Origin of the sequence: Nocardia elegans NBRC 108235 (genome assembly GCF_001612845.1) — a bacterium.
Classification (GTDB): domain Bacteria; phylum Actinomycetota; class Actinomycetes; order Mycobacteriales; family Mycobacteriaceae; genus Nocardia; species Nocardia nova.
Map to the genome: position 1 here is coordinate 112,507 of NZ_BDBF01000017.1, position 49,551 is coordinate 162,057.

Here is a 49,551-nt window from a genome sequence, read left to right on the forward strand (position 1 = left end):
TCCACGCAGTGTTCGGCGTAGTCCTTCAATTCCCGGCCGGGTGCGTAGACGCGCGACCACCGGGTGCTCTGCTCGAACGAATACTGATAGCTGAACGAGGGGATGTCCACGGCGATGCCGGGGTAGGTGTTCCAATGCCAGGTGCCGCCCACGCCGTCGGCGTCGTCGACGATGAGGAAGTCCCGGAAGCCGGCCTTCCGTAACGCGATGGCCACCCCGATACCGGAAAATCCGGCGCCGACGATGATCACTTCGTGGTCGATGGCCATGACTGCTCCCGTGCCGTCCTCGGCCAGGGCACCTGACTGGCCGCACCTGCCACCAATTAACCGCGCGGTGGCCGGGATGTCAATGGTCCGGCCTCAGGCCAGCAGTTCCGCGTCGATGCCGTAGGTTCGCTGGGCGTTGGTGCGGAAGACCTGCTCGAGCTCCTCGGCGCTGCCGCCGCGGTCGGCCAGTACGTCGATCACCGCCTGCGCGCCGTTGGCGATACTCGTAATCGGTTTGTCCACAGGGTAATTCGAACCCCAGATCAGCCGCTGCGCACCGAAGACGTCGAAGGCGTGGTGCAACAGCGGCGCGGTGCGGTCCAGTAGTTCGGAGACCGGGGTCGGTAGGCCGCGCATCGGCACCGGATGGCCGAGGATCGGCATGGCCAGCCCGCTGACCTTCGCCATCACATTCGGATGGGTTGCGAGCGTGGCGATATCGTCGCGCCACTGTACGAACAGTTCGCGGCGCCGGCCCGGTTGGGTGCCGGTGCTCTTGCCGACCGGGCCGAATATCCCCGCGGGTGTGCCGAGATGGTTGAGCACGATGGTGACCTCGGGATAGCGCCGGGCCAGGGCGGTGACCTGCGGGATCTGATGCGAGTAGACCCAGGCCTCGAACGACAGCCCGCGTTCGGCCAGAACCGCGAAGCCGTCGAGGAAGGCCGAATCGGTCAGTGCGCCCTCGGCCCGGCAGAACGACCGCACCCCGGGGTCCGGATGGTGAGCGACCATGGTGCGGATACCGCGGAACAGCGGTGACGCGGACTGATGCTTGTCGATGAGTTCGGCGAATCCGGGCGCGGCCGGATCGCCGCTGCCGATGATCGCGCCCAGGGCCGGGGTGTCGACCCCGAACGGCAGGCTGGCCACCCACCGCGTTTCGTCGGCCTTGGCGTCCGGCGCGCGTCCGGCCCACTCCACCTCGATGTGCACCAGCGCCTCCACCGGCACCGTGCCCAGATCCTCCCGGTAATCCGCGGGCAGATACGGCCGCAGGTACGCATCGGGAATGCCGACGAAATCGCGGTCCCGCTTGGGAGCGAGCCGAGCGGCCTTGTCGACCGGCACGGGCACGAACCGGAACAGTTTCGCCAGCATGCTGAAATCCCGCGGGGTGTTCAGCGGATCCCACTGATGGATGTGCGCATCCACAACGCTGATACCGGCGAGGTCCATGGCGCCCTTCCGTCGCGTTCGACTGTCCGCTCTCCGGCATTGTCACACGCCCGCACACACCGGCGGGCCACATCCGAACCCTTGTCACACATTGCGGCGGTATTGCCCGCCGACGGTGAAGAAACAGTCGGTGATCTGCTGCAAAGTGCAGACCCGCGCGGCGTCCATCAGCACGTCGAAGACATTGTCGTCGCCGCGTGCGGCGGCCTCGAGCCGGGCCAGGGCCGCCTGCGCCGGCTCGCGATGCGCGGTGACGAATTCCTCGGTGCGACGCAGCTGCGATTGTTTCTCGGCCTCGGTACCGCGGGCCAGTTCCAGCACCTGATGGGTTTCCCCGTTCGGATTGCGGAACGTGTTCACTCCGATGATGGGCAGCGTGCCGTCGTGCTTGCGGTGTTCGTAGCGCATCGATTCGTCCTGGATGCGCCCGCGCTGATATCCGGTCTCCATCGCGCCCAGCACCCCGCCGCGTTCGCTGATCCGCTCGAATTCGGCGAGCACCGCCTCCTCCACCAGATCGGTCAGTTCGTCGATGACGAAACTGCCCTGCAGCGGATTCTCGTTCATCGCCAGACCCCATTCCTTGTTGATGATCAACTGGATGGCCAGGGCGCGCCGCACCGATTCCTCGGTGGGTGTGGTCACCGCCTCGTCGTAGGCATTGGTGTGCAGGCTGTTGCAGTTGTCGTAGATGGCGATCAAGGCCTGCAGTGTGGTGCGGATATCGTTGAAGTTCATTTCCTGGGCGTGCAGCGAACGCCCGGAGGTCTGAATGTGGTACTTCAACTTCTGCGAGCGGTCGTTGGCGCCGTATTTGTCGCGCATCGTGATCGCCCAGATCCGCCGGGCCACCCGCCCGATCACCGAATACTCCGGATCCATGCCGTTGGAGAAGAAGAACGACAGATTCGGTGCGAAATCGTCGATGGCCATGCCACGCGCCAGATAGGCCTCGACATAGGTGAATCCGTTGGCCAGGGTGAACGCCAGCTGACTGATCGGATTCGCGCCGGCCTCGGCGATGTGATACCCGGAAATCGATACCGAGTAGAAGTTGCGCACGCCGTTGCGGACGAACCATTCCTGGATATCGGCCATCATGCGCAGGCTGAATTCAGTGGAGAAGATGCAGGTGTTCTGGCCCTGATCCTCCTTGAGAATATCGGCCTGGACGGTGCCGCGTACCGTGGCGAGGGTGCGAGCTCGGAGGCCGGCGGCCTCGTCGCTGTTCGGCTCGCGTCCGTTGTCTTCCCGAAAACGTTGCAGCGCTTGGTCTATCGCGGTGTTGAGGAAGAAGGCGAGAATCGTCGGCGCCGGTCCGTTGATGGTCATCGAGACCGAGGTGCTGGGCGCGCTCAGGTCGAAACCGTCGTAGAGGGCCTTCATATCGTCGACGGTGGCGATGGAAACCCCCGAGGTGCCGACCTTTCCGTAGATGTCGGGCCGCGGGGCCGGATCGTGACCGTAGAGGGTCACCGAGTCGAAGGCGGTCGACAGGCGTTTGGCCTCGGCGTGTTCCGAGAGCACCTTGAACCGCCGGTTCGTGCGGAACGGATCGCCCTCGCCGGCGAACATGCGGGCCGGATCCTCGTTGTCGCGCTTGAACGCGAACACGCCGCCGGTGAACGGGAAGCGCCCCGGCAGATTCTCCGAGCGCAGGAAGCGCAGCAGCTCGCCGTGATCGGTGAAGCGCGGCAGCGCCACGCGCGGAATCGAGTTGTCCGACAACGTGGTCCGTCGCAGCGGCGTGCGAATCTCGCGATCGCGGACCCGGACCACCTGTTCCTCGCCGCGATACGATTCCACGGTGGCGGGCCAATCCCGCAGCAGTGCGGCGGATTCCGGGGTGAGATCCTCGGTCGCGCGCGCGAGCAATCCGGACATCGTCCGTTTCGCGGCCGAGAGATCTTCCGCCGTCGCGTCTTCCGTGCCGGCCGGATCGTCGGTGGCCCCCGCCGGCAGTTCCGCCAGCACCTGTTCGAAGCGCTGCACCCGCTGGGCCGCGACCACCTGCCGCCGGGTCTCGGCGTGGTAATCGCGGACGGTCTCGGCGATCTCGGCCAGGTAGCGCACCCGCCCCGGCGGAATGATCTGCGCGAATCGGGTGGAGGCGCGGGTGTCGACCCGCGGCAGCACCCCGGTCTCCAGCGGCAGGCCGCGCGCACCGAGCAGCCCGGCCAGATGCTGATAGAGCGCGGTCACCCCGTCGTCGTTGAATGTCGCTGCGCTGGTGCCGAATACCGGCATATCCTCCGGCGCCGACCCGAACGCCTCGCGGTTGCGCACGAGCTGGCGCGAGACGTCCCGCAGCGCATCCTCGGCGCCGCGACGCTCGAACTTGTTGATCGCCACCACATCGGCGAAATCGAGCATGTCGATCTTCTCGAGCTGGGAGGCCGCGCCGAACTCCGGCGTCATCACATACATCGATATGTCGACGTGGTCGATGATCGCCGCATCACCCTGGCCGATACCCGGCGTCTCGAGAATCACCAGATCGAATCCGGCCGCCTTGCAGGCCAGGATCATCGCGTCGATATTGGTCGGCAATTCGTGTGCGCCACGTGTGGCCAGCGAGCGGAAGTAGACGTGTTCGCTGTCGAGCGAGTTCATCCGGATACGGTCACCCAGCAGTGCGCCGCCGCCGCGGCGCCGGGTCGGGTCGACGGCGAGGATCGCCACCCGAAGTTTGTCCTGCTGATCGGTGCGCAACCGCCGCACGAGTTCGTCTGTGAGCGAGGACTTTCCGGATCCGCCGGTGCCGGTGATGCCGAGTACCGGCACGGTCCGGCCGGCGGCCGCGGCCCGGAGTTCGTCCAGATCCGCCGCGGGCAGCGCATCGGCCTGCAGGCAGGTCATGGTGCGCGCCAGCGCATATCGCTCACCCGCCAGCACCGCCTCGATGGCGGCCGGTTCGGTCGACAGATCCACATCGCAGGCCCGGACGAGTTCGTTGATCATGCCGGGTAGACCGAGTCGCTGGCCGTCCTCGGGGGAGAAGATGCGCACCCCCGCCGCCGCCAGCCGTTCGATCTCCTCCGCGACGATCACGCCGCCGCCCCCGCCGAAGATCTTGACGTGCCCCGCCCCGGCCTCGCGCAGCGCGGTCGCCAGGTATTCGAAGTATTCGACGTGCCCGCCCTGATACGAACTGACGGCCACCCCCTGGACGTCCTCGGTCAGCACCGCGTCGACCACCTCGTGGACCGCCCGATTGTGGCCCAGATGGATCACCTCGGCCCCCTGCGACTGCAGGATGCGCCGCATGATGTTGATCGCCGCATCGTGGCCGTCGAACAGGGCCGCGGACGTGACGAAACGGACGGGATGGACCGGAACGTGCAGGTCGGCCATGTAATCCTCCACCAGAGGCCGGCGTGGGACCGCCGGGTGCCTACGCTTGGCGTCCCGATAGTAGGACGTCAAATCAACTGTACTGTGATGCGGACCACGGCGCCATCGGTGTCATAAATCACATGGCTTCCAATACTTGGACATCCAACTATAGGATGGCCGCGTACTGCGTCGGCTCCGGCGTGGCAGGCATCGACCGCATCGAGAACAGGACTGGCATGGTTCGCGAACTCACTCATTTCATCGGCGGGCAGCGGGTGGCCGGGACCTCCGGCAACTTCGGCGACGTCTACGACCCCAGCACCGGGCAGGTCCAGGCGCGGGTGCCGCTGGCCAGTGTGTCCGAGGTCGAGGCGGCCATCGCGAATGCGGCCGAGGCGCAGCGCACGTGGGCCGCGTTCAACCCGCAGAAGCGGGCCCGGGTGCTGATGAAGTTCGTCGCCCTGGTCCAGGACGAGATGGATTCGCTGGCCGCGCTGCTGTCGAGCGAACACGGCAAGACCATTCCCGATGCCAAGGGCGATATCCAGCGCGGGCTCGAGGTGATCGAATTCGCGATCGGCATTCCGCATCTGCTCAAGGGGGAGTACACCGAGAGCGCGGGCACCGGGATCGACGTCTATTCGATGCGGCAGCCGCTCGGTGTGGTCGCCGGCATCACCCCCTTCAACTTCCCGGCCATGATCCCGCTGTGGAAGGCCGGACCGGCGCTGGCCTGCGGTAACGCCTTCGTGCTCAAGCCGTCCGAGCGCGACCCCTCGGTGCCGCTGCGGCTGGCCGAACTGTTTCTCGAGGCCGGGCTGCCGGCCGGTGTGTTCAACGTCGTCAACGGCGACAAGCAGGCGGTCGACACGCTGCTGAACGACGAGCGGATCAAGGCCGTCGGCTTCGTCGGCTCCACCCCGATCGCGCAGTACATCTACGAGACCGCCACCGCGAACGGTAAGCGCGCCCAGTGCTTCGGCGGCGCCAAGAACCACGCGATCGTCATGCCGGACGCCGACCTCGACGATGTCGCCGACCAGCTGATCGGCGCCGGTTACGGCTCGGCGGGCGAACGCTGCATGGCCATCTCGGTGGCGGTGCCGGTCGGCGAGGAGACCGCGGATCGCTTGCGCGCCAAGCTCGTCGAGCGCATCGGCAAGCTGAACGTCGGCCGCTCCGACGATCCGGGCGCGGACTTCGGCCCGCTGGTCGGCCGCGACGGTGTGGACCGCGTGAACAACTACGTGCAGATCGGTGTCGACGAGGGCGCCGAGCTGGTGGTCGACGGCCGGGGACTGAAGGTCGCGGGCGCCGAGGACGGATTCTTCGTCGGCGCAACGCTGTTCGACCGCGTCACCCCCGAGATGCGGATCTACAAGGAGGAGATCTTCGGCCCGGTGGTCGCGATCGTGCGCGCCGCCGACTACGAGGAGGCGCTGCGCCTGCCGAGCGAGCACGAATTCGGCAACGGCGTCGCGATCTTCACCCGCGACGGTGACACCGCCCGCGACTTCGCCGCGCGCGTGCAGGTCGGCATGGTCGGCGTCAACGTCCCGATTCCGGTGCCGATCGCGTATCACACCTTCGGCGGCTGGAAGGCGTCCGGCTTCGGCGATCTGAACCAGCACGGTCCCGACTCGATCCGCTTCTACACCAAGACCAAGACGGTCACCCAGCGCTGGCCGCAGGGCCTGCGGACCGAACCGGCCGCGGGGGCGGGTGCCGATCACTTCGTCATCCCGACGATGGACTGAGGCGATGTTCGTACTCGACGAGGACGAACAGGCGATCGTGGACACCGCGCGCGGTTTCGCCGACGAACTGCTCGCCCCGAACGCGCTGGAATGGGACGAGCACAAGCACTTCCCGATCGATGTGCTGCGCAAGGCCGGCTCGCTCGGCATGGGCGGCATCTACGTCGGTGAGGACGTCGGCGGTTCCGGATTGCGCCGCGTGGACGCGGTGCGGATCTTCGAACAGCTCGCCACCGGCTGCCCGGCGATCGCGGCCTACATCTCCATTCACAACATGGCCGCGTGGATGATCGACAGCTACGGCACCGAAGCCCAGCGAAACCGCTGGTTACCGGGGCTTACCTCGATGGATCTGCTGGCCAGCTACGCGCTCACCGAACCGGGCGTCGGCTCGGACGCGGCGGCGCTGAGCACCAGGGCCGTTCGCGACGGCGACGACTATCTGCTCACCGGGGTCAAGCAGTTCATCTCCGGTGCGGGCAGCACCGATGTGTATGTCCTGATGGCGCGGACCGACGACGCCGGTGCCCGCGGCATCTCGGCGTTCATCGTGCCCGCGGATACGCCCGGACTCTCCTTCGGCGCCAACGAGAAGAAGATGGGCTGGAACGCTCAGCCGACCCGACAGGTCATCCTCGACGAGGCCCGGGTGCCGGCCGCGAATCTGCTCGGCGGTGAGGGCAACGGCTTCCGGATCGCGATGAACGGCCTCAACGGCGGCCGGCTCAACATCGCGGCCTGCTCCCTCGGCGGCGGCCAGACCGCGCTGGACCGGACCGTGGCATATATGGCCCAGCGCAAGGCATTCGGGGCCCGGTTGCTCGACAACGCCGCGCTGCAGTTCGACCTCGCCGATATGCGCACCTCGCTGGAGGCGGCGCGGACCCTGCTGTGGCGGGCGGCGGCCGCCCTCGACGCCGACGCCGCCGACAAGGTGGAGTTGTGCGCGATGGCCAAGCGCTTCGCCACCGATGCCGGATTCGAGGTGGCCAACAAGGCCCTGCAATTGCACGGTGGCTACGGCTATCTGGCCGAGTACGGAATCGAGAAGATCGTGCGCGACCTGCGCGTGCACCAGATTCTCGAGGGAACCAACGAGATCATGCGGGTCGTGGTGGCCCGCTCGGTAGTCGGCGCGGCATGAGGAAGAAAATGACCGAAGCAGAAGTACTGTTCGACAAGCGCGACGGCGTGGGCCTGATCACGCTCAACCGGCCCAAGGCCATCAACGCGCTCAATCACCCTATGGCGCAGGCGATTCTGTCGACCCTGCGCGAGTGGGCCGTCGACGACGAGGTCCGCACGGTGGTGCTGACCGGCGCCGGGGAACGCGGGCTGTGCGCGGGCGGCGATATCGTCGCCATCCACACCGACGCGAAGAACGCGGTGGCGCACGGCATTTCGCGCCACGACAGCGCAGATTCGCCGAGCGGCCGGTTCTGGCGCGACGAGTACATTCTCAACGCCTTGATCGGCAACTACCCGAAACCGTATGTGGCCGTAATGGACGGCATCGTGATGGGTGGCGGCGTGGGGCTGTCCGCCCACGGCAATCGCCGCATCGTGACCGAGCGGTCGATGGTCGGGATGCCCGAGACCGGTATCGGCTTCATCCCCGATGTGGGCGGTACGTATCTGCTGGCGCGCACACCGGGTGAACTGGGTACCCATGTCGCGCTGACCACGGCGCGCATGGGCGCCGGAGATGCGATCGCGGCCGGGTTCGCCGACTATTTCGTTCCCGCCGAACGCATTCCGGATCTGCTGGCCGAACTGCGCCGCACCGATGCCGACGCCGCGATCGCGGCCGTCGCGCAGCCCGCACCGGTGTCGGACCTTGCCGCGCAGCGGTCGTGGATCGACGCCTGCTACAGCGCCGACACGGTCGAGGAGATCGTCGCGCGGCTGCAGCGCCACGACGCCCCCGAGGCAGCCAAGGCGGCCGGCGACGTGTTGTCGAAATCGCCGGTGGCACTGAAAGTGACGTTGCGTTCCCTGCGCAACGCCCGCGCGGCGGCGAACCTGGAACAGGCGCTGGACGAGGAGTACCGGGTCTCGGTGGCCGCGCTGACCACGCACGATCTGGTCGAGGGCATCCGTGCCCAGGTGGTCGACAAGGACCGCAACCCGCAGTGGTCGCCCGCCACCCTCGCGGAGGTGTCGGAGGCGCTGGTGGACAGCTATTTCGCCGGTCTGGGCGACCGGGAACTCGGACTGAGCGGAGCACAGGAGTGACGAACGTGACGAAGGTAGCCTTCCTGGGCCTCGGGCATATGGGCGGCCCGATGGCGGCGAATCTGGTGCGTGCCGGATATCGGGTACTGGCCTACGACCCGGTGCCGGCCGCGCAGGAACAGGCCCGCGCCGACGGAGCGGAGGTCTTCGACACCGCCGCGGCGGCCGTGACCGAGGCCGAGATCGTGATCACCATGCTGCCCAACGGCCGCGTCGTGCTCGACGTCTACGACAACGTACTGCCGTCCGCCAAGCCCGGCACCCTGTTCATCGACTGTTCCACCATCGACGTCGCCGACGCCAAGCGTGCCGCGGAAGTCGCTGTGGCAGCGGGACATCGGGCCCTGGACGCGCCGGTGTCGGGTGGCGTCGGCGGTGCCACCGCCGGCACCTTGACCTTCATGGTCGGCGGCGAGGCCGACGATTTCGCCGCGGCGCAGCCGGTGCTGGACGTGATGGGCGGCAAGGTCGTGCACTGCGGCGGCGCGGGCGTGGGCCAGGCCGCCAAGATCTGCAACAACATGATCCTGGGCATCTCGATGATCGGGCTGTCCGAGGCGATCGTGCTGGGCGAGAAACTCGGCCTCACCCACGACAAGTTCTACGACGTGGTCTCCACCGCCTCGGGCCAGTGCTGGTCGTTGACCACCTATTGCCCGGTGCCCGGCCCGGTGCCGACCAGCCCGGCCAACAACGAGTACCGGCCCGGATTTGCCACCGCGTTGATGAACAAGGACCTGGGCCTGGCCGCGAATGCCCTGCGCGACAACGATGTCGAGGGGCGGTTCGGTCTGCTGGCGGCCGAGATCTACGAGCAGTTCAACCGGTCGGCGGGGGACCTGGACTTCTCCGCTATCGTCACCGATATTCGCCGCCGTTCCGGCGCGAAGCCGGGCCAGGATTCCGGCGAGTAGCCGAGAAAGGGAAACAGTGACCGACTTCGAAACCATTCTGCTGGAGCGCACCGGACGCGTCGCGGTGATCACCCTGAATCGGCCGAAGGCACTCAACGCGTTGAATACGCAGGTGCTCACCGATATCACCGCCGCACTCGACGAGGTGGAGGCCGATGCCGGCATCGGCGCGGTGGTGCTGACCGGTTCGGAGAAGGCGTTCGCCGCCGGCGCCGATATCAAGGAGATGCAGTCCAAGTCCTATATGGACATGTTCCTCGCCGATTTCTTCCAGGGCTGGGACCGGGTCGGCGCATTCCGCAAGCCGATCATCGCGGCGGTGGCCGGATACGCCCTCGGTGGCGGCTGCGAGCTGGCGATGATGTGCGACATCCTGATCGCCGCCGACACCGCGAAGTTCGGCCAGCCGGAAATCAAGCTGGGTGTGATTCCCGGTATGGGCGGCTCCCAGCGCCTGACCCGCGCGGTCGGCAAGGCCAAGGCCATGGATCTGATTCTCACCGGCCGCAATATGGACGCCGAGGAGGCCGAACGCGCCGGACTCGTGGCCCGCGTCGTCCCGGCGTCGGAACTGCTGTCCACCGCGCGCGAGGTCGCCGAAACCATCGCCGGCATGTCGCTGCCGTCGGTGATGATCGCCAAGGAGGCCGTGAACCGCTCGTACGAGACCACGCTCACCGAGGGCCTGCGTTTCGAGCGCCGGGTGTTCCACTCGCTGTTCGCCACCGAGGATCAGACCGAGGGCATGACCGCCTTCGTGGAGAAGCGCGCGGCGAACTTCGAACACCGCTGAGCAGTCTCGTCACGAGCGGTCGCGTGCCCGGGAATTCCCGTACGCTCATCGGCGTGAGATGGGTAGTCGCCGCGGTCACGGTGGCCACCGCTGGGGTGGTGGCGGGATGTGGCGCGTCCGGGCCCACACCGGCCGCGACGAGTCCGGCGCCGGCGCCGGTCTCCGCGCAGGCATTGGCGGTCGCCGAGTGCGGGTCCGCCACCGATGCGGATGTCGTTGCCGCAACAGGCATTTCCGGGTTACAGCAGGTATCGGCCAACCCGCTACGCTGCCGCTGGGAGGCCGCCGCCGGCACCTCGGTGACCTTCGAATGGTTCCGCGCCAGTCCGATCGCCGCGCATACCGCCACCGACCCCGCGGCCCAGGCGGCGCCGCTGCGGATCGGCGACCACACCGGCCGGATCTTCTCCACACCGCAGTGGTGTGAGGCCGCCGTCGATTCCGGTGCCGCGGATTTCGTCGACTGGCGTGCCGACGAGCCGCAACCGGCTGCGGCACAAGCTTGTTCGGCCGTGCGGCAGCTGGCCGCGGCGACCCTGGCGAAGGCGGGGTGACGACGATGCGCCGAGCGCGCCGGCTCCTCGTCGCGGTGGCCTTGATCGCCGCCGCGGCCGGATGTTCCTCGGGGCCGGCGCCCGCGCACCGGCCGGTGCAGGCCGAGGACGAACTCCTGCAGGGGTGCGGCCCGGAAACCGATGCCGAGATCGCGAATCTGGTGCACGCCACCGCCGTTCACCGCGAGGGCGAGCCGACCGTCTGTGCCTGGGAGGGCAACTACCCGGACGGCGGCGTCGTCGATATCACCTACGCCTGGTTCGCGCAGGACTCGCTGTTGCGCGACGGCCAGGTCGCCGCGGCGCTCGGCTACCGCACCGAGCATCTGGTGATCGGCAGTTTCGGTGGGCTCATCTGGCACGATCCCCGAGATCCTGGCAGTTGCGGGGTTTCGGCCGCCGATTCCGGGACCGTCACCTACTGGGTGCAGAACCGCTCCCGCCTCGCCACCCCGGACCCGTGCGCCGCGGCGACGGACGCGGAGAAGGCGACCGTCAAACTGGACGGATGATCCGCCGTCACTTCCCGGGTGGGGGTTCGGCACTGCTGCCCGCGACCTCCACGGGACGCGCCGGTGTGCCGTCGTGCGCGGGCCGTGCCGCATCGTGCCCGGTGACCAGCAAGCCGGTGACCGTCGCGCCGAGCGCCGCGGTCACCGCCAGCGCCGCGACCACTTTGCGCCGTGATACCGCCGCTCGCGGCGTCGAGGCCGCCGATCCGCACTGCGGCGGGGTGAATCGGATACCGCGCACCCGGCGCGCCGACGGTTGTTCGGTGGCCATCAGTACCGCGCCGCGAGCGGAGACGAAATCGGGCTCCGGATCGTAGATCACCGGCAGATCCAGCAGCTGCTCGAGCGACTCGCGGATACTCGGGCTGCGCGTGCAGCCGCCGAGCAGCGCGACCGCCCGCGGTGGGACCCCGGTCTCCTCGATCAACTGCCGCACATACGACACCGAATGGTGGATTCCGGCCACGACCAGATCGTGGAAGTCGCTGCGGGTCACCACGATTCGCATGCCCGAGCGGGGATCGCCGGCGGTCACCACCCGGGTGCCGCTGAGCTGTTCCTTGTATTCGCGCCCGGTGGCATTGTCGATCTCGACACCGCCGTGCGCGAGATGCCAGCGCAGCAGGGCGTCGTGGCCGTCGCCGCCCAGCAGGGTGCTGCGCTTACCGGCCAGAATGGCCTGGGTGCGGCAATCGGCCTCGGTGAGGGTGAGCCCGGAGCTGCCGAGGTCGTAGAGCAGCACCGCACCCTCGTGGGGCAGCTGTCCGCTGAACCGCAGATAGCGCAACTGGGCCGGTGGTTCGTCGATGATGGTGAGCCGGCTGCGTCCGGCCGCGGCCCGGATGGCCTCGGCGTGCAGGGCGCAGCGTGAGGTGACGGCGATGCCGGTGACGAATTCGTCGCGGTCGGCCGCGGAGGCCCGCATCGCGTCGATGGCCTGGAAGACCGGCTCCTCGACCCCGGCTCCCGCGCGACGAGCGACCACGCAGCGATCGATCGGCGGCAGATGGGGCTGATCGGAGTGGGTGAGCATGGCGCGCGCGCCACCAGCGCCCGCCGACACGCCCAAGACCAGCACCATGGCGTCCATGGTGAACCTTTCGAGCGCCGATGGGAAGGCAGCGCCCCGGGATGTCGCTGCCGGAATACCGGCAATCCGGCCGTCAGGCCCAGCGAGTCGGTGTGTCGCCGCTGTCGAAGTCCCCCGCCTCGCGCCGGAATTCCGCCAGCAACTGCAGCAGCAGGTGGAGACGCTCCGGAGGCAGTCCCGGCCGGGCGAAGACCGTCTCGTTCAACTCCCGGGTGGCCGCCGCCGCCAGATCGCGCCCGGCGGCCGTGATCTCGATCAGGGTTGCCCGGCGGTCGCTGGGGTGTGGTACTCGTTTGACCAGTTGGGCGGCTTCTAGCCGATCGACGGTATTGGTGACACTCGTCGGGTGGACCTGCAGCCGGGCGCTGGCCGTCGCCATCGGCAGGGCCCCGGTCTTGCTGAAGCTGAGCAGCGTCAGCAGTTCGTAGCGGGAGAAAGTCAGTCCCGACGGGCGCAGTGCCTCGTCGACCCGGGCCATCACGATCTGCTGGGCACGCACCAGGGAGGTCACCGCCGCCATCCCGTCGGCGACATCGCCCCAGCCGTGCGAGGTCCACTGGCGGTGGGCCTCTTCGATGGGGTCCAGCGGAAGCGGGCGAGGTGCGGCCATACCGCCGAGTGTATTTGCCCGTCCGCTCCCACGCTGCGGTCCGGAGTCGCCGAATCGGTGATTCAGGACAGTCCCGAAAGATCACCGAGGACAACATGGTTGCGATCGGCGGTGCTGCCCAGCGTGTATTCGGGCATCAATCCGAGATATTCCGCCCGGCTGCGGGTGCTCCACCGCCGCGCGTCCGGGGTGCGGGTTTTGTAGAAATTGACCATGTAGCCGCCCTCGTAGAGGCGCAGCAGGGTGTAGCCGCCCGGATACTCCTTCACCGCGCCCACTTCAAGGAATTCCACCCGGAGCGGGATGTCGGGCCGGGTGCGGCGATTGCGGTGGGTATGGCCCGCATGGTGGAAGAACACCCCCGGCGTCGCTCGATACAGCTGTTGCAGGGTGAGCGCGTCCGATCGATTCAGCACGAAATTCGGCCCGGCGAGATTGCTCAGGCCCGATTCCGCGGTGACCGGATGATGTCCGAAGACGACCGTCGGCCGATCGGGGTCGCGGTTCAGCGATTCCCGCAGGCGATCGAATTGCCCGGGACCGATACTGCCGCCGGATCCGTCGAGTTCGGTGGTGTCGAGCCCGATCAGCCGCAGTCCGCCGAGCCGGTGCTCGCTGAATTGTTCCGGGGGAAGGAAGGATTCGCCCCAGCAGTCGTGGTGGTCGGCGGTCACCGCCGGGCAGGCGGCATAGTCGGCGCCGGTATGCGGCCGGTCGTGATTGCCGCGCGCGGCGAACCAGTCGCGCCCCTCGATTCCCCAGGCGTCCAGCCGGTTTCGTACCGTCCGGGTCTGCTCGGGAGTAGCTTCCGCGGTCAGATCACCGGCCAGGATCAGATGGTCGGCGCCGCGATCCGGCAGGCATAGATCGTCGAGCAACGCCCCCAGCATCACCTCGGGATAGGGCGGCAGTCCCGATTCCTGCCGCACACCCGGCGGCAGGCCGACGGCGATGATGCCGCTGGTCTCCTCACCGACGTGCACGTCGTTGCAGAGAGCGAGGGTGCGCAGCAGCCGGCCCGGGGGAGCGACCAGAGTGGTGAATTCGCCGGTGCATTCGGGTGCGCCCGGTAGATGGGTGACCAGCTCCGGCGCCGGTACCGCACGCACGCCGTCCGACCATGCCTCGAATCGATACCGCCGCCCCGGTTCCAGACCGTCGATCTGCGCGTAGTGATACGGCGTCCGATCGGTGTCCGCCACGGCAGCCGTCCGGGCGGGGCCGGTGGAATCCGCAGGAGCCAACCGGATTTCGGTGCCCGCATCGACCGGTACCGGTGCTCCCGACGCATCGGCGGCGAGGGTCGTCCAGGTGATGATCGCCGACGTGTCGGTGATCGTGACCACCTCGAGATCGGTCGCGCGCAGTGAATTCGCCTGGGCCCGAGCCGAACCCGGGAGGACGAGCGGTGCGGCGGCCGCCGCGGCCAGAGCCGTGAGCAGCCGGCGGCGATTCGGCCCGCAGCAGGTCATCGTCGCTCCCTCGGAGTTGGTCGGTTCCGATCCGAAGCCGACCCTACCCAGACCGGCGCCATACCGCGTTTCGTGTCGCGAACCCACCCGGTAGGTTGGCTAGCCGGTCGCCTCGGCGCAATTTCCGATCGGAAGGACGGTCCATGGCAACGGCGCAGCAGCACGAACGCACCCGGTGGAAACTCGTGCTCGGCGTGGTGGCGCTGGCCGCCTCGGCGCTGGTCACCGCCTGTTCGGCGTCGTCGAACGCGCCGGAGATCGTGGTCTACAACGCGCACGATCAACGCCTGACCCGGCAGTGGGCCGACCTTTTCACCGAGCAGACCGGGATCCGGGTGACGCTGCGCGACGGCGCTGATGCCGAAGTCGCCGACCAGGTGCTGGCCGAGGGGGATCGATCGCCCGCCGATGTGGTTCTCACCGAGAATTCACCGGCCATGGCCCGGATCGAACGCGCCGGACTGTTCGCCGACCTCGACCCCGCCACCCTCGCGCAGGTGCCGGAACGGTTCCGCCCGAGTTCCGGTCACTGGACCGGAATCGCCGCGCGCGCAACCACTTTCGTTGTCCATCCGGCCGAGATTCCGCCCGCCCAGCTGCCCGCCGGATTGCTGGACCTGCAACAGCCGCAGTGGCACGGTCGCTGGACCACGGATCCGCACGGTGCGGATTTCCAGGCGATCGTCGCGGCGCTGCTGGAACTGGACGGCGAGAACACGACGCGCGCGTGGCTGCACGGGGTGAAGGACAACGCGTCCGTCGCGCCGAACGGTTTCGCCGCACTGAAATCCGTCGGCGCGGGCGGGGTCGGCGGCGCGCTGGTCTTCGCCACCGACTGGTACCGCGCGCAGCTCGCGCCCGAGCGAATCACCGGTCCCTCGGTTCCGCATTATTTCCGCGGCGGCGACCCGGGTGGATACCTCTCGCTGTCCGGTGCGGGCGTGCTGAAGTCGAGCCGGCATGCCGCCGACGCGCAGCGGTTCGTGCGATTCGTGACGGCTGCGGCCGGTCAGGGTCTGCTCAGCGGCGGTGCGGCCATGGAGTATCCGGTGGCCCCCGGCGTACCCGCCGACCCGGCGCTGCCGCCGCTGGATTCACTGGACCCGCCGCGCGTGAATCCGAGCGACCTCGACCCGGTCAGGGTCGAGGCGCTGATGCGCGAGGCGGGGCTGCTCTGATCCGCTACGAGGCGGTCAGGTCGTAGCGGTACCTGCTGGTCGGGATGACGTCGAGGTCGCGATCGGCGCCGAAGGTCGCGACGCTGGCCATCATGCGGCCGGCGCGGCGCTGCAACTCCGCCTCGTCACCACCGCTGCCCCAGAACGCGTGCTGGTCGGTCATCGCATCCATCGGGAACAATTCCTCGACCAGCGCGTCCACCCGCGGCCCCGGAGTCACCGCGGCGACCACGGCGTTCTGCACATAACCGAAGGTGGCCTGGGTTTCGATCGCCACGGTCGTATGCCGATCCTGCCAGTTGTGCAGCCATTCGGCGCGGCTCAGTTCCTTCGGAATCCGCAGCAGCGCGATATTGGCCAGTGCGTCGTAGCGGGTTCCGTCCGGGGGCCGCGCGGTGGTGAGCGGTTCGCGTTCCTCCACGATCCAGCCGTTGATCCGCTCGGCGACGCCGCTGAGCACATCGGTGATCGGCCCGTTCTGCCCTTCGCTCCAGACGGCGACGATCGCGGCGACCGGTTCGTCGTAGGTGCTCACCCGCAGTTGTGCTGCGGCGACGTCGGCATCGCCGATGTTGACCTGCAGTTCGGTCGCCCCCGCGGCGGCCAGCCGACGGTGGAAATCCGGTGCGTGGAGGATATCCGCGAGATCCGGCCCCCAGAGGGCGTACATCAATTTCATGCCGGATCCTTTCGGGGAACTGCGTTCGGCTGCGACGACGGTAATTCCGTCTACCGCGCGACACTCGCGATTCGCCGAACCCGGTCCCGCTCACCGGGACCGAATCGGATGCCGGATCGCCGCGAATGTGCGACGGTCCGGACGAGTCGGTCGCCTACAGTGAGAGCGACATCCATCCGGTGAGAGGAGACCAGGTGCGCCGCATACTGTTCGCGATGACGCTGTGTGCCGCTGTACTGCCCGCGCTCGCCTGCTCCGCCGAGGCCGACCGCGCACCGGCGGGTACATCGGCGCCCGCGTCCGCGCCCGCGGCTGCCGACCACGGCACCAACGGCACGATCGAGGTGGTGGCCACCCACGGTCCCGAGAAGTACGCCGCCGCCGGCCTCGCCGCGGGCATCACCACCTGTCAGGCCGGTTCGGTGCTGGCGACCCTGACCACCGGACGCGACGGTAAGGCCCACCAGGATGTCGCCGCCGACTGCTATCAGGTGCAGGTGACGTCGGTGCCGATGGGATGCCGGTTGGCCACCGACACCGCCAAGAAGGTCGATGTGGTGGCCGGCCGGACCGCGACGGCGGAGTTCGGATTGGCCTGCGCCTGAGCGCATGTCACCGGTTGGCGAGTTCGGCGAGCCGGTAGGCCAGCGTCGTGCGCACCGCCGGAACGCGGGTGACGAGGCGGATCGCGGTATTGCGCAGCACGCGGGCCGGTCGCGGGCGCAGGGTCGCCATCCGGGTCATGCGATCGGTGAAGGCGACCACGTCCAGCGCGACCGGGCGGCGAGTGCGCTCGTACTCGTCGAGCACCGTGTCGGGTTCACCTCGCAGGACCCGGGCCAGCAGCGTGCCCAGTAGGGCGGCGTCCTGAATGCCGGTGTTCATTCCCTGCCCACCGGCGGGGCTGTGCACATGTGCGGCGTCTCCGGCCAGCAGAATCCGCCCGGCGCGGTACCGGTCGGCCACGCGGTGATGTACGCGGAAACGTGAGCTCCACACCACCTCTCGCACCGTGGCGCCGGGGCAGCGGGCATCGAGCAGTGCTTGCACTTGCGCGCGGGTGGGCTGTTCGGGTGCTTCGGCGACGGTGGCGACGATGCGGAAACGATCGTGCTCGGGGTCCGGCAGCGGCGCGACGACGGTGATGCCCTCCGGTGAGACGTGCAGCGATACTTCGTCGCGTGGCGCGGGCCAGTCCATCCGCACATCCGCCAGGACGAACGATTCCGGATAGGTGGCGCCCGTGAATCCGATTCCCGCCGCCTCGCGGACCCGGCTGTGCATCCCGTCCGCCCCGATGACGTAGCCGGCCCGGATCGACCCGGATTCCCCTGCGGCATCGGTGAATTCGACGGTGACCGCCTCCTCGCCCGGTATGACCGCGGTAACCTCGACGGGCCGCAGAACCATTCCGCCCGCCCGCTGCAGCCGGTCGAGCAGGACCGCCTCGGTCGTCTCCTGGCCGATCATCAGCGTGTAGGGGAACGGTGTCGGCAGCCCGGAGAAATCGATGGTGGTCAGCCGATCGGTGCCTTCGTACATGACGAAGCGCGGTACCTCCAGGCCGCGATCGTGCAGGTCCGCGGCGATGCCGAATCCGTCGAGGACCTCCAAGGTCCGGGCATGGACCACCGCGGCGCGGGATGTGTTCGCCCCGGCGGCCAGCCGATCCAGCAGAACCACGTCGGCGCCGGCATCGGCGAGCGCGATCGCGGCGGTCAGCCCGGCGGGCCCGGCGCCGACGATGACGACCGCGGCGGTGGCAGGAACGGTGCTGTTCATGGCTACTCCCTCAGTTTGCCAACTTGTGTTGGCCAACGGCTGTTGACTCAAGAATAAGACCGCGGCCACTGGAAAGTCAACAGTTGTTGGCCTACGGTTGTAGGCATGAGTGAGGAAACTGCGCCGCGCCGCTCGGACGCCACCCGCGCGGCGATTCTGGAGGCGGCTCGCCGGCATTTCGCCCGTGAGGGATTCGCCAAGGCGACCATTCGGGCCATCGCCGCCGACGCCGGCATCGATCCGTCGATGGTGATGCGGTACTACGGCAACAAGGACGGCCTGTTCGACGCGGCGCTCGACGTCGATCTCGGCCTCCCGGATCTGGCGGCGGTGGCCGAGGACGAGTTGGGTGAGACGGTCGCGCGACGGTTCCTGGAACTCTGGGAGACGCCACCGAGTAACGAACTCCTGCTGACCCTGCTGCGTTCGTCGGTGTCGGACGAGACTGTGGCGCAACGGTTTCAACGCGTCTTCGCCGAACAGCTGATGCCGATGGTGACCCGGGTCGGCGATCCCGCGGACGCGCCGCGGCGAGCCGGATTGGTGGTCTCGCAGATTCTGGGGCTGGCGGTGTGCCGCTATGTGCTGCGTCTGCCGCCCGTGGTGGCGTTGACGGCCGAGGAGATCGTCGCGGAGATCGGTGCGACGGTGCAGCGGTATCTGGTGTCGGTGCCGAAGTGAGGGTCCGAGTGGTCCGGAGGCGGACATGAAAATGCCCCGAGTCCGGCGGGCTCGGGGCATCAGGGCTGCGGCGCGGTCCTCGAGTGTCGGCGCACGGCATCTACCTCCGTTCGATCGGGTGGGCGCTGTCCTGGTCGGTCAGCTGTGGAGACGCTCGACGAATGCGCGCAGGTTCGTGCGCACCCGCTCGGCCTTCTCCTCGTCGGTCAGATCCTCGCGGTAGCGGTTGCCCAGCGTCGGACGCTTCTTGTTGCGGGCGTACAGCGAACAGGCGAGATCGGTGCACATGTAGATGCCGATCGAATTACCGCGCCGCCCGGAGTCGCCGACCTTGTGCGCGGTGAGCAGCGACACGCCGCTACCGGTATGCGTGGTCAGGCAGATCGAGCACAGCTGGGCCCGGCCGGATACGCCCGTCTCGTAGCGCAGGGCCACGCCGACCAGTCGATCGTCCTGCGGGGTCACCAGATAGGCGCGGCCCGGCATCGACCGATCGTTCCAGCCGAAGAAGTCCAGGTCGTCCCACGGTTGCGCCTCGAGATCCCGGGGGACCGGCATGCGTTTGGCATCGCCCTTGGAACAGTTCACGAACGACGAGCGGATCTCGCGTTCGGTCAGTGGTTGCACGTGTTCACTCCCTTCCGAATGGATGAATGGAAAACGGAGCGAGGCTACGGCCACCGATCGCGGCGGGCAATCGAATATCGGCTCAGCCGGTGGTCCGCAGGCCGGCCAGGGTGACCGTGATCAGCCGTTCGGCCGCATCGGGTGATGTCTCGCACGCGACGCCGATCCCGTGGCCCAGGCGCAACAGGTCGCGTGGTTCGATCTCCGGGCGGATCAACCCGGCTTCCTGGGCCGGTTGCAGGATCGAGGTCGCGGCGTCGGTGATCAGATTCGAGCACAGCGTGAAGGTCTGCGATCCGCGGTCGATGGCGGCCTTGAGGGTCACCGCCAGGCTGCGTTTGTCCATCACGAACCGCACCTGGGCGCGGAACCACTGCTCCAGAGCGTCGAGCGGGGGGAGGGTTTCGGTCAGCTCGGCGGCGAGTTCGGCCAACGCCTCGATGCTCGACCGATAGACGGCCTCGATGAGTGCGTCCCGGTTGGGAAAGTGCCGGTAGAGGGTGCCCGGCCCCACCGCGGCGCGGCGCGCGACCTCGTCGAGGGGCGCCTCGGGGCCGTGCTCGGCGAACGCCTCGCGCGCGCATTCGAGTATGCGCTCGTAGTTGCGCCGCGCATCCGCGCGCATCGGACGCGGCGGCGCCGCGCGCCCGGACCCCTGTGTCGACGGTGCGCTCACGATTCCTCCAGTGGAAACGGACGAACTCTCCGCTTAGTCTTGCGTAACCGGAGAACTTCTCCATATGCTATCTCCATTGGAAACGGAGACAATCTCCGTTTAGTTCCGCATCCGATGGAGCCTCCTTGTCTACCTCCACGCCCTCTGCCTCTCTGCTTTCCTCGTCTGCGCAGGCCGGCGCGCCGCCCGGGCGCCTGCGCTCCGGAATCGTGCTAGTCACGCTGCTGACCTGCCAGTTGATGATCGTGCTCGACATCACCGTCATGAATGTGGCGCTGCCGCGCATTCAGCACGATCTGCACTTCAGTGCCACCGGCCTGTCCTGGGTGATGAACGCCTACACGCTGGTCTTCGGTGGGCTGCTGCTGCTCGGCGGACGGGCCGGCGACCTGTTCGGACGCCGGCGCCTGTTCATCCTCGGGACCGTGCTCTTCACCCTCGCCTCCCTCGGCGGTGGTCTGGCGCCGTCGGCCGCCTGGCTGATCGTCGCGCGCATCGTGCAGGGCCTGGGCGGCGCGATGGCCGGACCGAATACTCTCGCCCTGCTCACCACCACATTCGCCGATCCGAAGATGCGGGTCCGGGTGCTCGCCCTGTTCTCCGGAATGTCGAGTGCGGGATTCGCGATCGGGCTGATCCTGGGCGGGCTGCTGACCCAATGGCTGAGCTGGCGCTCGGTGCTGTTCATCAACGTGCCGTTCGGACTGGTGGTGGCACTGCTGGCGGTGCGGTATCTGCCCGACGCGCCGCGCCGTCGCGCGCACCTCGACCTCCCCGGCGCGGTGACCGCGACGGGTGCGGTGGCCGCGTTGGTCTACGGCTTCATCAGCGCGGCGGCGCACGGCTGGGACGATGTGACGACCGATGTGTCGCTCACGGTCGGCGTCGTCGCACTGGTGGCGTTCCTGCTCATCGAACGCCGCGCTGTCCAGCCGCTGCTGCCCCTGCACCTGTTCGCCGACCGCAATCGCGCCGCCGCGTACGCGAATATGTTCCTCGGCCCGATGGCGGGAACCTCGATGTTCTTCTTCCTCACCCAGTATCTGCAGGAAGTGCGGGGGATGAGCGCGCTGGCAACGGGTTTCGCCTTCCTGCCGACCGCGGTGACGATGTTCACCATGATCCGGCTGATTCCCCGCCTGCTGCCCCGTTTCGGACCCAAGCCGGTGACGCTGGTGGGGACGGCCGCGATGATCGCCGGACTGGTCCTGCTCACCTTGCTCGATACCGATACCGGTTACTTCCCGCTGCTCGCGGTGGCGACGGTCTTGATGGGATGCGGTATCGGCCTCGCGTTTTCGCCGCTGAACGTGATCATCATGGCGAATGTGGCGCCCGAGGAGGCCGGTGCGGCGGGCGGTGCGCTGCAGACGCTGCAGCAGACCGGTGCGGCGCTGGGGCTGGCGGTGCTGGTCACGGTTTTCGGCACCGCTGTCCGGGCCGCGTCCGGCTCGGCCGTGCATGTGCTGGTCTCCGGCATCACGACCGCCTTCGCCGCGGCGGCGGGGATCGCGGTACTGACATTGCTTGTGGCGTCGACATTTCGGAGCGTGCGGGCGCAGCGGTGAGCGCCGGGACGGCGGCCCTCGGAGATGCCCGGGGGCCGCCGTCCTCGATATCCAAGATCAACTTCGAGGCATATCGGACGATTCGAAACTCTTTGTCGCGCAGTGACTTATCCGAGATTCGACTCACAGGAACCTTTATGATTGCCGTGCGAAACTCGTCGCGATGCTCACCTATTTCGAAGCGATGGTCATCGGCGCGGTGCAGGGTTTCACCGAGCTGTTCCCGATCTCCAGTCTCGGACATTCGGTTCTCGTGGCGGCCTGGCTGGGTGGACGCTGGGGAGCGCTGGCCGACCGGGGCGGAACCGAATCCGCCGCAACCTATTTGGCGTTCGTCGTCGCCCTGCACGTGGCGACGGCGGTCGCGCTGGTGATCTACTACCGGCGCGACTGGTGCGCGATCATCGTCGGATTCGTCGAGATGGTGCGGACACGGCGCCTCGATACCGTTCCGCAGCGGCTGGCCTGGTTGATCATCGTCGCGACCGCGCCGGTCGCGGTGCTCGGCCCGCTGCTCGAACATCCTCTGCACGATGTCTTCGCGGCTCCGTTGTGCGCCGCGGCCTTTCTGACCGTCAACGGCGTGGTGCTGGTCGTCGGGGAGGGGCTGCGTCGCCGCAACGAGCCCACCCTCGCCGAATACGGCCGCCGCTTCGCCCTGAACCAGGCGAACGGCCGAACTCGCACGGCGACAACGCTTTCCCTCCCGCAATCGGACCGCCGCTTGGCGGCCCTCGACTCCCGGGATGCGGTCGGCATCGGCCTGGCTCAAGCCGGCGCCCTCCTCACCGGCTTCAGCCGGGCCGGCCTCACCATGGTCGGCGGTCTCTGGCGCGGTCTGGAGCACGAACACGCCGCCAAATTCGCCTTCCTCCTCGCCACCCCCGCGATCTTCGGCGCCGGGATAGTCGACCTCCCGGACCTGATATCCCCACGCGCCGAGGTGATCTGGGGGCCGATCCTCGTCGGCGCGGTGGTGTCCGGTGTCACGTCCTGGTTCGCCGTCCGCTATCTCGAACGCTACTTCCAGACCCGAACCCTGTTGCCGTTCGCGGCGTACTGCGTGATCGTGGGGGTGGTGTCGATCGTTCGATTCGGGTGAGCAGCGTAGCGGGCCGCTAGCGCGCCGCGGCGGGGCTGTTGTGGTACGCGGCAACCGTCCACTTGCCGTCGCGCCGGTGCAGGACCCAGGTCGCGTTGACGTACCGGTCGGCGGGGACGTCGATTTCGCCGGCGAACAGAATCGCGGCCCTGCTGACGACCACGGCATGGTCCGCGCCGAGGTATCGGATATCTCCGATGTCGTCGGTGACGGTCGAGTTCGCGAGAACGGTCTCGAAACTGTCCGCCATACCCTGCCGGATCTCCGCCCGGCTGCGCCGATAGGTCCCCGGCATGATCACCGTGGCGTCCTCGGCGTAGTCCGCGACGAAAGCGTCGGCGTCCCCGGCCGCCCAGGCCTTGTACTGATCGGCCAAGATCTGCGCGATGGCGGCCGAGTCGTCGGTTCGAGTCGTGGTCATGGCATGTCCTTCGTTCGTCGGCGTGGCCCTCGTTCGGGCCGTACACCCCTCCGACGCGCGAGCATCCCCCGAATCGACAACCCGAACGGGACTGCGTCACGTACCCGTGTCACGTACCTGCGCGCCTATCGGCCCGACGGACCGTCCTCGATGGGGTGTGGGAGCCGCCCGCGGTAACCGCGACCTACCGAATTCTCCAGCGGTCCGGAGCACAACTGCTCACACAGAAGGTGTGGACGAAAAAAAATCCCCTGACCAGTGCATCACTGATCAGGGGATTTTGTTCTGTGCCCTCGGCAGGATTCGAACCTGCGGCCTTCTGCTCCGGAGGCAGACGCTCTATCCCCTGAGCTACGAGGGCGGGGATTGGACCCGGTCGACACCAGTGGATACGTCGTCCGATCGGGCGGGGAAAGCGTATCGCATCACACGGCGTGCGCCAAAAGACAGGTCCGAGCAGGGATTCAGCGGCGGCGCGGCACTAACGCGTCGGCATCGGCGCACCCGGCATGCCGGGAATGGCGGGGATGCCGGGGATGCCGGCGGGGAGTTCGTCCATCTGACCGGTGGGTGGGACGGCCTTCTCCTTGTCGGCGTGGTGGCGCGATTTGGGGACGAAATAGACGACCAGCGCGACGACCAAGGCGGCGATCACCACGACCGCGCCGACCAGCGCCCAGGGAACACGCCGGTGCTTCGGCGGGTTGGAATTGCCGTTGTACGCCCCGCCGGGGGCGGATTTCGCGGCGGCACGAATCGCCTTGGCTGATTTCGCGCTGGTGTTCGGCATCGGCGTAGCGCTCTCTTCGGGTGTGTCGGAGGGGTACGGGCGCGGCGGGCCGGGGCCGCCGGTGCCGGATGCCGGGTGCGCCGAGCAGGTGCCCGCTGGCGGCGCACACCCGCTCGGACCATAGGATAGAGACTCGTGACTCCAGCTGACCTTGCAGAACTCCTTCGTGCGACCGCGGCGAAGGTGCTCGTCGAACGTGGATCCGACCCTGCGGTCCTGCCCGACGAGGTCAAGGTGGAGCGTCCCCGTAATCCGGAACACGGAGACTATGCCACGAATGTGGCCATGCAGGTGGGCAAGAAGGCCGGAATGAATCCGCGCGAACTGGCCGCTCTGCTGGCCGCCGCGCTGGCCGCCACCGACGGCATCGAATCGGCCGATGTGGCCGGTCCGGGCTTCCTCAACATCCGTCTCGCCGCGGCCGCCCAGGGCGCCATCGTGGAGCAGATCCGCGCCGCGGGCGCCGCCTACGGCACCGCGCAGACGCTCGCCGGCACCAAGATCAACCTGGAATTCGTCTCCGCCAATCCGACCGGCCCGGTCCATCTGGGCGGCACCCGCTGGGCCTCGGTCGGCGATGCGCTGGGCCGCATCCTGGCCGCTCAGGGCGCCGACGTGACCCGCGAGTACTACTTCAACGACCACGGTGCGCAGATCGACCGCTTCGCCGAATCGCTGGTCGCCGCCGCCACCGGCGCGCCCACCCCGGAGAACGGCTACGCCGGCGCCTACATCTCCGATATCGCCGGCCAGATCACCGCCGCGCATCCGGATGCGGTCACGCTGCCGGAGGACGAGCGGCACGAACTGTTCCGCCGCGAAGGTGTCGAGCTGATGTTCGCCCACATCAAGCAGACGCTGCACGATTTCGGCACCGATTTCGACGTGTACTTCAACGAGAGCTCGCTGTTCGCCTCCGGTGCCGTCGAGAAGGCGCTCGACCAGCTCAAGGCCTCGGGCAACCTGTACGAGAAGGACGGCGCCTGGTGGATCGCCAGCACCGAATACGGTGACGACAAGGACCGCGTCGTCATCAAGAGCGACGGCAAATCCGCCTATATCGGCGGCGACATCGCTTACTTCCAGAACAAGCGCTCGCGCGGGTTCGACCTCTGCATCTACATGCTCGGCGCCGACCATCACGGCTACATCGGCCGGTTGAAGGCGGCGGCGGCCGCGTTCGGCGACGATCCGGACACTGTCGAGGCGCTGATCGGGCAGATGGTGAATCTGGTGCGCGACGGTGTGGCGGTGCGGATGAGCAAGCGCGCCGGCACGGTCGTCACTCTCGACGATCTGGTCGAGGCGATCGGCGTCGACGCCGCCCGTTACGTGCTGGTGCGCAGTTCGGTGAACTCGAGTATCGATATCGACCTGGATCTGTGGACCAAGCAGAGCAGTGAGAATCCGGTCTACTACGTGCAGTACGCGCACGCCCGCACCTGTGCGGTCGCCCGCAACGCCACGGACTTCGGATTCGCCGGTGTCACACCGGATCTCGGTCTGCTGTCCGCCGACGAGGAGGGTGAGCTGATCCGCACCCTCGGCGAGTTCCCGGCCGTGGTGGCGAGCGCGGCGAGCCTGCGCGAACCGCACCGCGTGGCCCGTTATCTGGAGGAACTGGCCGGCGCCTACCACCGCTTCCAGACCAACAAGACGCTGCGGATCCTGCCGCAGAACGACGACCCGGTCCTGCCGGTCAACGCCGCCCGCCTGCAACTGGTCGACGCCACCCGTCAGGTGCTGTCCAACGGTCTGGCGCTGCTGGGCGTATCCGCCCCGGAGCGCATGTGAACCGCCGTCGGTCAGGTCATCGTGTGAGGAAGGAACTATTGTGAGTGCGCATCCGGCGGGACCTCGCCACGCCGAGATCCCCCACGCCCCCAACCTGCCGGAGCGGCCCGCCGACCCCCGCGCGATGATCGACCTGCCCGAAAAGGTCTGGCCCCGCAACGCCTCTCGCGACGCCGACGGCGTGGTGCGCCTGGCCGGTATGCCCGTCACGCAGCTCGCCGCCGAATTCGGCACGCCACTGTTCGTGGTCGACGAGGACGACTTCCGTTCCCGCTGCCGCGATATGGTCCGCGCCTTCGGTCCCGGCGCGCGAGTCCACTACGCGTCCAAGGCATTTCTGTGCGGCGAGATCGCGCGCTGGGTGCGTGACGAGGGCCTGCACCTGGACGTGTGTTCCGGCGGTGAACTGGCTGTGGCGCTGCACGGCGGCTTCCCCGCCGAGCGAATCGCCTTGCACGGCAACAACAAATCGGTCGCCGAGCTGGAGCAGGCCGTCGCGGCGGGCGTCGGGCACGTCGTGGTCGACTCGCTGATCGAAATCGAGCGCCTGGAGGCGGTCGCCGCCCGCGCGGGCGTGGTGCAGGACGTGTTGGTCCGCGTGACCGTCGGCGTGGAAGCGCATACGCACGAATACATTTCGACCGCGCACGAGGATCAGAAGTTCGGCTTCTCGATCGCCGGCGGCGATGCGATGGAGGCGTTGGCACGGGTCTTCGAGGCGGACAATCTGCGCCTGGTCGGCCTGCACAGCCACATCGGATCGCAGATCTTCGACATCGACGGCTTCGAGATCTCGGCGCGGCGCATGTTGCGACTGCTGCGCGATGCGATCGAGAAGTTCGGCGTCGAGCGAACCGAACAGATCGCGATCCTGGATCTCGGTGGCGGGCTGGGCATTTCGTATCTGCCGAGCGACGATCCGCCGCCGCTGGACGACTTCGCCGCGAAGGTGCGCGACATCGTCGAGGTGGAGGCGGCGCAGATCGGCCTGCCCACCCCGACCATCGCGGTGGAGCCCGGCCGCGCGATCGCCGGCCCCGGCACCGTCACCCTCTACGAGGTCGGTACCACCAAGGACGTCTCGCTCGACGCGGGCGCGCAGCGCCGCTACGTCAGCGTCGACGGCGGGATGAGCGACAACATCCGTCCCGCGCTGTATCAGGCCGACTACGACTGCCGGCTGGTATCGCGCTCCAGCGAGTCCGCCCCCGTGGTGGCGCGTGTGGTCGGAAAGCATTGTGAGAGCGGCGATATCGTCATCCGGGACACCTGGATGCCCGCCGACGTCGGACCGGGAGACCTGGTTGCGGTCGCGGCCACGGGAGCGTACTGCTATTCGATGGCCAGCCGCTACAACATGCTCACCCGCCCGGCCGTGGTCGCGGTCCGCGACGGGCAGGCGCGGCTGCTGCTGCGCCGCGAGACGGTGGCGGATCTGATGAGCCTGGAAGCGACGGAGGTGCACTCATGACCGAGGCGACGAACCAGGCCCGAGGCGGTGCGTTCGGAATCGAACATCCCATCGGGGTCGCGGTGCTCGGCATGGGCAATGTCGGCACCGAGGTGGTGCGCATCCTGCGCGACCACGCCGACGACCTGCGCTCGCGGGTCGGCGCCCCGGTGGTGCTGCGGGGCGTCGCCGTCCGGCGCCTCGACGTCGACCGCGGCATTCCGGCCGAGCTGCTGACCACCGACGCCGAAGCGCTGGTCGCCCGCGACGACGTCGACCTGGTGGTCGAGGTGATGGGCGGTATCGATCCGGCTCGCAAGCTGATCCTGTCCGCGCTCAACGGCGGCAAGTCGGTGGTGACCGCGAACAAGGCGCTGCTGGCCGACTACACCGGTGAGCTGGCCGCGGCGGCCGAGGGCAGCCGCGCCGACCTGTACTTCGAGGCCGCGGTCGCCGGCGCCATCCCGGTGGTGCGCCCGCTGATCCAGTCGATGTCCGGCGACCGGGTGAACCGGGTGGTCGGAATCGTCAACGGCACAACAAATTTCATTCTCTCGGCGATGGACGAGACCGGCGCCGACTACACCGATACGCTCGCCGAGGCGACCCGGCTCGGCTACGCCGAGGCCGATCCCACCGCCGATGTGGAGGGGTACGACGCCGCCGCCAAGGCCGCGATCCTGGCCTCGCTGGCCTTCCACACCCGCGTCACCGCGGCCGATGTCTACCGCGAGGGCATCTCGAAGATCACCGCCGAGGATCTGGAGACCGCGGCGGCGGTCGGCTGCACCGTGAAGCTGCTGGCCATCTGCGAGCGGATGCCCGGCGGCGAGCGGCTGTCGATGGACGGTTCGGCGGTGGCCGCGCCGGGCGAAGCGGGCAGCACGCCCGCCGGTAAGGACCGGGTGTCGGTGCGCGTCTACCCGGCGTTGATCCCGCGGCGGCATCCGCTGTCGTCGGTGAACGGCGCCTTCAACGCGGTGGTGGTCGAGGCCGAGAACGCCGGCCGGCTGATGTTCTACGGCCAGGGCGCGGGCGGCGCGCCGACCGCCTCGGCCGTCATGGGCGATCTGGTGATGGCGGCCCGCAACAAGTTCTACGGTGGCCGCGCACCGGGTGAATCGGTTTATGCTGAGCTGCCGATCGCGCCGATCGGCGACATCCCGACCCGCTATCACGTGAACCTGCAGGTTGCCGACCGCACCGGGGTTCTGCAGGCGGTGTCCGGCAAATTCGCCGAGCACGGTGTCAGCATCTCGACGGTCCGCCAGGAGGGACACGACGAGGGCGCCCGACTGGTCGTGGTCACCCACCACGCACCGGAGTCGGCGCTGGCCGATACGGTGGCAGCACTTGCCGAGCTGGAATCCGTCACGTCCGTGACCAGCGTCTTGAGATTGGAAGGCACCGAGGAATGAGTCAGACAGGAGCGCCGCCGTCGGCCGGGGCCGTGCACACTCCGTGGCCGGGGCTGATCGCCGCCTATCGGGAACGCCTGGCGGTCGGCGCCGACTGGGAGCCGGTCACCCTCTACGAGGGCGGCACGCCGCTGGTGCCCGCGCATCACCTGTCCGAGCTCACGGGCTGTGAGGTGTATCTCAAGGTCGAGGGCCTCAACCCGACCGGTTCCTTCAAGGACCGCGGCATGACCATGGCGATGACCGATGCCAAGGCCCGCGGCCAGAAGGCGGTGCTGTGCGCCTCCACGGGTAACACCTCCGCGTCGGCGGCGGCCTACGCCACCCGGGCCGGCATGCACTGCGCGGTGCTGATCCCGCAGGGCAAGATCGCGATGGGCAAGCTCGCGCAGGCGGTCATGCTCGGCGCCAAGATCATTCAGGTCGAGGGCAATTTCGACGACTGCCTCGAGCTCGCCCGCAAGGTCACCTCGGACTTTCCCGAGGTCGGTCTCGTGAACTCGGTCAACCCGGCCCGCATCGAGGGGCAGAAGACCGCGGCCTTCGAGATCTGCGACGCGCTGGGCAAGGCCCCCGATGTGCACGCCCTGCCGGTCGGCAACGCGGGCAACATCACCGCGTATTGGAAGGGCTACAGCGAATATCACGCCGACGGCCTCACCGCGAGCCGTCCGCGCATGCTCGGTGTGCAGGCCGCCGGGGCCGCGCCGCTGGTCAACGGCGCGCCGGTGAAGGACCCCGAAACCATCGCGACCGCGATCCGGATCGGCGCGCCCGCGTCCTGGAACAGCGCGGTGGCCGCCAAGGAGCAGTCCGGCGGCGCCTTCCGGGCCGCCACCGACGAGGAGATCCTCGCCGCGTACCGCTTGGTCGCGAGCACCGAGGGCGTCTTCGTGGAACCCGCCTCGGCCGCGAGCGTGGCCGGTCTGCTGGCCGCGCGCAAGGAGGGCTGGCTCGATTCCGGGCTCACCGTCGTGTGCACCGTGACCGGCAACGGTCTCAAGGATCCTGACACCGCGCTGCTGGGTATGCCCGCGGTCGAGGCGGTCGCGGTCGATCCGGTAGCGGTGGCTCGCGAGCTCGAGTTGGCCTGAGTTGAGTGCGCGCGAAGGTCAGCTCAGTGAGCGGGCGCGGCGAGTCGACCCCGCAGCGCCTTCGTCGGACGGCGCCGAGCGACAGCACGGTGCCGCGGTGACGCGAACCCTGCCCCCCGGAATCACGGTCACGGCCCGGGTGCCCGCCTCCAGCGCCAATCTCGGACCCGGATTCGATTCGCTCGGTATCGCTTTGGGGCTGTACGACGAAATCGTGGTACGTACCACCGATTCCGGGCTTACCATCCGAGTGGAGGGTGAGGGCGCCGACGACGTTCCTTGGGGCCCTTCACATCTGGTGGTGCGCGCGATCGAACGCGGTCTGGAAGCCGCGGGCGTGTGGGCCGACGGGCTGGACGTGGTGTGCCGCAACGTCATTCCGCATTCGCGCGGGCTGGGATCCTCGGCCTCGGCGGCGGTCGGCGGCCTCGCCGCCGCGCGCGGACTGGCCGCGAAATTCGACCCGGCGCTGACGGGTTCGGATGCCGAATTGGTGCAGCTGGCTTCGGAATTCGAGGGACATCCCGACAACGCGGCCGCCAGCGTGCTCGGCGGCATCGTGGTGTCGTGGACCGAATCCGACCGGGCCGGCGAACTCGACGCGAGCAGTTCGGTCGAGCACCACCAGCGCGTCTACCGTGCGGTGCGGCTGGATCCGCACCCGCGACTGCGCGCGACGGTGCTGATCCCGCAGGAGCGGTCCTCGACCGCGCACACCCGCGGCCTGCTGCCGGAGATGGTCCCGCACGGCGACGCCGCGTTCAACGTCAGCCGCGCCGCGCTGTCGGTGGTCGCCCTGACCGAGCGTCCCGACCTGCTCCTGCCCGCGACCCAGGACCGTCTGCACCAGGGTTATCGCGCCGCCGCACTGCCGCTGACGACCGCTTGGATCACCCGGCTGCGCACCGCCGGACTCGCCGCGATGGTGTCGGGCGCCGGTCCGACCATCCTGGCGCTGGGCACCGGAGAATTTCCGGACGACCTGCGCAAACTCGCCGAGGACGACGGTTTGCGCGTGGTCGAACCCGACATTTCCGCGGGTGTACGCGTGGATTGATGGCGTGGCTGCCTTGCTGACGTGGTCATACAGAGCTATCCTGAGCACGTCCGTACATCGTGCGCGTCAGACGCCGGTGCTTCATCAGGGCAATCGCTCCAGCAGGCTCCTTGCTCAAGCTCGGTGGCTCGGGGGCTCGAATCACTCGGGACTTCGACCTCGACGTCGGGGACAGCGACTGGAATGATCACTCCCACTCAATGAACCGGTGGCCGTGACCAGGTGGTGATTCCATCGGTCCGGCGGGGCAGGCGATACGGCATCCGAGCTCGGCACAGTGATCGGGCTTCGGGACGAACCCTCGAATATGCACACGGCAATCGAGGGAAGGAAAGGATCTCCGTGACAGATACGGACCTGCTCGCGACACCCGGGGTGGACACTGCAAATCCCTCGGACGGCCGCGAAAGTGACTCCGGACAGATTTCGAAGATGAGCGAACACACCGACGTCGCACGATCGGGGCTGACTGGAATGTTGTTGCCGCAGTTGCGTGCGCTTGCCGGAGAGCTCGGTATCCGAGGCACATCCGGAATGCGTAAGGGCGATCTCATCGCCGCCATCAAGGAAAATCAGGCTTCCGCCGGCGCCGGCAAGTCCGCGCGTGGTGGCCGGGGTGATGCGAAATCCGCCGAAGCGGACGCGGGCGCCGAGCCCGCCGCGAAGTCCGCGTCGAATGCCGGCGCTGCGACCGAATCCGGCGCGGCGGCGAAGACGGACTCCCCCCAGACCTCCGAGAACGCCGCCGAGTCCACCGGCAAGGGCCGCGCCAAGAACGATGCGCCGAAGGGCACCCGCAACGGTGCCGCGCGCGGTCAGCAGCAGACTCTCGACGGTGTCGGCACCGAGAACGCGTCCGCCAAGGCGGAAACCGCGGAATCGGCTGCGCGCCCGGCCGATTCGGGTGACGAGTCCGGCCGTGACGGCGGCCAGCGTGGCCGCGGCCGCCAGCGTCGTGGCCGCGACCAGCGTGGCGAGGGCGGCGACAACCGTGGCGACAACCGCGGTGGTGAGGCTCGCGCCGAAACCAAGACCGAACCGAAGGCCGAGGGCGGCGACGCCAAGGCGGATCAGGAGTCGGGCGATCGTCGCCGCGACCGCAACCAGTCCGGCGGTCAGAACCAGGCCGGCCAGAACGGCGCCGCCCGCGGTGGCGACCGTGGCGGAGACCGTGGTGGCGACGACGAGGAAGGTGGGCGCGGGCGCCGCGGCCGCCGGTTCCGGGAGCGCCGTCGTGGCGGGCGTGACCGTGAGGGCGGCGAGGGCCGCGAGGTCGAGATTCGCGAGGACGACGTCCTGCAGCCGGTCGCCGGCATTCTCGACGTGCTGGACAACTACGCGTTCGTCCGCACCTCCGGCTACCTGGCCGGCCCGAACGACGTCTACGTGTCGATGAACCTGGTGCGCAAGAACGGCCTGCGCCGCGGCGACGCGATCACCGGTGCGGTGCGTGCTCCGCGCGAGGGCGAACAGGGCAACCAGCGGCAGAAGTTCGATCCGCTGGTGCGGCTGGACACGGTCAACGGCTCGGATGTCGAATCCGCCCGCCGCCGGCCGGAATTCAACAAGCTCACCCCGCTGTACCCCAACCAGCGGCTGCGGCTCGAGACCACGCCGAACAAGCTGACGACTCGCGTGATCGATCTGATCATGCCGATCGGTAAGGGTCAGCGTGCGCTGATCGTGTCGCCGCCCAAGGCGGGTAAGACCACGATCCTGCAGGACATCGCGAACGCGATCGCCACCAACAACCCCGAGTGCTACCTGATGGTGGTGCTGGTGGACGAGCGTCCCGAAGAGGTCACCGATATGCAGCGCTCGGTGCGCGGCGAGGTGATCGCCTCCACGTTCGACCGTCCGCCGAGCGACCACACCTCGGTCGCCGAGCTCGCCATCGAGCGGGCCAAGCGCCTGGTCGAGATGGGTCAGGACGTCGTCGTGCTGCTCGACTCGATCACCCGGCTGGGTCGTGCGTACAACAACTCCTCGCCGGCCTCCGGTCGCATCCTGTCCGGTGGTGTGGACTCGACCGCGCTCTACCCGCCCAAGCGGTTCCTCGGCGCGGCCCGCAACATCGAGAACGGCGGCTCGCTGACCATCATCGCCACCGCCATGGTGGAGACCGGTTCCACCGGTGACACGGTGATCTTCGAGGAGTTCAAGGGCACCGGTAACGCCGAGCTCAAGCTCGATCGCAAGATCGCCGAGCGCCGCGTGTTCCCGGCCGTCGACATCAACCCGTCCAGCACCCGCCACGACGAGCTGCTGATGTCGCCCGACGAGATGGCGGTCATCCACAAGCTGCGCCGGGTGCTCTCGGGCCTCGATTCGCAGCAGGCGATCGACCTGCTCATCGACCGTTTGAAGAAGTCGAAGAGCAACGTCGAATTCCTGATGACGGTCTCGAAGACCGCGCCGGGCGCCTTGGACGAATAGGAGAGCAGTACATCTCTCCGTGCCCGGTGCGCACCCGCAGGTGCCGCTCGGCTCGCGATAATGCGGCCCCGCTTCGGCGGGGCCGCATTGCTGTCTGCGGTAACCGTGCACGTCGATGATCGCGTCGCCGGTCGGCGCGTGGCGGGGCCGGCGAATAGAACAGCAGGCCGATCACCGCGGCGCCGGTGATCAGGCAGATCAGAATCAGGGCGGTGACGCCGGTGATGGACCCGGTGGAGACCGAGGTCGCGGCGAATTCGTAGGGCCGATCCGGTCCGGCGGGCGTCGCGACGGTCGCGCGGGGCGGGGTGCCGGAGGCGGTCAGCCACCCGGTGACGACGAGTGCGCCCAGCGTGGCCAATACGGTCGCCGCGCCGATTTCCTTCGCATGTCCGTGGCCCGGCACCGGGTGGATGGTGCGGTCTCCGAGGCGGCGGTCTCCGGGGCGGGGCTCGCCGACGGCCGGGGCGCGCGATCTCCTACTCGCCCCCCGCGCGGTGTGGAAATTCACTGCTGTCCTCGGATCGTCGGTTCGATTGCCATGGGTCTTCTTCCTGCACCGAATCTACGAACAAAGGTGTTCATATTCCCGAGTAGCCGACTACTCGTTTTCAGGGTGGCTCGAGAATCGCGAGTACGCGTGCCGTCACTTCCTTGGGGTGTGCGGCCTTCCGGGGCGCGCCGATGCCGGAACAAATCCGGTGCGGGGTGCGTTGTGAGTGCGTATCGGCGGTTCTGGCATACTGGACCGTCGGTGCGTCTGCGATCGGCAGACCATCCCGCCTAGTCGGTTCCGGTTCACGTCCAGCACGGCAGCACGGCAGATACAGCCGTGGGCCGGGGCGACCCGGGGCCAGATCGAGAGGACACCCATGAAGGCAGGAATCCACCCGGCATACGTGCCGACCACCGTTGTCTGCGGTTGCGGCAACACCTTCCAGACTCACAGCACCAAGGAGTCGGGCCACATCACCGTCGAGGTCTGCTCGCAGTGCCACCCGTTCTACACGGGCAAGCAGAAGATCCTCGACACCGGCGGTCGCGTCGCCCGCTTCGAGGCCCGCTACGGCAAGCGCGCCAAGAAGGCCGAGGGTTCGGAAGCCAAGTAGCTGCCCCGCCAACGCCCGTCCTGCATTCGCAGGCCGGGCGTTGGTGCGTTTATAGGTGACCGAAAGCTCCCAGCAGGAGGCATAACCGCCATGGCCGACAAGATCACGGCCCCATCCGCCATCGACGACATTCTCGCCGAGCACGCCGGCCTGGAAACCCAGCTGTCGGATCCGGCGCTGCACAACAATCCCGGTGAGGCCCGTCGCGTCGGTAAGCGGTTCGCCGAATTGGCGCCGATCATGTCGACCTACACCAAGCTCACCGCGGCACGCGACGATCTGGCCGCGGCCCGGGAGCTGGCAACCGACGACTCGTCCTTCGCAGCCGAGGTGCCCGGCCTCGAACAGCAGGTCGAGGAACTGGAGAAGACGCTCACCGATCTGCTCGCCCCCCGCGATCCGCACGATGCCGACGATGTCGTGCTCGAGGTGAAGTCGGGGGAGGGCGGCGAGGAGTCGGCCCTGTTCGCCTCCGATCTGGCCCGCATGTACATCCGCTACGCCGAACGGCACGGCTGGAAGGTCGAAGTACTCGACGCCAACGTGTCCGACCTGGGTGGATACAAGGAGGCGACGCTGTCGATCAAGAGCCGCGAGCCCAGTCGCGACGGCGTCTGGTCCCGGCTGAAGTTCGAGGGCGGGGTCCATCGCGTGCAGCGCGTACCGGTCACGGAATCGCAGGGGCGCATCCACACCTCGGCGGCCGGCGTGCTGATCTACCCCGAACCCGACGAGGTCGAACAGGTCCAGATCGACGAATCCGATCTGCGCATCGACGTCTACCGCTCCTCCGGCAAGGGCGGCCAGGGCGTCAACACCACCGACTCCGCGGTCCGCATCACGCACCTGCCCACGGGCATCGTCGTGACCTGCCAGAACGAACGCTCGCAGCTGCAGAACAAGATCCGCGCGATGCAGGTGCTCTCGGCGCGGTTGCAGAGCCTGGCCGAGGAACAGGCCGAGGCCGACGCGGCCGCGGGCCGCGCGTCACAGATCCGCACGGTCGACCGCTCCGAGCGCATCCGCACCTACAACTTCCCCGAGAACCGCATCACCGACCACCGCATCGGCTTCAAGGCCCACAATCTGGATTCGGTGCTGGACGGCGAACTGGACGCGCTGCTGGACGCTCTGGGCGAAGCCGATCGCACCGCCCGGCTCGCGGCGGAATGATGCCGGACCCGGGCGAGTCGGGCAAGCACCGGCTGCCGCTGCGACCCGCGATCGTCGACGCGGCCCGCACGCTCGCGGCGGCCGGGGTGCACAGCCCGCAGATCGACGCGGAATTCCTGGCCGGCTTCGTCCTCGAGGTCGAGCGTTCGCGCCTGGCGCTGATCCCGACGGTCACCCCGGAACAGCTCGCACGGTTCCACAAACTGGTGGCCCGCCGGGCCGAGCGGGTGCCGCTGCAGCACTTGACCGGCGCGGCCTCCATGGGTGAGGTGGATCTGGCGGTGGGCCCCGGCGTCTTCATCCCCCGACCGGAGACCGAGCTGATCTTCGCGTGGGCGCTGGCCCAGCTCGAGGCGGCGGGCCACGAGCACCCCCCGATCGTCGTCGACCTGTGCACCGGATCGGGCGCGCTGGCCCTGGCGATCGCCAACGCCCGTCCCGACGCCGAGGTGCACGCGGTCGAAATCGACGCCACCGCAAGGCAATGGGCGCAGCGCAACGTCGATCGGCAAGCGGCGCAGGGAGATACGCCGATCGTTCTGCATGCCGGCGATGTCACCGACGCGCACGTGCTGGCCGAGCTGGACGGCCGCGTCGACGTCGTGGTCGCCAACCCGCCCTACATCCCCACCGGCGCACGGCTGGATCCCGAAGTGGCCGAACACGATCCGCATCTCGCGCTGTTCGGCGGCCCGGACGGACTCGAGGTGATCGCCCCCATGGTCGCCACCATCGCGCGGCTGCTGCGGCCCGAGGGCGTGACCGCCGTCGAACACGACGACTCGCACGGTGCCCAGGTCGCGGCGTTGTTCGCCGGGCATGGCGGATTCTCCGACATCGTCGAACATCCGGATCTGGCCGGCCGGCCGCGCTTCGTCGCCGCCCGTCGCACTCGCTGACGCGCGGATTGCCGAGAATTTGCGCGAAGCCGGGCAACGTGCCGTGAGACACATTCAATAGACTCACCGCCGTGAGTACCGTCTACGACTGCTCCGATCCCGATTCTCGTGCCGCCGGATTGACCGCCGCGCGGACCACCTTGAAATCCGGACGGCTGGCCGTCATCCCTACCGATACGGTCTACGGAATCGCCGCGGACGCGTTCGATTCCACGGCTGTGGCCGGTCTGCTGGCGGCCAAGCGGCGCGGGCGCGACATGCCCGTGCCCGTGCTGGTGGGCTCGTGGAACACCATCGACGGACTCGTCTTCTCCGTGCAGCCGCAGGCACGGGATCTGATCCGCGCCTTCTGGCCGGGCGGGCTGAGCCTGGTCGTGCAGCAGGCGCCCTCGCTGGCCTGGGATCTCGGCGACGCCCGGGGCACGGTGATGTTGCGCATGCCGCTGCACCCGATCGCGCTGGAACTGCTGCGCGAGGTCGGCCCGATGGCCGTATCGAGCGCGAACGTCTCCGGGCAGCCGCCCGCCACGACGGTCACCGAGGCGCGACACCAGCTCGGGAACCAGGTCGGCGTCTACCTCGACGGCGGCCCGGCCGAACACGGCGTGCCCTCCACGATCGTGGACCTGACCGGCGACCGCCCGCGGGTGCTGCGGGCCGGCGCGGTGACCGTCGCGCAGGTCGCCGAGGTGCTGGGCATGGCGCCGGACGAACTCTCGCCCGAGACCACCCGCTGACGGCCTGGTAGATGGTTTTCAGTCAGGGTGCGGTCGTCCCGCTGCGCGAGCTGCTTCTGGTGCTGCTCGTGTCCGCGGTGGTGACGATGTTGTCCACCGGCGGAATTCGCGTGCTGGCCATCGGTTTCGGCGCCATCGCGGTGCCACGCGATCGTGATGTGCATCTCGAGCCGATTCCCCGCATGGGCGGGGTCGGCATCTATCTGGGCGTACTGGCCGCGGTGCTGTTCGCCCACCAGCTGCCGGCGCTGCGCCGCGGTTTCGACTACCCGCGCGACATTCCGGCCGTGCTGGTCGCGGGCACGCTGATCGTCCTGGTCGGCATCGTCGACGACCGCTGGGGCCTGGACGCGCTGACGAAGTTCGTGGGCCAGATCTCGGCCGCCGGGGCGATGGCCGTGATGGGCCTGAGCTGGGTGGCCATCTACAACCCGTTCAGCAACACCACGGTCGTGCTCGACCAGCTGCAGGGCTGGGTGGTCACGGTGGCCATCACCGTCACCATGATCAACGCGATGAACTTCGTGGACGGCCTCGACGGTCTCGCGGCCGGGCTGGGGCTGATCGCCGCGGCGGCGGTCTTCGTGTTCACCGTGGGTTTGCTCTACCAGCAGGGCGGTGCCACCGACGGCTATCCGCCTGCCCTGCTGGCCGCGGCGCTGGCGGGCGGATGTCTGGGATTTCTGCCACACAATTTCCACCCGGCGCGAATATTCATGGGCGATTCCGGCTCGATGTTGATCGGTTTGATGCTCGCCGCGGTGTCGACCGGCGCGTCCGGCCGAATTCCGCTCACCGGATACGGGCCGCGCGACATCGTGGGTCTGCTGTCACCGCTGTTGCTGGTGGGAGCGGTGATGTTCATTCCGGTATTGGATCTGGTGCTGGCGATCGTGCGTCGCGTGCGCGCGGGTGTGAGTTTCTCCACTCCCGACAAAATGCATTTGCATCACCGTTTGTTGCAGATCGGCCATTCGCACCGACGCGTGGTGTTGTTGATCTATCTGTGGGTCGGCGTGCTCGCATTCGCGGCCGTCGGAACGTCTTTGATGGACCGTCGCGTGGTGGTTCTGCTGTTCGCGGCGGGTTTGGTTTTCGCCCTGGTTGTGACGGCCGTCCCATCGCTGCGCGAAGTGGTCGGGCTCCGCGGTCGCCGCAAGTAAGGAACGGGTAAAGTGGCTCGACGTGAGCACGGCACCCGAATTGCACCCCGACGCGCCACTTCGAGCAGCGCTGCGTTACGGCATCGCCGGATTGTGCGTGCTGGTGGTGGTTTCGGTCGTCGCCGGCTCGATCGTCGCGGGCTGGGCCGGTTTCTGGGGCGCGCTCATCGGATCCGCGATCGGTGGTTTCTTCATTCTCACCACGGCCGCGCTTGTGCTGTTCAGTGCGAAATTGGATTCCGGCATTCAGGGCATGGTGATGCTGGCGAGCTGGATCGGCAAAATACTGGTCGTGATGATCGTGGTCGCGATCTTGCACCAGTTCGATTTCTACAGCCCCGGCACCCTCTTCCTGACCGTCGTAGGCGCGTTGCTGATTGTTCTCGGAGCCGAGACGTACGGGCTTCTGCGCCAACGTGTTCCGGTGATCGACCCGCCCGCGGGCTCCGCCGACCAAGATCGTTCGAACGTGTGAACAAGACCCCCTACACGTTGTCGTAGATACCTTGGTAAACTCTTTACCGTAAGCATCCGAACCAACGGGGCCGACCGCATCGTCGCCGGTGCGAGAGGTTATGCTTGCTGCCGTGCCGGTCCTTCGGTGAGAAGATCCGGCCCTGCACCGTCGACGATGTCGCCGACGTACAGACGCCACAGCGGGACTTCCCGCGCAGCTGCTGACGAACTTCGAGCCGACCTGAGTCGACCCACCTGATCGTCAATGTCCGATCGAACCGCGAGATGGAACATGTCTCGCGGCCCGAACACGGGAGAGAACGCTGAGCGTCACCACTTTGGCGGGCGAGTTCCACGCGCCTTCGCTGCAAGACTTCTTCCCTCCGGCTGTGCTGTTCGAGGGGACGCCTTTCGAGCTCGACCGTTTGATGCTCATTCGCATCATCATGGCGGCAGTCCTGGTCGCGGTCATGTTGCTCGCATTCCGGAGCCCGCGCCTGGTGCCGCGCGGACTGCAGAACGCCGCGGAAATCGGTCTGCTGTTCGTTCGGGAGCAGATCTGCGAAGAGGTGCTCGGCAAGGAAAGTGGCCGCCGGTATTTCCCGTTGATCGCCACGATCTTCTTCACGGTGCTGTTCCTGAACTTCTCCAGCGTCATCCCGTTCTTGAACATCTCCTCGAACGCACGCGTCGGTATGCCGTTGGTGCTGGCGGTCATCGCCTATATCGCCTTCAACTACGTGGGTATCCGCAAGTACGGCTTCTGGAAATACATGCGCTCGTCCATCGTCGTGCCGAATGTTCCGGTCGCGCTGCACGTGCTGCTGATTCCGATCGAGTTCATCTCGACCTTCATCCTGCGTCCGTTCACGCTGACCGTCCGACTCATGGCCAACATGCTGTCCGGTCACATCATGCTGGTGCTGTTCTTCAGCGCCACCCAGTTCTTCCTCTTCGACGCCGCTTCGTGGATGAAGATCTTCTCGCCGTTCTCCTTGCTCGCGGGATTCGGATTCACCCTGTTCGAACTCCTGGTGATCTTCCTGCAGGCCTACGTGTTCGCGCTCCTGACGGCCGTCTACATCGGCCTCGCGCAGCACGCCGACTCGCACTGACCGCACGACCGCACAAGAACTGCCCCACCGGCCGCCGGGCGGGTGGGCAACAGAAAGGGAAAGAAATCTCATGAGCCTCTCCTACGTGGCCGCCGAACTCGCCCAGACCTCGGATCGGGTCAAGGGCTACGGCGCTATCGGTTACGGTCTGGCCGCGATCGGCCCGGGTGTCGGCGTCGGCATCGTCGTCGGTAAGGCGATCGAGGGCATCGCCCGTCAGCCCGAGCTGCAGGGCACCATCCGGACCAACATGTTCCTGGGTATCGCGTTCACCGAGGCCCTCGCGCTGATCGGCCTCGTCGCCGGCTTCATCTTCTGATTCCGATGAACAGCATGTACTTGCTCGCCGAGAATGCAGAGGACAAGAACCCTCTGATTCCGGAGCCATACGACATCGTCTGGTCGGTGGTGTGCGTTGTCGTCATCGGGATCCTGTTCTACAAGTACGTGGTTCCTCGATTGACGAAGGTGCTCGACGAGCGCTCGGAGAAGATCGAAGGCGGCATGGCCAAGGCCGAGGCCGCGCAGGCCGAGGCGCAGGAAACCCTGCAGCAGTACCAGCAGCAGCTGGCCGAGGCTCGGCTCGAGGCCGCGCGCATCCGTGAGGAAGCGCGTACCCAGGGCCAGCAGATCCTCGCGCAGCTGCGCTCGGAGGCTCAGGCCGAAGCCGATCGCATCGTCTCCGCCGGTCACGCCCAGCTCGACGCGCAGCGTCAGCAGATCGTGACCGAGCTCCGGTCCGAGCTCGGCCGCACCGCGGTCGACCTGGCCGAGAAGATCATCGGGCAGTCCGTGGCGGACGAAGCCAAGCAGGCGGCGTCCATCGATCGGTTCCTCACCGAGCTGGATCAGAAGGCCGGCATCGGGGTCGGAAGGTAACCTGCGCCTGAGAGGTCTTGTCGGTGACGCAAGTCACCGGCGCCCGACCACTCCGGGCCCCGGAATTCAACACAGTGAAAGTGGGAAGCATGTACGCAGCGAGCCGCGAGGCGAGTTCCCGTGCGAGGGAAGCTCTTTCGGCCGCACTCACCGGGAGTGACTCCGTCGCCGCCACGACGGGCTCCGAACTGTTCGCCGTAGTCGCCGTGCTCGACGACCAGCGTTCGCTGCGTGTGGCGCTCGCGGATAAGTCGGTGTCGAGTTCGGTGCGTGCCGAACTGGCCGAACGCGTTTTCGGCGGCAAGATCAGCGCGGCCACCCAGGCCGTGCTGACCACTGCCGTCGCCCAGGACTGGTCTCGGACCCGAGATCTGGTCGACACCCTGGTGCTGCTCGGGCAGGAGGCGCTGTTGCGCGCCGCGGCCGACCGCGGACGTATCGACGCCGTCGAGGACGAGTTGTTCCGGCTGGGCCGCACCGTCGAGGACAACCCGGATCTGGAGCAGGCACTCACCGATCGAGGTAAGCCGGCGGCCGCCAAGCGCGACCTGCTGGCGCGGCTGCTCGCCGGGAAGGTCGAAGACGTCACCATGCAGCTGGCCGAGCAGGCGGTCGGCCGGTCGCGCGGTGATGTCGGCGTCGCCTTCGACCAGCTGTCCGATCTGGCGGCGTCGCTGCGCAAGCAGATCGTCGCGCACGTTCGTTCGGCGACGGCCCTGACGCAGCAGCAGCGGGAGCATCTCGCCGCATCGCTGCAGCGAATCTACGACAAGCCGGTCACCATCCACGTGCAGGTCGATCCGGCACTGCTGGCCGGTGTCGTCGTGCGCATCGGCGACGACGTCATCGACGGCAGCGCCGTCGGCCGACTGCAGCGCCTGCGCCAGGCCCTGGCCTAGCCGAGCCCCCGAGCCCGGCACCCACCCCGACATTCCAGACCACAGCGAGAGCAGGAAGAACCATGGCGGAGCTGACGATCTCCCCCGATGAGATCCGTAGCGCGATCGAAAGCTACACCCAGAGCTACACCCCCGAAACCTCCATCGAGGAAATCGGCACGGTCACCGACACCAGTGACGGCATCGCGCACGTCAGCGGCCTGCCGTCGGCGATGACCAACGAGATCCTCGAATTCCCCGGCGGTGTGCTGGGTGTCGCGTTGAACCTCGACCCCGACGAGATCGGTGCGGTCATCCTCGGTGAGTTCGACGGCATCGAAGAGGGCCAGCAGGTCCGCCGCACCGGTGACGTGCTCTCGGTGCCGGTCGGCGACAAGTTCCTGGGCCGCGTCATCAACCCCCTCGGGCAGCCGATCGACGGCCTGGGCGAGATCGAGGCCGACGAGCGCCGCGTGCTGGAGCTGCAGGCCGCGACCGTGCTGGAGCGCCAGCCGGTCGAGGAGCCGATGGCCACCGGCATCACCGCCATCGACGCGCTGACCGCCATCGGCCGCGGCCAGCGTCAGCTGGTCATCGGCGACCGCAAGACCGGCAAGACCGCGGTCTGCATCGACGCCATCCTGAACCAGAAGGCCAACTGGGAGTCCGGCGATCCGACCAAGCAGATGCGCTGCATCTACGTCGCGATCGGCCAGAAGGGCTCCACCATCGCCGGCGTGAAGTCCGCGCTCGAGGCGCACGGTGCGATGGAGTACACCACCATCGTCGCGGCCCCGGCCTCCGACTCCGCCGGTTTCAAGTGGCTCGCGCCCTACACCGGTTCCGCGCTCGGCCAGCACTGGATGTACCAGGGCAAGCACGTCCTGATCGTGTTCGACGACCTGTCCAAGCAGGCCGAGGCCTACCGCGCCATCTCGCTGCTGCTGCGTCGCCCGCCGGGCCGTGAGGCGTACCCCGGTGACGTCTTCTACCTGCACTCCCGTCTGCTGGAGCGTTGCGCGAAGCTGTCCGACGAGATGGGCGCCGGTTCGATGACGGGTCTGCCGATCATCGAGACCAAGGCCAACGACATCTCGGCGTTCATCCCGACCAACGTCATCTCCATCACCGACGGCCAGGTCTTCCTCGAGTCCGACCTGTTCAACAAGGGTGTGCGTCCGGCTATCAACGTCGGTACCTCCGTCTCCCGTGTCGGTGGCGCCGCGCAGACCAAGGGCATGAAGAAGGTCGCCGGTTCGCTGCGTCTGGAGCTGGCCTCCTACCGCGAGCTGGAGGCGTTCTCCGCCTTCGCCTCCGACCTGGACGCCGCCTCGTTGGCGCAGCTCGAGCGTGGTGCCCGCTGGGTCGAGCTGCTCAAGCAGGATCAGTACTCGCCGGTCGCCGTCGAGGACCAGATCGTCTCGATCTACCTGGTCGACGCCGGCTACTACGACTCGGTGCCGGTCGGTGACATCCGCCGCTTCAACTCCGAGCTGCTGGAGACGCTGCACCGTGCCGCGCCGCAGGCCTTCGAGTCGATCGCCGGTGGCAAGGTCCTCGAGGGCGAGGCCGCCGACGCGATCAAGACCGAGACCGAGCGGTTCAAGCAGGGCTTCCTGGCCTCCGACGGCAGCCGCGTGGTCAACGAGGCCGAGGCCGGCGAGCTGGACCACGAAGAGGTCGAGTCGCTGTCGGTCACCCGCAAGCACGTCGAGAAGTAAGCCGGGTCCGACCATGCCGACCAATGCGATACGCGAAGGGAGTGTGAACCGCTGATGGCAAGCTTGCGCGAACTGCGCTCCCGTATTCGTGGTGTGAGCTCGATCAAGAAGATCACCAAGGCTCAGGAGCTGATCGCCACCTCGCGAATCAGCAAGGCCCAGGCTCGGGTCGCCGCCGCGAAGCCCTATGCGGAAGAGATCACCAAGGTGCTCGGCGAATTGGCCAGTGCCTCGTCGAATCTCAACCACCCGCTGCTGACCGAGCGGGCCACTCCGCGCCGTGCCGCCATCCTGGTGATCACCAGTGACAGCGGTATGTGCGGTGGCTACAACTCCAACGTGCTCAAGCGCACCGAGGAGCTCATCACCACGCTGCGCTCCGAGGGCAAGGAGCCGGTGCTGTACGTGATGGGCAACAAGGGCCTGACGTACTACTCGTTCCGCAACCGGGCGCTGGCCGGTTCGTGGACCGGGTTCTCGCAGCAGCCGCACTACACCGATGCCTCGGCCGCATGCCATCACCTGGTGGATGTGTTCATGGCGGGTTCCGAGACCGAGGTGGAGGCCCCGGGCGGCGGGACCATGGAGGGCGTGGATGAGATCCACATCGTCTACACCCGCTTCGTCTCGATGCTGTCGCAGGTGCCCGAGGTTCGCCGGCTCGCTCCGATCCAGGTGAGCTTCATCGACGAGAACTTCGAACTCGGCGAGGACATGCTCACCGACTCGCCGGACGCGAAGATCACCTCGCTCTACGAGTTCGAACCGGATGCGGACAAGCTGCTCGGCGCCCTGCTGCCGAAGTACATCAACACCCGCATCTACTCGTCGTTGCTCGAGGCCGCGGCCTCGGAGTCGGCCGCGCGCCGCACCGCAATGAAGGCTGCCACCGATAACGCCACCGAGCTGGTCAACACCCTGACCCGCGAGGCGAACTCGATCCGGCAGGCCAACATCACGCAGGAAATCAGTGAAATCGTCGGCGGCGCGAACGCGCTGGCTGCGTCCTCGGATCGCGACTAAGCCCCCCACGGAAGAAGACAAATGACCGCAGCTGTCACCCAAGAAAACGCAAGCCGGGCGGGCGCTGGCACAGGCCGCGTCGTCCGGGTCAACGGCCCCGTTGTGGACGTCGAGTTCCCCCGCGGCGCCATCCCTGAGCTGTTCAACGCGCTGCACGCCGACGTCACCCTGCCGTCGGTGGCCAAGACCCTGACCCTCGAGGTCGCGCAGCACCTGGGCGACAACATCGTCCGCACCATTTCGATGCAGCCGACCGACGGCCTGGTCCGCGGCGTTCCGGTGTCCGACACCGGCAAGCCGATCTCGGTTCCGGTCGGCGACGTCACCAAGGGCCACGTGTTCAACGCCCTCGGCGACTGCCTCGACACCCCCGGCCTGGGCCGCGACGGCGAGCAGTGGGGCATCCACCGCCAGCCGCCGGCCTTCGACCAGCTCGAGGGTAAGACCGAGATCCTGGAGACGGGCATCAAGGTCATCGACCTGCTGACCCCGTACGTGAAGGGCGGCAAGATCGGTCTGTTCGGTGGTGCCGGTGTCGGCAAGACCGTTCTGATCCAGGAGATGATCACCCGTATCGCGCGTGAGTTCTCCGGTACGTCGGTGTTCGCCGGCGTCGGTGAGCGCACCCGTGAGGGCACCGACCTCCACCTGGAAATGGAAGAGATGGGCGTCCTTCAGGACACCGCCCTCGTCTTCGGCCAGATGGACGAGCCGCCGGGCACCCGTATGCGCGTCGCGCTGTCCGCGCTGACCATGGCGGAGTACTTCCGCGATGTGCAGGGTCAGGACGTGCTGCTGTTCATCGACAACATCTTCCGTTTCACCCAGGCCGGTTCCGAGGTCTCGACCCTGCTGGGTCGTATGCCTTCGGCCGTCGGTTACCAGCCGACCCTGGCGGACGAGATGGGTCAGCTGCAGGAGCGCATCACCTCGACCCGTGGTCGTTCGATCACCTCGATGCAGGCGATCTACGTCCCCGCCGACGACTACACCGACCCGGCGCCGGCGACCACCTTCGCCCACCTGGACGCGACCACCGAGCTCTCCCGCCCGATTTCGCAGAAGGGTATCTACCCCGCCGTCGACCCGCTGACCTCGACCTCGCGAATCCTTGAGGCCTCGATCGTCGGCGAGCGGCACTTCGCGGTGGCCAACGAGGTCAAGCGAATCCTGCAGAAGTACAAGGAACTGCAGGACATCATCGCGATTCTGGGTATGGACGAGCTCTCCGAAGAGGACAAGGTCCTCGTCGGCCGGGCGCGTCGTCTGGAGAAGTTCCTCGGCCAGAACTTCATCGTGGCCGAGAAGTTCACCGGTCAGCCGGGTTCGGTCGTGCCGCTGGAGCAGACCATCGACGACTTCGAGCGGGTCTGCAAGGGCGAATTCGACCACCTGCCGGAGCAGGCGTTCAACTCCTGCGGTGGCCTGGACGACGTCGAGGCGGCCGCGAAGAAGATCGCCGGGAAGTAGTCCACCATGGCGGATATGTCAGTTGATCTGGTCGCCATCGAGCGGCGGCTGTGGTCGGGGACGGCGAGTTTCGTCAGCGCCCAGACCACGGAAGGTCAGATCGGTATTCTGCACGGTCACGAGCCCGTACTCGGCCAGCTGGTCGAGGGCGGGATCGTTACCATCGACAGCACCGAGGGCGAGCGGATCGTCGCGGCCGTACACGGCGGTTTCTTCTCGTGCACGGGTGAGGCGGTCCGGATTCTCGCCGAATCGGCGGAATTCGCGGGCGATATCGATCTCGACGCCGCCCGCGCGGTCCTGGCCGATCCGAATGCCTCGGAGCAGGAACAGAATGCGGCGACCGCGCGAATTCGCGCGGTGGAAGCGATGAGCGCCTGACGCGAACGCCTCAGGGCGACAACGGAATAGCGCAACCGTGTGGCGGTCCGGATCTCCGGGCCGCCACACGGCGCTTCTGCCGGAATTCGCTCGAATCCGACGAGGAGAAGTCCGGCGGTATGCCGCCGCCGAGTGACAGTGGTGAATCGGCCACACCCGCGCCAGGGTGACTGTCCGGGGTGCGCCCTTCACTCTGGCCTGAGCGCGACCCGATGCCGGCGGCGAACACGAGACCCACCGTGAACCCGCGCACAGCCAACCCTGAGGGGCTTCGAATGCCCTTGTGCGAGTGTGCCTCTCATCACCTTCCTCCGGATCGGCGAATCGGCCGATATCCTCGTTTGTGGAACGGATGTACCGGCTGTGTGCCGCGGCGCCCTGGTTTGTAGACTCGCTGCGGGAGCGGCCTTGTTCGGGGATGGCACGGCGCTGGCGACGGCACAGGGGCGAAGCGAAGGGACGGACCTGGATTGCGGACCGGGATGGTGCTTCTGATCATTCTGGTGCTGCTGCTGGTCGGCGTAGCGCTGGTGTCGCTGTATCGCCTGATCATGTTGCGCCGAGGTGGAACCGCGGCGATTCTGCGCGTCCTTCCGGCGCAGGGTGGTCAAGGGTGGCGGCACGGTCTGATTCGCTACGGCGAATCCCGGCTCGTCTTCTACAAGCTCACCAGCCTGAAGGTGGGACCGGATTCGACCATCCGGCGGCTGGGCATCGAAGTGGTCGATCGGCGTTCCCCGGTGGGCGACGAGTACGACATCATGACCGACGACATCGTCGTGATCGCGGTCTCCGACGGTGACGGCAGCTATGAACTCGCCCTGGATCGCCCGGCGCTGACGGCATTCCTGTCCTGGGTCGAATCGCGGCCCTCCGAACGCATCCGGCGCCGACCGGGACGTTGACCCAGAAATAGGTGGTCACCAGCAATGAGTGTGCATCTGACCAAGATCTATACCCGGACCGGCGACGACGGCACCACCGGTTTGAGCGACTTCTCCCGGGTCCCGAAGACCGATCCGCGGCTGGTGGCCTACGCCGACTGCGACGAGACCAACGCCGCGCTCGGTGTGGCCCTCGCCCTGGGGCAGCCGGAAGCGCGCATCGCCGAGGTGCTGCGCCAGGTGCAGAACGATCTGTTCGACGCCGGCGCCGATCTGTCCACCCCGGTCGTGCCGGATCCGAAATATCCGCCGCTGCGGATCACCCAGTCCTATATCGACCGGCTGGAACGCTGGTGTGACGAGTTCAACGCCGAACTCGCTCCGCTGAATTCGTTCATCCTGCCCGGCGGCACGCCGTTGGCCGCTCTGCTGCATACGGCCCGCACCGTGGCGCGGCGGGCGGAACGCGCGGCGTGGGCGGCGGTGGACGCGCATCCGGACGACATCGGCGTGTTGCCCGCGAAATACCTCAATCGGCTGTCCGATCTGCTGTTCATCCTCGGCCGGGTGGCCAACCCGGACGGTGACGTGCTGTGGCGGCCCGGGGGATCGGAGACCGGCGGACCGGCCGCGACCGACCAGCCCTCCCGTTAGGCTGGCCCCCGTGAGTGAACGGTTTCTGGTGACCGGGGGCAGCCGGCTGGTCGGCGAGGTCGCGGTGGGTGGCGCGAAGAACAGCGTCCTCAAGCTGATGGCCGCCGCCCTGTTGGCCGAAGGCACGACGACGATCACCAACTGCCCGGACATCCTCGACGTGCCGCTGATGGCGGAGGTTCTGCGCGGTTTGGGCTGCGATGTCACCGTCGACGGATCGGTGGTCGCCATCACCACTCCGGCCGAGCCGAAGTATCACGCCGACTTCCCGGCGGTGACGCAGTTCCGCGCATCGGTCTGCGTGCTGGGGCCCCTGATGGCGCGGTGCAAGCGCGCGGTCGTCGCCCTGCCCGGCGGCGATGCGATCGGGTCCCGTCCACTCGACATGCATCAGGCCGGTCTGAGATTGCTCGGCGCGACCAGCGAAATCGAGCACGGCTGCCTGGTCGCGCGCGCCGACGAGCTGCAGGGTGCGCGCATCCGGCTGGATTTCCCGTCGGTCGGCGCGACCGAGAACATTCTCATGGCCGCGGTGCTCGCGGAGGGGGAGACGGTGATCGACAACGCCGCGCGCGAACCCGAGATCGTCGACCTGTGCATCATGCTCACCCAGATGGGCGCGCGCATCGACGGCGCCGGCACCTCGGTGCTCACCATCTCCGGCGTGCGCAAACTCGCGCCCACCACCCATCAGGTGATCGGCGACCGCATCGTGGCCGCGACCTGGGGAATCGCCGCCGCGATGACGAGGGGCGACGTGCGCGTCACCGGCCTGAACCCCAAGCACCTCTCGCTGGTGCTGGACAAACTGCGTTCGGCGGGTGCGCGAATCACGTTCGAACCCAACGGTTTCCGGGTGGAACAACCGGAGCGGCCGCGCGCGGTGAACTTCTCCACCCTGCCGTTCCCGGGCTTTCCCACTGACCTGCAGCCGATGGCGATCGGCCTGGCGACCATCGCCGACGGGACGTCGATGATCACCGAGAACATCTTCGAGGCGCGCTTCCGCTTCGTCGAGGAGATGATCCGCCTGGGCGCCGACGCCCGCACCGACGGCCACCATGCCGTGGTCCGGGGCATCCCGCGGCTGTCCAGTGCGCCGGTGTGGTCGTCGGATATCCGCGCCGGCGCGGGTCTGGTGCTCGCGGGTCTGGTCGCCGACGGCGTCACCGAGGTCCACGACGTGTTCCATATCGACCGCGGCTATCCCCACTTCGTGGAGAACCTGCGCTCGCTGGGCGCCGAGGTGGAACGGGTCGGCACGCCGGCGTAGTCGGCCGTACATCCGAAAGACCTTCCTGACCAGGCGATTTGACATAGAATCAACCGCCACGTAACTTATTCCAGGTCAGAGCGACACGGACACCAACCCCGGGCCGGGAGGCAAGGGGACAACGAGGTAGTACGGGGAGCGCCTGACGATCACACTGGTTCGACCGAGACCCCGATTTGGTTCGGGTCCGACGGTTGAGCTAAGCTGGAAAAGTTGCCTCGCCGATCGAACAGATGAAAATCTGGGAGATGGTGAGTGCGTG

At 67.7% G+C, this 49,551-nt stretch carries 47 protein-coding genes and 1 tRNA gene (1 of these 48 only partly in view); 35 read left to right on the forward strand and 13 right to left on the reverse strand.

Annotated features, from left to right (window positions below; translation table 11 throughout):
- The 3 genes from NE2_RS14495 to icmF form a co-directional block, all read right to left on the reverse strand.
- On the reverse strand, nt 1-269 hold the 5' portion of the coding sequence (locus NE2_RS14495; RefSeq protein ID WP_063026432.1) for a flavin-containing monooxygenase. 1,246 nt of this gene lie to the left of the window's left edge; the window shows 269 of its 1,515 coding nt (coding positions 1-269); its start codon is at nt 267-269; its stop codon lies off the left edge, out of view.
- Between the two features lie 93 nt (nt 270-362).
- Nucleotides 363-1,448 (reverse strand): amidohydrolase family protein, encoded by a 1,086-nt coding sequence (locus NE2_RS14500; RefSeq protein ID WP_063026434.1) that lies wholly within the window; start codon nt 1,446-1,448, stop codon nt 363-365.
- A gap of 84 nt (nt 1,449-1,532) precedes the next feature.
- Nucleotides 1,533-4,802 (reverse strand): fused isobutyryl-CoA mutase/GTPase IcmF, encoded by a 3,270-nt coding sequence (icmF, locus tag NE2_RS14505; RefSeq protein ID WP_063026537.1) that lies wholly within the window; start codon nt 4,800-4,802, stop codon nt 1,533-1,535.
- A gap of 218 nt (nt 4,803-5,020) precedes the next feature.
- Between icmF and NE2_RS14510 the strand changes: the two genes are divergently transcribed.
- From NE2_RS14510 to NE2_RS14540, 7 genes are read left to right on the forward strand one after another with little or no spacing between them, the layout of a single operon-like run.
- Entirely contained in the window at nt 5,021-6,541 is a 1,521-nt protein-coding gene (locus tag NE2_RS14510; protein ID WP_063026436.1) for a CoA-acylating methylmalonate-semialdehyde dehydrogenase, read from the forward strand.
- Nucleotides 6,542-6,545: 4 nt separating this feature from the next.
- Nucleotides 6,546-7,685, forward strand: coding sequence for an acyl-CoA dehydrogenase family protein (locus tag NE2_RS14515; protein ID WP_063026438.1), 1,140 nt, complete (start codon nt 6,546-6,548; stop codon nt 7,683-7,685).
- A gap of 8 nt (nt 7,686-7,693) precedes the next feature.
- On the forward strand, nt 7,694-8,776 hold the full coding sequence (locus NE2_RS14520) for an enoyl-CoA hydratase/isomerase family protein (protein ID WP_063015861.1): 1,083 nt from the start codon (nt 7,694-7,696) through the stop codon (nt 8,774-8,776).
- 5 nt (nt 8,777-8,781) lie between these two features.
- Complete coding sequence (gene mmsB / locus NE2_RS14525) at nt 8,782-9,690, forward strand: 3-hydroxyisobutyrate dehydrogenase (RefSeq protein WP_373862247.1); 909 nt, start codon at nt 8,782-8,784, stop codon at nt 9,688-9,690.
- Between the two features lie 16 nt (nt 9,691-9,706).
- On the forward strand, nt 9,707-10,483 hold the full coding sequence (locus NE2_RS14530; RefSeq protein ID WP_063026442.1) for an enoyl-CoA hydratase: 777 nt from the start codon (nt 9,707-9,709) through the stop codon (nt 10,481-10,483).
- Between the two features lie 53 nt (nt 10,484-10,536).
- Nucleotides 10,537-11,037, forward strand: a complete 501-nt coding sequence (locus NE2_RS14535) for a DUF3558 family protein (RefSeq protein ID WP_167356739.1) — start codon at nt 10,537-10,539, stop codon at nt 11,035-11,037.
- A gap of 5 nt (nt 11,038-11,042) precedes the next feature.
- Nucleotides 11,043-11,549, forward strand: a complete 507-nt coding sequence (locus NE2_RS14540; RefSeq protein WP_084494036.1) for a DUF3558 family protein — start codon at nt 11,043-11,045, stop codon at nt 11,547-11,549.
- A gap of 7 nt (nt 11,550-11,556) precedes the next feature.
- Here NE2_RS14540 and NE2_RS14545 read toward each other — a convergent pair whose 3' ends face one another.
- From NE2_RS14545 to NE2_RS14555, 3 genes are all read right to left on the reverse strand, one after another.
- The gene (locus tag NE2_RS14545; protein WP_063026448.1) at nt 11,557-12,639 is read right to left on the reverse strand and encodes an Hsp70 family protein; all 1,083 of its coding nucleotides are present in this window, start codon (nt 12,637-12,639) and stop codon (nt 11,557-11,559) included.
- Nucleotides 12,640-12,712: 73 nt separating this feature from the next.
- Nucleotides 12,713-13,249: a MarR family winged helix-turn-helix transcriptional regulator gene (locus NE2_RS14550; RefSeq protein WP_063026450.1), complete on the reverse strand. Its 537-nt coding sequence runs from the start codon at nt 13,247-13,249 to the stop codon at nt 12,713-12,715.
- Nucleotides 13,250-13,311: 62 nt separating this feature from the next.
- Entirely contained in the window at nt 13,312-14,721 is a 1,410-nt protein-coding gene (locus tag NE2_RS14555; protein WP_063026451.1) for a metallophosphoesterase, read from the reverse strand.
- A 143-nt stretch (nt 14,722-14,864) separates the two neighbouring features.
- Between NE2_RS14555 and NE2_RS14560 the strand changes: the two genes are divergently transcribed.
- Nucleotides 14,865-15,899: an extracellular solute-binding protein gene (locus NE2_RS14560; RefSeq protein WP_063026453.1), complete on the forward strand. Its 1,035-nt coding sequence runs from the start codon at nt 14,865-14,867 to the stop codon at nt 15,897-15,899.
- A 4-nt stretch (nt 15,900-15,903) separates the two neighbouring features.
- On the opposite strand, the gene NE2_RS14565 is transcribed toward NE2_RS14560, so the two are convergent.
- Nucleotides 15,904-16,578 (reverse strand): EthD domain-containing protein, encoded by a 675-nt coding sequence (locus tag NE2_RS14565; protein WP_063026455.1) that lies wholly within the window; start codon nt 16,576-16,578, stop codon nt 15,904-15,906.
- Nucleotides 16,579-16,772: 194 nt separating this feature from the next.
- On the opposite strand from NE2_RS14565, the gene NE2_RS14570 reads away from it, so the two are divergent.
- Nucleotides 16,773-17,183: a hypothetical protein gene (locus tag NE2_RS14570; RefSeq protein WP_146100742.1), complete on the forward strand. Its 411-nt coding sequence runs from the start codon at nt 16,773-16,775 to the stop codon at nt 17,181-17,183.
- 7 nt (nt 17,184-17,190) lie between these two features.
- Here the strand turns inward: NE2_RS14570 and NE2_RS14575 are convergent, their stop codons facing one another.
- Entirely contained in the window at nt 17,191-18,360 is a 1,170-nt protein-coding gene (locus NE2_RS14575; protein ID WP_063026459.1) for an FAD-dependent oxidoreductase, read from the reverse strand.
- A gap of 105 nt (nt 18,361-18,465) precedes the next feature.
- Between NE2_RS14575 and NE2_RS14580 the strand changes: the two genes are divergently transcribed.
- Nucleotides 18,466-19,041 (forward strand): TetR/AcrR family transcriptional regulator, encoded by a 576-nt coding sequence (locus NE2_RS14580; protein ID WP_063026461.1) that lies wholly within the window; start codon nt 18,466-18,468, stop codon nt 19,039-19,041.
- Nucleotides 19,042-19,179: 138 nt separating this feature from the next.
- On the opposite strand, the gene NE2_RS14585 is transcribed toward NE2_RS14580, so the two are convergent.
- The gene (locus tag NE2_RS14585) at nt 19,180-19,668 is read right to left on the reverse strand and encodes an FBP domain-containing protein (RefSeq protein WP_063026463.1); all 489 of its coding nucleotides are present in this window, start codon (nt 19,666-19,668) and stop codon (nt 19,180-19,182) included.
- An 82-nt stretch (nt 19,669-19,750) separates the two neighbouring features.
- A complete protein-coding gene (locus NE2_RS14590; protein WP_233429782.1) occupies nt 19,751-20,344 on the reverse strand; it encodes a TetR/AcrR family transcriptional regulator in 594 nt (197 codons plus the stop codon).
- A gap of 209 nt (nt 20,345-20,553) precedes the next feature.
- Here NE2_RS14590 and NE2_RS14595 point away from each other — a divergent pair, with 209 nt between their 5' ends.
- Both NE2_RS14595 and NE2_RS14600 read left to right on the forward strand, forming a co-directional pair.
- Nucleotides 20,554-21,912, forward strand: coding sequence for an MFS transporter (locus NE2_RS14595; RefSeq protein ID WP_218018608.1), 1,359 nt, complete (start codon nt 20,554-20,556; stop codon nt 21,910-21,912).
- A 163-nt stretch (nt 21,913-22,075) separates the two neighbouring features.
- Entirely contained in the window at nt 22,076-23,014 is a 939-nt protein-coding gene (locus NE2_RS14600) for an undecaprenyl-diphosphate phosphatase (protein ID WP_063026467.1), read from the forward strand.
- A gap of 16 nt (nt 23,015-23,030) precedes the next feature.
- Here NE2_RS14600 and NE2_RS14605 read toward each other — a convergent pair whose 3' ends face one another.
- The 3 genes from NE2_RS14605 to NE2_RS14615 all read right to left on the reverse strand — a co-directional run bounded on the left by NE2_RS14605 (nt 23,031) and on the right by NE2_RS14615 (nt 24,225).
- The gene (locus NE2_RS14605) at nt 23,031-23,435 is read right to left on the reverse strand and encodes an SgcJ/EcaC family oxidoreductase (protein WP_063026470.1); all 405 of its coding nucleotides are present in this window, start codon (nt 23,433-23,435) and stop codon (nt 23,031-23,033) included.
- Nucleotides 23,436-23,723: 288 nt separating this feature from the next.
- Nucleotides 23,724-23,796 (reverse strand) — tRNA-Arg (locus tag NE2_RS14610).
- 120 nt (nt 23,797-23,916) lie between these two features.
- The gene (locus NE2_RS14615; RefSeq protein WP_063015844.1) at nt 23,917-24,225 is read right to left on the reverse strand and encodes a hypothetical protein; all 309 of its coding nucleotides are present in this window, start codon (nt 24,223-24,225) and stop codon (nt 23,917-23,919) included.
- A gap of 135 nt (nt 24,226-24,360) precedes the next feature.
- Here NE2_RS14615 and argS point away from each other — a divergent pair, with 135 nt between their 5' ends.
- The 23 genes from argS (at nt 24,361) to murA (ending at nt 49,289) form a co-directional block, all read left to right on the forward strand.
- The gene (gene argS / locus NE2_RS14620) at nt 24,361-26,019 is read left to right on the forward strand and encodes an arginine--tRNA ligase (RefSeq protein ID WP_063026472.1); all 1,659 of its coding nucleotides are present in this window, start codon (nt 24,361-24,363) and stop codon (nt 26,017-26,019) included.
- Nucleotides 26,020-26,059: 40 nt separating this feature from the next.
- On the forward strand, nt 26,060-27,490 hold the full coding sequence (lysA, locus tag NE2_RS14625) for a diaminopimelate decarboxylase (RefSeq protein ID WP_063026474.1): 1,431 nt from the start codon (nt 26,060-26,062) through the stop codon (nt 27,488-27,490).
- On the forward strand, nt 27,487-28,887 hold the full coding sequence (locus NE2_RS14630) for a homoserine dehydrogenase (protein ID WP_051757223.1): 1,401 nt from the start codon (nt 27,487-27,489) through the stop codon (nt 28,885-28,887). Before lysA ends, NE2_RS14630 begins: the two co-directional genes overlap by 4 nt.
- On the forward strand, nt 28,884-29,981 hold the full coding sequence (thrC, locus tag NE2_RS14635; protein ID WP_063026476.1) for a threonine synthase: 1,098 nt from the start codon (nt 28,884-28,886) through the stop codon (nt 29,979-29,981). Before NE2_RS14630 ends, thrC begins: the two co-directional genes overlap by 4 nt.
- A gap of 97 nt (nt 29,982-30,078) precedes the next feature.
- On the forward strand, nt 30,079-31,038 hold the full coding sequence (gene thrB / locus NE2_RS14640) for a homoserine kinase (protein ID WP_063026483.1): 960 nt from the start codon (nt 30,079-30,081) through the stop codon (nt 31,036-31,038).
- A 432-nt stretch (nt 31,039-31,470) separates the two neighbouring features.
- Nucleotides 31,471-33,474 (forward strand): transcription termination factor Rho, encoded by a 2,004-nt coding sequence (gene rho / locus NE2_RS14645; protein WP_228816564.1) that lies wholly within the window; start codon nt 31,471-31,473, stop codon nt 33,472-33,474.
- 872 nt (nt 33,475-34,346) lie between these two features.
- On the forward strand, nt 34,347-34,583 hold the full coding sequence (gene rpmE, locus NE2_RS14650; RefSeq protein WP_030518286.1) for a 50S ribosomal protein L31: 237 nt from the start codon (nt 34,347-34,349) through the stop codon (nt 34,581-34,583).
- Between the two features lie 90 nt (nt 34,584-34,673).
- Complete coding sequence (prfA, locus tag NE2_RS14655; RefSeq protein ID WP_063026485.1) at nt 34,674-35,756, forward strand: peptide chain release factor 1; 1,083 nt, start codon at nt 34,674-34,676, stop codon at nt 35,754-35,756.
- Nucleotides 35,753-36,655 (forward strand): peptide chain release factor N(5)-glutamine methyltransferase, encoded by a 903-nt coding sequence (prmC, locus tag NE2_RS14660; protein ID WP_228816566.1) that lies wholly within the window; start codon nt 35,753-35,755, stop codon nt 36,653-36,655. The genes prfA and prmC overlap by 4 nt, the downstream gene beginning before the upstream one ends.
- Before the next feature lie 71 nt (nt 36,656-36,726).
- The gene (locus tag NE2_RS14665; protein WP_036498542.1) at nt 36,727-37,392 is read left to right on the forward strand and encodes an L-threonylcarbamoyladenylate synthase; all 666 of its coding nucleotides are present in this window, start codon (nt 36,727-36,729) and stop codon (nt 37,390-37,392) included.
- Nucleotides 37,393-37,403: 11 nt separating this feature from the next.
- Complete coding sequence (locus NE2_RS14670; protein WP_030518282.1) at nt 37,404-38,555, forward strand: MraY family glycosyltransferase; 1,152 nt, start codon at nt 37,404-37,406, stop codon at nt 38,553-38,555.
- Between the two features lie 22 nt (nt 38,556-38,577).
- Complete coding sequence (locus NE2_RS14675; protein WP_030518281.1) at nt 38,578-39,030, forward strand: Cg1360 family ATP-synthase-associated protein; 453 nt, start codon at nt 38,578-38,580, stop codon at nt 39,028-39,030.
- 319 nt (nt 39,031-39,349) lie between these two features.
- Nucleotides 39,350-40,126, forward strand: coding sequence for a F0F1 ATP synthase subunit A (gene atpB, locus NE2_RS14680; RefSeq protein WP_081879867.1), 777 nt, complete (start codon nt 39,350-39,352; stop codon nt 40,124-40,126).
- 70 nt (nt 40,127-40,196) lie between these two features.
- Complete coding sequence (locus NE2_RS14685) at nt 40,197-40,445, forward strand: ATP synthase F0 subunit C (RefSeq protein ID WP_025347580.1); 249 nt, start codon at nt 40,197-40,199, stop codon at nt 40,443-40,445.
- Nucleotides 40,446-40,450: 5 nt separating this feature from the next.
- Entirely contained in the window at nt 40,451-41,005 is a 555-nt protein-coding gene (locus NE2_RS14690; protein ID WP_039776814.1) for a F0F1 ATP synthase subunit B, read from the forward strand.
- 89 nt (nt 41,006-41,094) lie between these two features.
- A complete protein-coding gene (locus NE2_RS14695) occupies nt 41,095-41,904 on the forward strand; it encodes a F0F1 ATP synthase subunit delta (RefSeq protein ID WP_030518278.1) in 810 nt (269 codons plus the stop codon).
- A gap of 62 nt (nt 41,905-41,966) precedes the next feature.
- Nucleotides 41,967-43,604, forward strand: coding sequence for a F0F1 ATP synthase subunit alpha (gene atpA, locus NE2_RS14700; RefSeq protein WP_063026487.1), 1,638 nt, complete (start codon nt 41,967-41,969; stop codon nt 43,602-43,604).
- Nucleotides 43,605-43,658: 54 nt separating this feature from the next.
- Nucleotides 43,659-44,627, forward strand: a complete 969-nt coding sequence (locus NE2_RS14705) for a F0F1 ATP synthase subunit gamma (RefSeq protein ID WP_063026489.1) — start codon at nt 43,659-43,661, stop codon at nt 44,625-44,627.
- 21 nt (nt 44,628-44,648) lie between these two features.
- A complete protein-coding gene (gene atpD / locus NE2_RS14710) occupies nt 44,649-46,097 on the forward strand; it encodes a F0F1 ATP synthase subunit beta (protein ID WP_030518275.1) in 1,449 nt (482 codons plus the stop codon).
- A 6-nt stretch (nt 46,098-46,103) separates the two neighbouring features.
- Nucleotides 46,104-46,478 carry a F0F1 ATP synthase subunit epsilon gene (locus tag NE2_RS14715; protein ID WP_030518274.1) on the forward strand — a complete coding sequence of 125 codons (375 nt, stop codon included), beginning with the start codon at nt 46,104-46,106 and terminating at the stop codon, nt 46,476-46,478.
- Between the two features lie 482 nt (nt 46,479-46,960).
- Entirely contained in the window at nt 46,961-47,383 is a 423-nt protein-coding gene (locus NE2_RS14720; protein WP_030518273.1) for a DUF2550 domain-containing protein, read from the forward strand.
- A gap of 24 nt (nt 47,384-47,407) precedes the next feature.
- The gene (locus NE2_RS14725; RefSeq protein ID WP_062961540.1) at nt 47,408-48,016 is read left to right on the forward strand and encodes a cob(I)yrinic acid a,c-diamide adenosyltransferase; all 609 of its coding nucleotides are present in this window, start codon (nt 47,408-47,410) and stop codon (nt 48,014-48,016) included.
- Between the two features lie 10 nt (nt 48,017-48,026).
- Entirely contained in the window at nt 48,027-49,289 is a 1,263-nt protein-coding gene (murA, locus tag NE2_RS14730; RefSeq protein ID WP_063026491.1) for a UDP-N-acetylglucosamine 1-carboxyvinyltransferase, read from the forward strand.
- The last annotated feature ends 262 nt before the right edge of the window (nt 49,290-49,551 follow it).

Bases quoted from the DNA above. Each gene is read 5' to 3' on its own strand.
- NE2_RS14500 (WP_063026434.1), bottom strand. From the start codon at position 1,448: ATGGACCTCGCCGGTATCAGCGTTGTGGATGCGCACATCCATCAGTGG.
- icmF (WP_063026537.1), bottom strand. From the start codon at position 4,802: ATGGCCGACCTGCACGTTCCGGTCCATCCCGTCCGTTTCGTCACGTCC.
- NE2_RS14510 (WP_063026436.1), top strand. From the start codon at position 5,021: ATGGTTCGCGAACTCACTCATTTCATCGGCGGGCAGCGGGTGGCCGGG.
- NE2_RS14515 (WP_063026438.1), top strand. From the start codon at position 6,546: ATGTTCGTACTCGACGAGGACGAACAGGCGATCGTGGACACCGCGCGC.
- NE2_RS14520 (WP_063015861.1), top strand. From the start codon at position 7,694: ATGACCGAAGCAGAAGTACTGTTCGACAAGCGCGACGGCGTGGGCCTG.
- NE2_RS14540 (WP_084494036.1), top strand. From the start codon at position 11,043: ATGCGCCGAGCGCGCCGGCTCCTCGTCGCGGTGGCCTTGATCGCCGCC.
- NE2_RS14545 (WP_063026448.1), bottom strand. From the start codon at position 12,639: ATGGACGCCATGGTGCTGGTCTTGGGCGTGTCGGCGGGCGCTGGTGGC.
- NE2_RS14550 (WP_063026450.1), bottom strand. From the start codon at position 13,249: ATGGCCGCACCTCGCCCGCTTCCGCTGGACCCCATCGAAGAGGCCCAC.
- NE2_RS14555 (WP_063026451.1), bottom strand. From the start codon at position 14,721: ATGACCTGCTGCGGGCCGAATCGCCGCCGGCTGCTCACGGCTCTGGCC.
- NE2_RS14560 (WP_063026453.1), top strand. From the start codon at position 14,865: ATGGCAACGGCGCAGCAGCACGAACGCACCCGGTGGAAACTCGTGCTC.
- NE2_RS14565 (WP_063026455.1), bottom strand. From the start codon at position 16,578: ATGAAATTGATGTACGCCCTCTGGGGGCCGGATCTCGCGGATATCCTC.
- NE2_RS14575 (WP_063026459.1), bottom strand. From the start codon at position 18,360: ATGAACAGCACCGTTCCTGCCACCGCCGCGGTCGTCATCGTCGGCGCC.
- NE2_RS14580 (WP_063026461.1), top strand. From the start codon at position 18,466: ATGAGTGAGGAAACTGCGCCGCGCCGCTCGGACGCCACCCGCGCGGCG.
- NE2_RS14600 (WP_063026467.1), top strand. From the start codon at position 22,076: ATGCTCACCTATTTCGAAGCGATGGTCATCGGCGCGGTGCAGGGTTTC.
- NE2_RS14605 (WP_063026470.1), bottom strand. From the start codon at position 23,435: ATGACCACGACTCGAACCGACGACTCGGCCGCCATCGCGCAGATCTTG.
- NE2_RS14615 (WP_063015844.1), bottom strand. From the start codon at position 24,225: ATGCCGAACACCAGCGCGAAATCAGCCAAGGCGATTCGTGCCGCCGCG.
- NE2_RS14630 (WP_051757223.1), top strand. From the start codon at position 27,487: ATGACCGAGGCGACGAACCAGGCCCGAGGCGGTGCGTTCGGAATCGAA.
- thrC (WP_063026476.1), top strand. From the start codon at position 28,884: ATGAGTCAGACAGGAGCGCCGCCGTCGGCCGGGGCCGTGCACACTCCG.
- rho (WP_228816564.1), top strand. From the start codon at position 31,471: ATGAGCGAACACACCGACGTCGCACGATCGGGGCTGACTGGAATGTTG.
- rpmE (WP_030518286.1), top strand. From the start codon at position 34,347: ATGAAGGCAGGAATCCACCCGGCATACGTGCCGACCACCGTTGTCTGC.
- prfA (WP_063026485.1), top strand. From the start codon at position 34,674: ATGGCCGACAAGATCACGGCCCCATCCGCCATCGACGACATTCTCGCC.
- prmC (WP_228816566.1), top strand. From the start codon at position 35,753: ATGATGCCGGACCCGGGCGAGTCGGGCAAGCACCGGCTGCCGCTGCGA.
- NE2_RS14670 (WP_030518282.1), top strand. From the start codon at position 37,404: ATGGTTTTCAGTCAGGGTGCGGTCGTCCCGCTGCGCGAGCTGCTTCTG.
- NE2_RS14685 (WP_025347580.1), top strand. From the start codon at position 40,197: ATGAGCCTCTCCTACGTGGCCGCCGAACTCGCCCAGACCTCGGATCGG.
- NE2_RS14690 (WP_039776814.1), top strand. From the start codon at position 40,451: ATGAACAGCATGTACTTGCTCGCCGAGAATGCAGAGGACAAGAACCCT.
- NE2_RS14695 (WP_030518278.1), top strand. From the start codon at position 41,095: ATGTACGCAGCGAGCCGCGAGGCGAGTTCCCGTGCGAGGGAAGCTCTT.
- atpA (WP_063026487.1), top strand. From the start codon at position 41,967: ATGGCGGAGCTGACGATCTCCCCCGATGAGATCCGTAGCGCGATCGAA.
- NE2_RS14705 (WP_063026489.1), top strand. From the start codon at position 43,659: ATGGCAAGCTTGCGCGAACTGCGCTCCCGTATTCGTGGTGTGAGCTCG.
- atpD (WP_030518275.1), top strand. From the start codon at position 44,649: ATGACCGCAGCTGTCACCCAAGAAAACGCAAGCCGGGCGGGCGCTGGC.
- NE2_RS14715 (WP_030518274.1), top strand. From the start codon at position 46,104: ATGGCGGATATGTCAGTTGATCTGGTCGCCATCGAGCGGCGGCTGTGG.
- NE2_RS14720 (WP_030518273.1), top strand. From the start codon at position 46,961: ATGGTGCTTCTGATCATTCTGGTGCTGCTGCTGGTCGGCGTAGCGCTG.
- NE2_RS14725 (WP_062961540.1), top strand. From the start codon at position 47,408: ATGAGTGTGCATCTGACCAAGATCTATACCCGGACCGGCGACGACGGC.